The sequence below is a fragment of the Chitinophaga sp. Hz27 genome, assembly GCF_042263525.1.
Taxonomy (GTDB): Bacteria; Bacteroidota; Bacteroidia; order Chitinophagales; family Chitinophagaceae; genus Chitinophaga.
This window is the reverse complement of the sequence record NZ_JBHKFJ010000002.1, coordinates 634,386-692,056: the sequence shown is the minus strand read 5'-3', so window position 1 is coordinate 692,056 and position 57,671 is coordinate 634,386. Positions and strand designations below refer to the sequence as shown.

Here is a 57,671-nt window from a genome sequence, read left to right as displayed (position 1 = left end):
TACTATCCATTATACCGATTTTTCCTTGTATTTCGTAGGTGAAGTACGCGTTATCTTCATAGCCAAGGCCGCTGAAGTCGGAATATACAATTTCCGTCACCAGTGTTCCATCATGGCGAACAAGCCCTTTTTTCTGCTGTTTTTCTACTTTCAGGAAGGGAGAAATATAACTTTTGCCTACTTCGTCGTAGGCAGGTGCTTGTAGTATACGGCCGGTTTTGATATCCGCCCAGCCCCAGAGTGGACCTTTCCGGAATTTGAAAACCGAGGCATTTACGTAATCAATTTCATCATAGATTGGCTCGCAAAGCACATTTCCCATCGTATCGATGGCACCGTATTTACCATTCAGGCGGGTGATAACAAAGCAAAAATCATTGCGATGATCATATTCATCTTCTTCATCTGCGAGCTTTACTTCGTCATATTTGAAGGGTGCAATAATTTTACCGTTGTAGTTCACGGCGCCATAAGCATTATGTTTTACCCCTATAAGCGTCTTAAAATATCCCTGATTTTCCAGCTTATCTATTACGACTAAACCGCCACGGTGCAGGTATTGCACCTGGTTATCCATCTTTATTTCTGCCAATAGATCATTAAATGGAGAAAGATATTCGACTTCTGTAAATTGCTGGGCATTGGTAGCTAATGGGAACAGCAATGGGATAATAAATCTTAGGTATTTCATGTGATTAGACTGAAAAAAACATGGCTGTAAAATACAAATATGCAAGATTAAAATGATTAATCAAGCATTTAGTAAGGAATCCGGAGATATCATAAAGCTGCAATACAATTGTACCATTACTCTTCTCCTTAAATGTCTATGCAAATGTACCATTGCTAAAACGTTACCATATCCCTGATTTCAGGGATATACAGCTGCTTTTCCAACAAAGCCTTCAATCGGCTGAAAAGCCAATCACGATTTTCTTTATGCACATTTGCCTGTTTCTACCTCAGCAACCTGCGATCAAACTTATCAAGAAAAAAATGCCGTTTCCATTGATAGAAAACGGCATTGCTATGCAATTATCATATGCGGAATTGTATTATTATTGCAGACGTTTAAGTCGGTATAACAACTGCTTGATACCTTCCTGGTATTCATCAATGATAGACTGTGTAAATTGTTCGGAGAACAAATCACGTTTAGCTTCTACAACAGTATAAAATCCTTCAATATAGGCAATGGCTTCTTTAGGTTTCCGGGTTTCCGGGATCGTCATATCCATATCACCTTTAGTGGCCATGGTGGTTTCTACAAGTCGGTCTAATATTTTTCGGAGGTCATGCTCTGCCTGATCTAAAGCGATATGTGCCGCATAACTACCTTTTCCCTGTGCATCCCAATGCAGTAGCTTCAGGCTGCTGTTAAATGAGAACATGATCCCTAAAAACTCTCCGGTGGAAATCTCTGTAGACTTCTTTACTTCCTTAACAGTGTGTGTACTCATAAAATAGGTTTTAACTGTGAACGTAAAGTATAATGCAATTGTTCGTTTTCCTGTTGTAACAACAGTCTGTGGCGAACTCCGTCATTACTGTGTTTCTAAATCGTTGCGCTGGCTGTACAAAATGCGTCATCAGATACACATTCTATCCAGCTGACATTGCTTCGATACTGCTGATAACCTTTATTAACAGCAGGTTCTGACTATTAAATTCACAATTTCAGGGCCATCTTATAAAAACAATAATTATCCATTATGTATACAAAAATTTACTGGCTACATCAGCTGGAAAACAAGGCCCGGTTGGGCATCAGCGCCAGGCCTCGCGGCGGCGAATGGCTGGCAGCGGAAATCACACAGTTCAAACGCCTGCACATAGGGTTTATCATCGTATTATGGAAAAAAGAGAAAATTATGGATCTGGGCCTCCACCAATAGGAAAATCTTCGTCTCGGCAACGGTATCGCATATACGCTTATCCCTATACCCGACAGCATGATACAGCAAAACAAATAAAATGGTTGGCAGATAGAGAAAGGCAGTAACAACTACAGCTGACTGGCAGGCCTTTCAGCACAGTAAGCATCCCCAAAGGCGCACAGCGCCTCAATTGCAGGTATCAGCTTCTTGCCTAGCGCTGTAAGTTTATATTCTACTCTCGGTGGCGTTTCTGCATAGATTTTTCTTTCTATAATACCATCCCGCTCAAGCTCACGTAGCTGTAATGTCAGCGTGGCCTGGGTGATGTCTTGCATTTTTTTCTTCAGCTCTCCGAAACGCAAGGGACATTCTTTACGAATACTGTTCAGCAGTTGCAATTTCCATTTGCCACCTATTATTTTCAGGGCATTTGTCATAGGACAGTTATTTCCTTCAAACACCTCATTTTCAACTCTCTGTAAATCAATAATAGTATCTTTTTTCATACCAGGTATCTTTCCTTGAACTACTTGATAAAGCGATTACGCAGCTCCAACTTTGCGTCCTATAAAGGTACAGAAATGTTGAAAGCATCGTATATGACTCAAAGAAATTCAGCCTGGCTCTCGCTGATAATCGTTTCCACCGCCGTTTTTTTGTCGGTGATTGATATCTTCATCGTTAATGTAGCATTGCCTTCTATCAAAACAGGATTACATGCTTCTGACGCGGATTTACAACTGATCATTGCCTTATACTTGCTGGGGCATGCCATATTTTTGATAACAGCCGGCCGCCTGGGTGACTTCTACGGACGCAAACGCATGTTCATCCTGGGTATGTTGATATTCGTGATAACTTCCTGCTGCTGCGGGTTTGCTAGTACTCCCCTGCAGATGAACATCTCGCGTTTTCTACAAGGCACTGGTGCAGCGCTGATGCTGCCGCAAAGTATCACTTACATACAGCTACTTTTTCCGGACCATCAGCAAAGGATTAAAGCGCTGGGCATCTATGGCAGCATTGCCGGCACCGCCTCGGTGATAGGACAATTGCTCGGAGGCATACTACCAGATGTACATACGATAGTAGAAGGCTGGCGGCTGATCTTCCTCATTAACCTGCCTATAGGCATTATCGCGGTTATTGCCGCCTGGAGGATGTTGCCCGAAACCAGTAGTGTGCAAAATAAAAAATTCGACTGGACCGGTGTTTTCATACTCACCATTACATTATGTTTCCTGATTTTCCCGTTAGTTTATGGTCGGGAATTGGGATGGCCCACCTGGACAATACTTTTGCTCGCAGCGGGTATAGCATTGCTTTATGGATTCGTTAAACAGCAACAAAGGAAAGCAACAAGCGCGCTGATAGATATGCAGCTATTCCGTTTCAAGGACTTCAATATTGGTTTACTGGCTGTATTATTTTACTTCATGGTGCAGGATTCATATTTTCTTATCAATGCCATATTGCTGCAAACAGGCCTTGGATATACCTCTTCAGCCGCAGGCATTTTGTTTGCATTCCAGGGAATTGGTTATGTAGTCGCATCCGTGTTATCTATCCGGCTGGTGCCAGTATATGGAAAACGTGTGTTGCAGACAGGCATTGGCATTATGGTGGTTAGTCTGGCTGCACATATCCTTTTTTTCTCGCTGAACATCAACTCCATGCCCTTACTCACTATCATCCTGTTTGCATATGGCACTGGCTGTGGGTCTGTGTTGCCATCTTTGCTTACCATGGCGCTAAAGAGCATTCCTACAGGCTTTGCCGGCACTGCATCAGGTGTATTTACTACGTTACAGCAAACAGCGATAGCTTTAGGCGTCTGTATCTCTGGTGGAATATTTTTCTATATCATCCAGCAAACGGGTTATATATCTGCCTATCAGGTGGCCACCAGTGTGAATATCGGGCTATTGTTGCTAACAGGGTATTGTTTATACAGATTACCAGAAGCGTAATTTTTTATCTGAGAGATAGAAATTTTGATAGCCCTTACGAGTGCTGTACTTTTGCAGCACGATGTACACCAAAGAGGAAGTATCAAAACAGAAGCAGGCTTTCTGGACAGCCTTCGGTAAATATATGAAGCCGATTTTATCAGCAGATGGTAATATCGTCAGCTGGTCTAATTATAAAACAGGCATACCTGGTATGTATTTCAAAATAGATGTAGATAATAAAAACGCATCTGTGGCGATTGTCATTACCCAGCAGGACATGGACTTACACCGCAAGTTTTATGAACTGCTAACCATGCAGCGTAGCATTTTACAGGAGTCGCTGGGAGAAGATGACTGGCAGTGGCAATCAGAAATCACCGATGATTATGGCAAAACCATTAGCACTATTAGTAAAAGCATGCCGAATGTTTCTGTAATGAAAGATGCAGACTGGCCAGCAATCATCTCTTTTTTTAAACCGAGGATGATAGGGTTGGATGAGTTCTGGAGTATGGCTAAGTATGGATTTGAAGCGATTTTATAACCAGGTTTTTAAACGGAATTTACCCGCCGCCTAAGGCCGTGGGTAAATTCCAGAACATACGTTGATCAGCGGCGAGACTTTCCTGTACGAAGTTTAATATTCACATAAATTACGTGTTGATTGATTAATGGCAAAGCCCTGTTTATATAGAGATAACCAGTTTCCAAAGCCATCATTTCATCGAGCTTAATACTAACGCCAGCGCCTAAACGATTTTGTTCAAACAGGGCGCCAGCATTAAGATTAGCCATTACCTCATCATATAGCAGCACCCGCGTTTGTGGCGATAGCTGATATTCTAATCCAAATTTTTGTCTTGCCCTTATAACGTCCTGCTGGGCGCTGAAGTTGCGGTATTCTAATCCCGTCCTGGATTGCATTGCCAACTTAGGTGTCAGCGGGACTTTCTGGTCAACTGCAATTGTGGTTCTCCACTCCTGCTGGGGAGATTTAAGTATATCCTTTTCTGTTAGTATTACAGGATATATTTTGTAGTATGCGATAGGACTAACGGCAATCAATGTATGTGCATGCAGCTGGTAGTTTAGCCATGGGCGGAAGGAATAAAGCAGCGGCCTGTTTACCGGACCGCTGTTCTCCATTCCTTGTGTCCTGTATTGCCATTCCGCTACGCCATTGAGCTTTGGTGCCAGTGGTGTTTCCACTGACAGCCGCAGCCAGCTGTTGCTTTGCGACTGTCCCATCGCTATTATAAACAGTAGCAGCAGCAACGCTGTAAGTCCTAAATGCTTCATTGCCTTCTCTACTTCACTAGTTCCAGAAAAATAATATAGCAGCCCATCACCAGTACGAACCAGCCGAAACCCTTTTGCAGCGGGGCGCTGCTAATCTTTCGGCCCAGGCGCCCACCAAGGAGTATACCGAGTATAGCCATGGCCGTTATTCCAAGCAACAAGGTCCAATCTAACGTATGCCCAGGGGCATCCGCGAGAAAGCCGATCAATGAGTTGAGGGTAATGATCAGCAAAGAGGTGCCTACGGCCTTTTTCATGGGAAGATGCTGCACAAATACAAGTGCGGGTATCAGTAGAAATCCGCCACCAGCGCCAAGTAAGCCAGTGATAAATCCTATCAGGGCGGCGTTCATCACCAGCTGAATGTTTATTCCTTTATGCTGATGGGTCGATGCCGGTGTTTCAATAGCTCCCTGTTTCTTTCTTATCATAGATATGGCCGCCAGCAGCATCAATACCGCCAGCAATAACATGGTGGCTATTGATTTGGTGACTGCAAAACCTCCTAGAGTAAAGAGTTCCATCGGTATCAGCGGCAATAGCAACCGACGGGTGATGACCACTATCAGTACAGAAACCGCCGCATACATCAACGACATTTTTACATCCAGCTGGCCGCGCTTATATGCCCCAATAACGCCTGTCAGGCTGGTGGTACCTACCACCATAAGACTATAAAGCGTGGCCTGTTCCGTTTCGAGGCCAAATAAATACACCAACACCGGCACTGTCAGGATAGAGCCTCCCCCGCCTATCAAACCGAGAGAAAGCCCTATCAGTATTGCTGCCATATATCCTATTATCTCCATTTATCCTTTGTTTATGCAAAGGTCTACCCTTTGAAAGGGCTGGTCGGCTACATTTGTCACATAAGGAAAAATTTATCTGTAAAAAAAGACCTGATCAGACTCATAGGCAGAAAAAACACCTAAAATTTGCCTAATAGTAGAAATAATATCTTAATGATATTTGCATTATAGATTCATTTTCTATAATTTTGGCGGGATAAAAGAACAAAAGACCACCATTTAGATCCTAATCAGCATGAAATCTGATCTTAGACGTAAAATATCAGAAAGAAACACTGGCATAGTACTTTACAGCCTTACTCCTCCGAAAATCACTACTGCTGAGGAAAGAGTATTGACGATAGCGCATAATCAGATGGAAAACCTGAAGCGACTGGACATTGATGGTCTGATCCTGTATGATATCCAGGATGAATCTACGCGCACAGAAAAGGAAAGGACATTTTCCTTTATTCCTACCATTGCGCCGGAGCAGTATGGTTATAATTTCCTTGCTGACCTGCCAGTACCTAAGATTATCTATAAAAGTATTGCCAACCAAACCAGGGAAAGCTTTGGCAATTGGTTGGAGCAGAATGACCATCTGGAGCTGGCGGTATTTGTAGGGGCATCCTCACATCAACAAATTGAGGCTACCAACTTTAGTCTTACAGATGCCTACGAGCTTCATAAGGCTGCTTCTTCCAATATCTTATTAGGCGGTATTACAATACCAGAGCGTCATAGCAAGAAAGGCGATGAACACCTGCGTATACAGCATAAAATCAATAATGGCTGCGGCTTTTTCGTATCACAATGTGTATATAATCTGAACGATACCAAGAATCTGCTATCAGACTACTATTACAATGCTACCGAAAACGGTACGGAGATGGCGCCGCTCATCTTCACGCTGGCGCCTTGTGGTTCCCTTAAAACATTACAGTTCATGGAATGGCTGGGAATTGAAGTACCTAAATGGTTGTACAACGACCTGAAAAACGCCAGAGATATCCTCACTACTTCCGTCTATACTGCTACCAATATAGCTGCGGAAATACTGAACTATGCACATGCTAAAAATATCCCGGTAGGATTTAACATAGAAAGCATCTCTAACAAAAAAGAAGAGATCAACGCAGCGCATGAACTGTTGAATTATGTGCTGGATATGACCAAATCCCTGCGCAACAAAACGCCGCTGGGCGCTAGTCAGGCTACTCCCGTACAGGTTTATTAATCATTTATAATATTTAACAGGCCGGCTGACAATCATGTTGGGCATTGCTTATTGCTGCTCCACTGACTGGTCATCCGGCCTGTAATAATTATATTTAACCTGAAATTTGCCAGCTGACAGCCTGTTAATGCCGATCCCAAAATAATTTTGAACGACCGATCTTAAAGTACTACTTTCCCGCCATGAATGAGGGCATCTTTTTACATAGCACCAGCTTGCTGGATGACACTTTTTTTGAGAATACAGTGATTTACCTCACTGAGCATAATGAAAAAGGAGCCATGGGGTTTGTTGTCAACCAACCCTTTCCAAGAAAAATTAATGAACTGAAAGAATTCAGCCAGAGCATTGCATTTCCTCTGTACATCGGTGGACCTGTAGACCAGGAGCATATCTATTTTATTCATTCGCGCCCTGACCTGATCAGTGGCAGCGATCATATCAAGGATAATATCTACCTTGGCGGCGACTTCAAATCTGCGATCCAGCATATAAATGGCCGGGAGCTTACCGAAAAAGACATCAAAATATTTATCGGTTACTGTGGCTGGGATGATCAAGACCTCGAAGAAGAAATCAACGAAGGTAGCTGGGAAATTGAAACTGCCGGCACCCCGTTTCAACAGCTTACCTGATTACCTCCAATACCCAGGGAATAACATCATCGGCAGCAGCAATACTCCAGGAATGAGGATGCCTGCTGCCATCCAGGCGATAGCCCTTCTGGAAAGCATTTACAAAAACAGCCTGAGTATTGCCTATGCTATGCAGGTAATTGATCATGGCTGATTGCGGCAAAGCATTCATTCCATACAGATCACAATTCCTGTTATCCAGCCACCAGTTTACATCCACATCGTTGTAAATACGCACCGGCATTTTGGCCAGGTATTTTGCATTGCCACCATCTTTCTCTTTATAAGAATAAGTAGAAAAATATAGATATGGCGACGGCTTTTCAGTAGGTGAGCCGCCGAAATATTTTCTGAATTCATTGAGGCCGTAGGTAGGTTCTACTTTATTTGAACTTTTTTCCAGCGCCACTTCAAAGTTATGATACATAATTTCCAGATCTGTGGGGCCATCCACGCTGTAAACACCAGCCGGATGCACCGTAGTTCTTGTACTGTCCTGTACAGACAATTCACCATATCTCAAGGCAAAGAGTCCGCCCATAGAGAACCCGCCAATGATAAATTTATTCTCTGGAATATGATACTGTGCAACAGCATGGTGGAATGTGGTGTTGAGAAAACCCAGCACTTCTTCGTTTAGGGATAAACGTTGGTTTATCGTGGGCGCGATAACAGCGATGCCATTTTCATAGGCTTGTTGCACGAGTGCTTTATTGCTGCTAAGCGTATATTCGGCCCTATCCCAGGTACCAGGCAATAGCACGATGGCTGCGCGCGGCTTTTCAGGCACAAGGGCATAATAAAACAATTCAGTTTTACCACGGTCATTTACATACAGATTACTGGTATCTGTTGTTGAAATAAGATGTTTATGCAGATGTTCCCTGTATTTGAGGTCCAGGTTAAGAATTTCTCCATCCTGGAAATTACCAACGAGGCGCCTGGTAGAATCAGCAAAGATGATTTTGCCTTCGCCATTCATTATGCCATCGCTAAACTCGCCTAACATGCGCATACCATTGCCGAATACAAACTCACCATGGCCATTGGGGTAGCCGTTGCGCATCTCTCCGGTATATTTCAATACAGGCTTACTGTCTATAAGGTAATCGGCGCTGCCCTGGCCAGTTGCATAACCATTTTTAGCGGCGCCGTTCCAATTTACTGTCAGGTCATTTTTCGGGAAGAAGAAGGTAGCCCATACCATGCATTTGCCTTTGCTGTCTTTGATCAGATCATCAGCAGATTGTGCAAATAACGTGGACGCATATACGACGAAAAACAGCGTCAGTAATTTTTTCATATTGGGTGGTTGAAACATGGATTTTTGTCGACGTATATTCGTTGAAGATGTCCATCTTTCTAAATTAGTACTTTTGATATTCGGGTTTTTACAGGAGAGATAATTTAACAAATTTTTTTGCCGGAAGATGATTAATAGAACCTAAAGTCTGAATAAAATTCAGCAACGGATACCTGTATGAAGTGGAAAAGTTTTGTAACTTACTACTTCTCAATTAAAATATCCATTCCATGTCCGGAAAGAAAATCATTTGTCTTGTAACTGGTGCCAGCAGCGGCATTGGCAATGCCATTGCCAGCTACCTCCAGCAGCAGCCAGGTACCGTAGTAATCGCAACTGCCCGTCGTAAGGAACGACTGGAAGAATTGCAGGCGCCCAATACGACCATCATACCAGGAGATATTACAGCGCCAGCGTTTCAAGACAATTTGATTTCGTATATCTGGGAACGTTATGGTTATTGCGATTATCTTTTTAATTGTGCAGGAAATATAGAAACAGGAACGATTGAAGAGATCGATATAGATAAGGTAACTGCTATGCTGCGCCTGAATATAGAGGCAACATTCCGGCTTACCTATGCCATGCTGAAAAAATTCAAGCAACAGGAATATGGACATATCGTCAATTTATCCAGTGTACTGGGCACTAAAGTGCGGGCTACCGCCGGTGCCTATGCCGCCACCAAATATGCTATAGAAGCACTTTCCGAAGCCCTGCGCATGGAACTCACCAACTCTAAAATCAAAATCACCTGCATAGAACCTGGTCTGGTGATGACAGAACTTCATCATAACTGGGAAGTACATCCGAAAGAGAGTATGAACATCCCCCATCCTCTTACCACCGCAGATATCGTGGAAGTGATAAAGTTTATCATGGCGCAACCCGAACATGTGAACATACCCAAGCTGATGATATTACCGAAAGGACATAATATCTAATACCACATCTGCATTAACAAATAAATCAATACTACCTATAAACCCTTACCATGAGTACACCACAATTTGCTGCAGCATTGAATAAGCTGAAAGATGCCGGCATTTCCATGAAACCAGTTCATACCGAAGCTGCCTTGTTTGAACAATGGGATTTTATGATGGGACAGAATGACGACCCTACCGCCATTCTCTATATTGCATTAGGACAAAGAGCCGACAATCCACCCTATGGCTTCTATTCAGACCATTGCTGGCAATGCGATTTTGAATCAATGGAAGGTCCTGGCTCCTATTTCAGGATATTTGATAATATCATGCGAATCGCAAATGGAGATATAACATTCCAGGATATTGATGATTACTGTAATGAAGAGGAAGATGGTGAAGCCTGGGTATCTTTTACTTTTGAAGGGGAAAAATACCGTTGGGACCTGGAAGTAGATAATGACTGGATAGATCCGCTCATTTTTATAAAAATCCAGGACATCTTCGCAAAGCATCAAAAAAAAGGCCGACTAGTAGCTTTTCCTGAAGGACAAAGCATGGTGTTTAGCTATCTCACACCAGAAGAATATCTTCTCATGAAAGCTAAACTTGAGCTACGTTTGCATATCGTATAATCACTTGAATGAGGCGCGGAATTCCAAAGGAGATAATCCTGTCCTGGCTTTGAACAGCCTGCTGAAAGATTGCGGATGTTCAAAGCCAAGCTCATACGCTATTTCACTAACAGACAAAGAAGTGGTGGAGATTTTCTCCTTAGCCTTTTCAATCATCTTATCCTGGATATGCTGCTGGGTATTTCTGCCAGTCATTAACTTGAGTACCGCGCTTAGATAATTTGGTGAAAGATTCAGCTGGGCAGAAATTTCCTTTACGCCAGGAAGTCCGTACTGCGTAAGTTGTTCACCGCTAAAATACTTATCCAGTATATCTTCCAGGCTATCGAGTATACGATGATTGGCAATCTTACGGGTAAGAAATTGCCTGTTATAAAATCGGTCTGCATAATTCAATAGCACTTCCAGCTGCGCGATGATAATATCCTGGCTGAATTTATCAATGTTGGTTCGGTATTCCTGTTGTATGTTTTCCATGATGCCGATGATGATGTTTTCTTCCTTGTCGGAAAGGAATAGTGCCTCATGCACAGCATAATCAAAATATTCATACTTGCGGATATGTTTTGCCAAAGGCGTATTCCAGAGAAAATCTGGATGAATGCACAGCATCCATCCAGATACTCGCGGCGCCTCTGCGGCATGCTCCGCTTCTTCTACGCCAAATACTTGTCCTGGTGACATAAAAAACATCACGCCTTCATTAAAATCATATTGTTGTTGTCCATATCTGAATTTGACATTAAAATTTCTTTTCAGAGCAATGGTATAAAAGTCGAATACAACGTTCACTGGCCCATCTGCTGCATCTGTATTTGATCCATTTAACTGGATCACGCTGATGAGCGGATGTTCTGGTTTAGGGAACCCGTGGAGTTCGTGAAACTCACTGATGGTTTTGATATGTAGTGGCAGCGACTTTTTCATACTCAAAGCTATTAACTATTTACGAAGGCTTTTGCAAAGTCTTTGGCGAAATCTTTCATTTTAATGGCTCCCAGCTGTGCGGGGCGGTGTTGTTCGTAATCTTCATATATTACCGCTCTGTTGGATTGGCTGTACATTTCTGTCATCCCTTTGGCTAGTTCGGGCTGTAGTCCTGCGGCGAGGAGTCCGTTGAGCATGGCTTCATCCGTTATCCTGATCCATTTCAAGTCGGGGATGCCCACGGCTTTACCAAGTAAGGAGGCGGTTTCATTGCAGGAGAGTTCATCGCTTACAACATAACGTACGTAGTGGTTTGTAGCCGACGGGGTTGCTATCACTTCCGCAATGGCAGCCGCGATGTCTGCTGGTGCTACCCATGCTGCGATATCATCCTCTCCATAGTTGGCGGCAATGAGGCCTTGATTTTTGATCATGTGGATATATCCGTAGAGGTTATAATAGAAGCCGGTAGGGCGCATAAAGGAAACGTTTATATCCTGGGGCAGTTCACGGAGAATGGATTCTGCAATATGATGGTAGCGAAGTAAGCCGATACGCGTATCCCTATGGGCGCCAATACTGCTGAGATGTATCACACGCTTAACGCCCGCATTTAGTATCGCTTGTTTATAATTGTTTACGACTTCACGCACACGGCCTTCCAGGTCCAGCGTTTGATCAGTATAGTTTTCCGGTGGCAGCATAGTATAAACGAGATCAGCGCCGGTAAAGGAGGCGGTAAGGAAGACAGCATCATCGACAGAGCCAATGGTAGCACCAGCACCTAGAGCCTGAATGGCAGTTTCTCTGTCTGCGTTACTACTGATAACAGTTACGGCGTGGCCTTTGTCTACAAGGATAGATGTCAATGGTTTACCTATATGTCCAATAGATCCTGTTAATACGATCTTCATACAATTCGCAATTTATCTTGTTAAAAATATTAGGGGATCAATCTACCTGATTATCTCCCTGTAATGACATAACAAAATTGCGGCATTAAGGATTCGGAGGAGGCACAGAATCTACGGAAGATGTAACAAAATCTATGATTTAGTGAATTGCTATACGTCGGCACATAATATGTTTTACTATATTTAATTAGCGGTGGCAAGTCACCCTTTATCCTATTTTAACCTTGTACTATGATCCTTTTAAAAAGAAACAACTCCATCTGGAGTCGTCTTGTAGCCCTACTACGCTCCCTGCCAGGCATTCGTAAGAGAAAGCCGATGGCTAACGAACATAACGTACCATTCTTTCTGCGCACTCCTGCAATTATAGCATTCTGGGAAAGAATAAAATCTGGAACAAGCCTCCCATTACTGATTCATCCGAAATTTGAAATATTGGTACCAAGACCAGGATTTTATACCTGGAAAGATATATGGCTTCTGTCTGAGCAGGAAGGATACGCCCTGGAAGAAAAAGGAAAAGTATTCAGAACGTTTGATGGCGGAAAATCATGGGAGCAGGATATCTCCGGAATAGTATTTAAAAAAGATAAATCTTCCTCCAATGCCAGTACATTACAAAGTGCCCCAAAAGAAACTGCATCATTCGAGACTACCACAAATGCACCAATGATTACCCTGGCAAACGAGCGTGGAGAAAATTGGAAGTTAATGAAAGGGCTTAGCAACTATGGCTTGTTTGGCATTGTATCAATAGGAAACTCGCTGGTAATAACAGATGATTATGGAAATGTATTTCTCAGCAAGGATCAAGGACGATCTTTTGTACAGACCAAGGAAGGAATAGGCATGAAAACTGAGCGCAACAGTTATCCGAAGTTAAAACGCGTGAACGACATGCTGTATTATTTCAGCGAAGTGGAAGGTATTGCTGTTAGCAATGATGGAGGTAAAAAATGGGAAGAGCCTTACCTGCTGCCAGAAGCGATATGGTCCGAAATCAGTGATCTTGAAATAACAGCAGATGGGAGTGCATTCTTTATAATGGGTCAGAGCATTTACCAGGCTTTGGGTGATTTCTCGCACTTCCATTCTATATACGATTATGACTGGCAAATATGGAAAATCGGTGCTGCAAATGGAAACCTTGTAGTAACAGCGGAAGGAGGCACCTTACTAATTTCTCCAGATAATGGTAAAACATGGCAGGAAACCAGGATTGAATACAAGCATATGCTTACTGAGCTTAAACATCATAATGGGGTTACTGTTATTAATACCGACGGTGATTGTTTATATTATTCAACAGATTTGATCACTTTTAATAAAATAATATTTAATGGTGCGATGCAATCCACTGAAAGTACTGTATACAAAAATTATATTCTGTTTGATATCAGTCCCTATAACCCTGCATTAACTGGTGAATTAGGTGTTTATAATATGGATACCAGAGAACTCTTTAGTGGCGCATTTGACATGGGCGATCGTAAACTTAGCATATCCTACCTACATGAAAACTATGCCACCAGCGCATATGGCGCTATACTAAAATTCAATCCTGAGCTTATAACTATTCCTCATGTCGTTCCAGTGTGGGATGACATTCTAGATTAAGGCTTAAAAAAAGGTGATTAACAAAACCTCCTTTAACATTCCATGAACTATAAATGTTATAAGGAATACTAACAACTTTTCACCTTAAATTTTATTGTATGCCTTACTCACCATTACTGATCAAACCTTTCAAAGAAGAACTCACTGACTTTGGGGTCAAAGAACTGCTCACCCCAGAAGACGTAGACAAGGCCATGGACCAAAATGGCACCACAATGGTAATTATTAACAGCGTTTGTGGTTGCGCAGCTGGTATGGCGCGCCCTGCTATCAGAAAAATCATGGAAGATGATAGTATCAAAAAGCCGGACAGAGTTCTTACTGTATTTGCAGGACAAGACCTTGAGGCAACTGCCCGGTTCAGGAATTATATTGCCGACATTCCCCCTTCTTCTCCTAGTATCGCATTATTTAAAGATAAAGAATTAGTATACTTCATTCCTAAGCACCGTATCGAATCACGTGATGCGAATTCCATCGCCAATGATCTGACAGGCGTTTTTGAAGAATACCTCGCAGACTAACACTATAAACCACCCGGAATTGACAATATCCCGGGTGGTTGTACACTCCCTGAAAGAATCTGCCGCCAACCAGATATCAGTCTTCATAAAACTCCTCTTCTGTTAACCTACCCTGCAAAAGTGTTAATGAATGTTAATACTTCTTGGGACGCTCTGGTGAAAGGTTTACATTTGAGTATGGACAAAATTATCAGACGCATATGGTGGATAGTGATCCCCACTGCGCTGGGAGTACTTGCTTTTCAATTATACTGGCTGCAAACCATGTATGTAAGCCAAGAAAAGACCTTCCGGCAAGTGACCACCGATGCCCTGCAAAAAGCCTACGACCTTACCATGGTGTCCTCGGTAAAACAGCTCAGTCCAAATAACCGGACAGACACCAGCAGTAAAATGCGCTTTACCAGCAGTATACGTATCTCTGAAGGTGATAAAAAAGCCTTCGACTCATTGATGCATGCCAGTCGCAATCAACCCGGTATTAAAATCTTTTCCAAATATTCCGGGGCTACGGTCAGAGACGACAGCGACGCCTACATAGAAAAGGAAATACAAACCGATTCCGGCGGCCCTGACCTTACCAGACTACTTGCAGATGTATTCACGCTGTCCAACCTCGTGGAAACCGACACCATAAAACTAGCTGCTAACTATAAAAAAGAACTACTAACACGACAGATCACTATCCCTTTCCATGTAAAGCTGCTGCCACAGGAAAAACAAGCTGCCAGCATTCCTGGCGTTATCACGCTGCCATTGGTCAAACAAGGCAAACCCCTCATGATAGTAGCCACTTTCGATGATATCAACCATCTCCTGCTGTTGAAGATACTCTGGCCTATCGTCCTTTCCTTCTTGCTGGTAGTACTGATCATCGGCTGCATCTGGACACTCTGGCGTATTATCATGCGCCAGAAAAAACTGGAAGAGATGAAAAATGATTTTATCAGCAATATCACCCATGAGCTGAAAACACCGGTAGCTATATTACGGGCCACCAACGAAGCTCTCCTCTCATTTGGTGGTATGAATGATGCGGAAAAAACAGAAAGGTACCTACGACTCGGACAAGATGAAATCCATAAGCTGCAAGGCCTCGTGGATAATATTATGTCACTTACCAAGCTAGAACACGGCAGCGATGACATTACCACCACCATGGAGGTCATCTCCCTGAAAGCATTGCTGGAAGAGACGATGCAACGTTTTACTGACCTGCCTGGCGTGACTATTCATTTGGATATGCAAACACGTACTGATGCCTGCTATACCTCGCCGGCAGCCTTAAAAACAATTTTCGCCAACCTGCTCGATAATGCAATAAAATATACCATCTCCCTAGAAAAAAATATATTAATAACAGTGCGGGAAGATGATCAACATTATATCTTCAGCATAACAGACAATGGTATTGGAATAGAAAAAAAATACCTGCCTTATATCTTCGATAAATTCTACCGCGTACCACATGGTAATATACACGAGGTGAAGGGCCATGGACTTGGACTTAGCCAGGTGAAGCAATTAGTAGAAAAACTAAACGGCTCCATCAGCGCAGAAAGTACACCTTCAAGAGGCACCGCATTCACTATTCAATTAAACAAATTATGACACAACCCATACGATTATTGTTGATTGAAGACGAGGAAATCCTCGCCGGCGTTGTCGCTGAAACACTGGAGATGAAAGGCTTTCAGGTCCTCAAGGCATATAACGGCGTACAGGGGTTACAGTTATATCGAGAACAACATCCCGATGTATGTGTGGTAGATGTAATGATGCCCAAAAAAGATGGCATCACCCTGGTTCAGGAAATTCGTGCAATAGATAGCAACATCCCGCTTCTTTTCCTTACCGCCAAAGGCGAAACACAAGACGTGATCAAAGGCTTCCATGCCGGTGCAGATGACTACATCAAAAAGCCTTTCAGCATGGAAGAGCTGATACTACGCATACACGCTCTTCTCAAAAGGACGATGGCGATTCAGGCGCCCGCTGCAGACAGCACCCATATACGCATCAGCGAATTTATCTTCGATTTTGAACGACAACTGCTGCATCACGGCGATACCACCCAACGCCTCTCCCTCCGGGAAGCGGAAATACTCAAAAAGCTTACGGACAACCCCAACAACATCACCGCCCGTAAAACCTTACTGTTGGACCTTTGGGGCGATGACAGCTTCTTCAACTCCCGTAACCTCGATGTATACATTACGCGCCTACGAAAATACCTGCAACCTGATCCTGCTATTCAAATCATCAACATCCGCGGCCGGGGATATAAACTAATCGTATAGCCCTAAAATTTTAACACTCATTAAGGTTATATAAATACTCATTAACCCGCTTCTGAAATGCAGCGCCCTAGCTTTGTTGCAGACAAATGCAAACAGCTATGACCGCATTGCGACCCGCAATATTTCTTCTTTGCTGCTTCCTGCCCATCACCGGAAAAGCACAATCCATCTTCAAGATATCCCTGTACGATGCCAGCAGTAAACGTCCGCTTCAAGGCGCTGCCATTAACCTTCGCGCTGTCACTGATACCAGTATTTTTTTCTCTACTATCAGCGATAAACAAGGAAAAGCTACCATCACCGCTATTCCTAAAGGAAGTTATCTATTACAGCTGCACAGTCTCGGCTATCAGGACATACAACAGATGATACAGATCCCTGGCCACCTGCCTGATTCGATCTTCCTCACGCCAGGCATGACGTTGAAAGAAGTGACTATTAAAGATAACCTTCCGCCCGTACGCATGAAAGGGGACACCATAGAATATAACGCCGAAAAATTCAAGACAAAAGATAACGCTGTTGTGGAAGACCTACTACGCAAGCTTCCAGGGGTAAACGTAGAGCGCGACGGTACCATCAAGGCGCAGGGCAAAGAAGTACAACGCATACTCGTAGATGGCAAAGAATTCTTTGGCAGCGATCCTTCCATAGCCACACGCAACCTTCCTGCTGATATGATCGATAAAGTACAGGTGCTGGATAAACAAAGCGACATGGCGGAGTTCACCGGCGTAGCTGATGGCGAACAGATCAAAACCATTAACCTCGTCACTAAAAAGAACCGTAAGCGCGGTTTCTTCGGAAATGCCAGCGCCGGCGCCGGCACCAACGGCCGCTACGAAGGCGGGTTCAATGTCAACAGCTTTACCAACGACATGCAGTTATCGGCTTTAGGCAAAGGTAATAATGTCAATAAATCTGGTTTCAGTAGCGTAGAACTATTGAAGCTAGTCATGCAGGATAAAGAGATGCTCAAAAACCTGCCCCCTGCTGCTTTATCAGAGCTCTCCCGCATGAAAGGCGTACGCATCGAAGGCAACGCCGGCGCCATCGCAGAACTGGCACGCCCTGCAGGACTTACAGATACCAAATATGGAGGACTGAATTTTAATAATGACTGGGATAACTTTAAGTTTCGTAGCAGCTATTTTTTTAATGATAACCATACACGTAATAGTTACGACTATGCTCGTCAGTACCGCCTTCCTGATACATCCTATAATTATTTACAGGCTGGAAACACAGCAGCAGCTAATACGAATCATCGTATAGACCTCAGCGGCGACGTCAAATTCAATCCCCGCACCAGTCTTAAGATCACGCCGCAAATAAACCTTAACAACAACAGCAATCAGCAAGACCGCAACTTTCAGTCTTATACCGCTAAAAGCCAAACGTTGCTGAATAACGGCGCACAAACCACCAATAGCAATACCCACCAGCAGCTGATAACCTCAGGAATATTGTTGCGTCATCGTCTTTCAAAGCCAGGCCGCACCTTCTTACTAGATGCGAAGCCAGGCTATTTTAGCAATACCGGCGAAAGCTATAATAAATCAACCAGCAATTTCTTTAACCTTCCTGGAGGTACACAACAGCAGGTGATTGACCAGAAGCGTGAAGATAAAGCAGCTGTTTATAGCTTGAATACAAATATCGTATATACGGAACCGTTAGCACGTGGATTGAGTCTGCAAGCGGGACAACAATTCTATTACAGTCAGGGACACTACAACCGGCTGGTATTTGATCGTGCGTCAGACGATCACTACAACCAACCCGATGCCTTACTCAGCGATAAATACAATGCCAATACCAATCAATATACCAGCAAACTATCGCTGGCAGGAAATCATAAGCGATTGCTATATACCGTTGGTGCAGGATGGCAACAGAATAATATCAAGGGCAACTCCGATTTCAAAGGCTATCACGTGGCTGCCAGCTACAAAGCCCTGCTACCCGAAGCTTATGCAGAATGGAAGCCCAGTAAATATGCTAAAGTAAGTTTCCGTTATAAGATGGAGACTACTGCCCCTACAGTGGCGGATTTACAGCCACTTGAAGACAACAGTGACCCGCTCTACATCAGGCAAGGAAATCCATTTCTCGACCAGAAAAAAATGCAACGCATAAATTTTTCTTACAACAATTTTAAGCTTAATGGTCGTGGATTTTATGCTAATGCAGATATTATTTATTACAACAAAGACATTACCGACAGCAGCAGTATCAATAGCAACGATGGGAAACAGCGCATCACCCCTGTCAATGTAAATGGCAATTTCAATTTCTCTATATCTGCGGGTAGGACGATCAATTTTGGCAACAATGGATCTTCTTTTTCTGCTGGCCTCAGTACCGCCTATTCGCGCAATACTACTTTTACTAACAGCTTCGCCAATGTCAACCGCACCATTTCTATCACCCCTGATATGCGAGTGAATTATTACCTGGGCGATCATGTGAACATAGGAGCCAAAGGCAGTGCTGCCTGGAATAAGCGGACTTTTTCCGGCACACCGATGTTGCCAGAAAATAACTGGTTGCTACTGTATGGTGTCGAGGGAATTGCCACTTTGCCAGCAGATATCACATTGGAGGCCAACACAGATGGCTTCAGCACCCTGGGTATGGCGCCAGGTTTCAACAATACTATATTACTATTGAACGCGGCACTGACCAAAACAATCAACAAATCCTTTTCTATACGCGCAGAAGCCTGCGACCTGCTCAATCGCAATAGTAATATCAATCGTATTAACGGCAACGGCTATATCGAAGACAGAAGAAACAATGCGCTGGGCAGGTATTTTCTGTTAAGCGCGGTGTATAAGTTCAGACATTTTCCTACATCCAAAAAATAAATAATGCATATGAAAAAGTTGATCCTACTGCTGGCAATTGCCGGCATCACCACTACTAGCTGCCTGGCGCAGTCGCCGGACAAATCTCAAGGCTATATCAGCTACGATGTTACCGTCAACATACATGCTTCTATGAAGCCCGACCAGCTTAAGTTTAAAGACCTTGTGCCCGAGAAGGTAACTAACAAGGAAACCTTGTATTTCAATGGCGCTAAAGCAAAACTCGCCAGGAAAGACCAAGACGAAACTACTACGGATGAAGGCGCAAAAATAAAAATCGTGACCAATGAAGGCCAGGTTGCAGTGTATACAGATGCTGCCACCGGGCAGTCGTGGTCACTATATGAAGAAGATGGTAAACAGTCGCTGGCCGAGTTATACAAAGAGGAAAACCCTACGACAAAAGCCGGTGGTAAAACTAAACAGATCCTGGGTTTTTCCTGCTATGAGGTTAATACCAAAAGTAAAGAAGGTGATAATATGACCTTATGGGTAACGGATGCCTTCCCGATAAATGCCGGCCCACTGGGATTATGGCCTGAGAAGGGTGTAGTACTGGGTGTAGATAGTAAAAAGGTAAGTATCCAGGCTACTGCTATTAACTATGCACCGGTAAGCGTAGCAGATGTAAGCATTCCTCCAGGCATGCCTGTGAAGTTTGCGAAGAAATAACAAGAACGACTATACTATAAACAAAAAATCCTGCGATTGATGACAATCGCAGGATTCTCTATAAAATATAAACATCTGCTGAAACTAAATACTGGCTTTATCTTCCCCAGTGTACATTGATATTATGCTTGCTGGCAAATGCTTTCCCTTTCACGAACAAGCCATCCATCAACTGGTTTATCCTGGGCATATCTTGCTGAGTTATTTTAGATAATATTGCGTCTTTGTCGGTGGTGGTTGCATGCTGGTCACACAACTTTGCATAACGAAGATATTCTTGCTGGTATACTGGCAGCGCTGTTTCGAATAAGGCAATAGCGTTTTCTTTCAGTGCACGTTCATCATCATCTTTAGGAGCCAGGCCTTTTACTTTTTTAATCACTGACTCGGTGTATTTGATCTTCATTTCTACCACTTCCTGGGCTTCATTGCCTTTTTTCTGCACGGAAGGCACAGGCTTAGCATAGTTCTCTAAAATCTTGCCAAACGCACGGGGATCAAAGTCATTGAGCAGGTTACTGTTCAGCACCGTTTCTCCAAAAAATTTCTCCGGTGTAACAGTTTGACAAGCTGCAAAGGAGCATAAACACAGGGCAAGCAGTAGTCGTTGGATTTGTTTTGTCATAGAATATCAAATATGGGATGCTGGTTAAATTAAACTATAGCAAATATAATCATCCGGTAGAAAAGAGGAATCGCTGAAAGCAGGGATAATTGTTATTCTTTGGTTATTGTCTTTTGTTTGTTACTGATTTAATACTAAACAAAAAGCCTCGCTATTACACGAGGCTTTTATATTTTTTAGTGAGATGATGAATTTATTATGCCACCACACTTGCTGGCGCTACCTGGTAATCAAAGAATGTCACCGAAGCAGCGGCTCTGCCAGAGGAAAGCGTTCTTAACGTAGTGACGTAGCCAAACAATTCGGCCAGTGGCACTTCCGCCTTGATCACCTGGGTATTCCCTTTCATTTCCATGTGTCGGATGACGCCACGTCTTCTGTTGAGGTCACCGGTGATAGCACCTGTGAATTCCTCAGGCAGCGTTACTTCCACGCTCATGATAGGTTCCAGCAATTTAGGATTTGCCAGTACTGCAACCTGTTTAAAACCAATTTGAGCCGCATGTTCAAAGTCTAAGGCATGTGAGTCCTTATCATGAATATCACCATCGAACAAACGCACCCGCATGGATTGCAGCGGATAACCGGCCAGCACACCTGTTTGCATAGCGGTTTCAAAGCCTTTCTGTACAGAAGGTATGAACTCTTTAGGAATAGCGCCACCTTTGATGTCATTGATAAACTCAAGTCCTGGCTGTCCATCTTCACGAGGGCCCATTTCGAATTCAATAGCTGCAAAGTTGCCGGAGCCGCCATTCTGTTTCTTATAGACTTCCTTATGAGTCACCGCTTTGGTAAACAATTCCTTGTAGGCGATCTGCGGCTGGCCCTTGCTGACTTCCAGTTGGTACTGGGTCGCCATTTTTTCCATGACAACTTCCAGGTGCAGCTCACCCATTCCTTTCAGGATGGTTTGACCAGAAACTTCATCTACACTTACCTGTAAGGTAGGGTCTTCATCTACCAGTTTTGCCAGCACCTCACCCAACCTGTTGGCATCCTTAGACAGCTTGGCTTCTATGGCATAGCCTATCATTGGTTCAGGGAAGGTGATTTGTTCCAGCACTAAAGGTCTTGGGCCTTCAGAGAGGGTATCGCCGGTACGGACATCTTTCATGCCCACGACTGCGCCGATATCACCTGCTTCAATCATCTCTACAGATTCAAATTTATCAGACATGATACGGAGTAAACGGCTAACCCTGATGCGTTTGCCGGTACGGCTATTCCAAACGGTGTCGCCTGTACGAAGTGCGCCCGTGTATACTCTCACAAGCGTCAGTTTGCCAGCGTAATCATCTGCCATAATCTTAAATGCCAGGGCGGTCAACGGCGCATCCGTATCTATCGCCATTTCCTGTTCAGGTGCTGCAACATGCACTGTAGCAATATCTTCAGGAGCGGGCAGGTAAGCTACAACACCATCCAGTAAAGGTTGTACACCTTTATTTCTGTAGGCCGCGGCGGCAAATACCGGCATAAACGTACGCGCAATGGTCGCCTTTCTGATAGCACTGTACAAATCATCTGCAGTAACGCTGCCAGGGTCGTTGGTATATTTCTCAAATATCACCTCATCTACCAGCGATAATTCTTCCAGCAATGATTGACGGGCCTGTAAGGCACTATCCAATAACCCGGCAGGAATATTCGTAACAGCATATTGTTTACCATCCTCACTATCCCATACCAGTGCCTGCATTTTTATCAGGTCTATAACGCCACTAAAATGATCTTCTGCGCCAATAGGGAGTTGCACTGGCACAGCGTTCGCGTTTAATACGTCGCGGATTTCCTGTAACACGCGCATAAAGTCGGCGCCTTGTCTGTCCATTTTATTGATCAGTACAATTCTAGGCACATTGTATTTATCTGCCTGACGCCACACGGTTTCAGACTGTGGCTGCACACCTGATTTGGCACAGAAAACAACGATGCCGCCATCAAGTATACGTAACGATCTTTCCACTTCAGCAGTAAAATCGACGTGGCCCGGGGTATCAATAATATTGACCTGATGATCATTCCAATAGGTAGTTATCGCTGCAGAGGAGATGGTAATACCACGCTTCTCTTCCTGCGGATCGCTATCCATTACGGTGTTGCCTTCATCCACACTTCCAAGTTTATGTGTAAGACCTGTGTAATACAGCATTCTTTCTGTGACAGTGGTTTTACCAGCATCAACATGGGCCATGATTCCTATATTCCTATTTCGAGTTAAACGTTTCATAAAATATAAATTGATAAAAAAAGCGCCTCGCGTTTGGTAACGGAGGCGCTTTGTATACTGCAAATGCTTTCCTGTTACCGGACTTGTCTGGTAATTACGATAATCAATGTTTTAATGATCAGGTGCATCATGCTGTTAATAATAAAAATGAATCTAAAAAATGTGGATCTCTCTGGGGGAGAACAGCAGTATACTCCATGCCTGGCATGGTCATCGATTTCAATGAAAATGGAAAAGGAATGTGGAGTAACTATCAATCATATCTGGGTGCAGAGCTGCCTCCCCGTCTTAAATTAAGACGATACAGGTACTTGCAATTACTGCCCTGATGACAGTATTTGCGTTCAACGCTGTACGATATGTAATGTTTGTTAACATGATAGTTTATTTTGACGGCACAAATTTATAAATAAAATATATCATAAACAAATTTCTATAGCGATCTCATCTAACACACTCATACTCATCGCTCCTATAGCCCGATTTTTGTAATTTTATGAGAGAAGAATAGCAGGTTTATTTAAATACACAATGCTATGGCTGCTACCAATAACAAGGATGACGAAAGGATAAAATCCTCCTACTGGATTTGGACCGTTATATTCATAGCGTTTGCAGTTGTGCTTGTTATTCATTTCCTGCCAGAGATCCGCAAAGATTTAATGCTCCTCACTACGGTAAAATTATACTGGCTGATCATCGCTATCATAGCACAATTACTCACCTACTTATTTGCGGCAATTGTTTACCAGATTCTCCTTCGATCCTATGCTTTAAAAAGAGAACCTCCATTAAGCGAATTAATAAAGGCAACCCTTATTTCTTTGTTTTTTAACCAGACGGTTCCCAGCGGCGGCATTAGTGGTAATACTTTTATTTTCAGGTTTCTGAATAGATTTGAGATGCCTGTTACAGATATTATTTCTTTGATCGTAATTGAACTGAGTTGTTACTATGCCGCATTGGAACTACTTATCGTTGGCTCATTACTGGGTTGTTTAGCACTCACCAGTCCTACGCCGCATGCGATCAAAGTAGCACTGATAGCTGGCATCTTCATCTTTGTATTACTAGGTACTTTGATGCTGCTTGCTGGCAGAAAGAAATTCCTTTTAAAAGTCTATGACAAGCTAAAAAAAATCAAATTCTTTCGTAAGCGCTTGTCTGACGACCTATTGCAAACAGCCGGAGTAGAAACAAAACTGCTGCAGCACAAAACCATACCGATTCTAAAAAGTATTATCTTTCAATTGCTGGTATTGCTGGCAGATAGTTTTACAGTTTATGCTTTGTTTCTTGGTCTTGGAACAAGGATATCTGCATTTACCGTACTGCTGGCATTTCTGTGTACGAGGATCATTGCTATATTACCTATTTCCCCCGGTGCGCTTATAGTGTATGAAAGCAGTATGGTATTTTTCTTTTCCAGTTTAGGCGTTCCCGTGGGAACCTCTATTGTGGTCACATTACTATACCGGTTATTATCCTTCTGGTTACCTATACCAGCAGGCTTAGTACTTTACAGGGAGGAGCGCAGGAAAGATCTACAATAATAAAACAACCTGTCATGACAACAGAAGCACTCTATCAATATCTCGCATCGCAGCCACTGGGCGTGGTTTCAACTATTTGTACAATTGGCGCGCCACAGGCAGCAGTGGTAGGCATTGCCGTTTCACCTCAGTTAGCCATCATCTTCGATACGGTTTCCACTTCCCGTAAATACGCTAACATTATAGGCAATCCTAAAGTAGCAATGGTGATTGGCTGGGAAGATGAAACGACGGTGCAGCTGGAAGGCACTGCCAGCCTACTGCCGCATGGAGAGTCACATCCATTGAAAGAAATCTATTTCACCAGATTCCCTGATGGGCGTGTGCGTGCCGCAACCTGGCCAGATCTGGTGCATTTTGTAGTGACACCTCAATGGATCAGGTACAGCAATTTCAATGACGCAAAAGAGCCTGTAAAGGAATGGGAGTTTAAACAGTAAAACTAAAAGGATTCGTGATACAAGTCTTTCACTGATATAGTTACAGGAAGATGTGCCATCGATGGCTTTTTCGGTGGCGCAAGATAGCTCAATGAGATACTATTATCTTTTTCTTTGTACAAAAATTCCAGGGAGAGCGCATGAAACCCAGGCGCCAACGGCACTACGAATGATTTACTGTTAATACCATCGGCGGGATTAATTGTAATCAGCAAACGTTTATCTATTTTCAATTTACAGCTGGTTCCTGCTTCCAGAAAAAAGGTATAATAACCACTTTTCTCTGCTTTAAACCACCCGGTATCTTCACATAAAATATTTCCCTTTACTTTTATAGACGGCAGATAATCCTTATCCAACAAGCCACTTGCTATTAGCCGATGATCGCTAATACTATCGGCATTAAAACATACATACCGCAAACCACCTGCAATAAGATTGGTTTTATTATCAGCAGAGAACTGCTTTCCTACCTTAAATTCAGCGGACATTGTTTTATCAGGTCCATAATTCGAAAACTGTTTAAGCTTGAGAATTGCCGGCGCCTTAACCTGCAGCCCGTAATCAAACCTGGGAGATAATATCGTAGGCTCGCTACCGTTAGTAGTATATCTGATCCCCGGATTAATGTCCAGGTAGGTTGAGTATAAAAAGATAGGAATAGATTCATTTTGTTGTACTATTCCTCCCATAGGAAAGAAATCCAGCATAAATGAACTATAACCGAAATAAGTAAACTTCAATCCATTGTAAATATTCTTTAGTCTGACAGAGCCATGGTGTTCATCCTCATTAAACACCACCTGGCTGCGGATCTGCGGATTATCTTTTTTAATCAGACTATCTATTTCCTTTATACCAAAAGCAGCACCTATAGCGCCATTCCTCCCTCCAATAAAGACCGTAGTACGGTGAGGCACAACTGGTAATTGTTTCTTTGCGCGTATTAATAGCGCTCCTTCATTCCACCATAATGCAGGATCTGAAGCAATATAGTTACTGAACAATGTTGGTTGGTCAAGCAAAGTATATATTACGAATAATCCGCCATAGGAATGGCCAAATAATATATTCTTATCACTGGTTGAATAGCGACTATTAATATAAGGCATCAACTCCTTTCCAAGAAAGGATAAAAACTTATCCGCCTGGTTTGAGGGTAGTAAATCTCTCTCACGGCTATCTTTACCAATGTCATACCAGTAGTTATTTCTTACTCCCACCACAATAACCGGCGGCATTAACTCATTCTCTTCTTCAAAAGAAATGATGGGGGGAATAAATCTACCTAACATTTCAGCATCCAGCACATAGAGTACATCATATTTTTTCGTAGTGTCGTAATCGTGAGGCAGCCAAATCTGTAAATATCTCTCTTCATGGAGGGTAGGAGAAAATATTGAATCAGCGCGCTCCTGCGCGAATAGATTGTTATTTATGAAGATAAATAACCATAAACCAAAGAGATACAGTGGTTTCATAAAAAGGATGATTAAGGCATAGTTTGGGGAACATCTTATATCATCTAATATTAATAAAAACAGGCGTAATTGTCAAGGGTAATATTTGGAATTCAATATACGATTACATCTTCGCTCCCAGATACCGGCCGTTTAGCAGGATTATCCAGAAACTCCCGCAGGATAGGCATAAAAGCTGGCCCGCCTACACCGTGCGCACGTTTGGTGAACAGTAATCGGTAACTGTTAGGCATATAGTGATGTATCATATCGATGTATAGAGGCCGGCAGGCATTGTCCATGGCGCCATCTGCCAGCAGTGCATATTTGGTGGTATAGAAAGCTTGTTTGGTGGCGGGTTTCACCGACTTATACTTCCAGCAATCACATACAGCATTATACACATCATTGATGTGATAACCTTTCATATAGGGATAAGCGTTATAAATACTTTTAACGACCTCCTCATTATGGAATCCATACTGGTCGGCACAGTAAGCGGATATGCGCATCCCGTTAGGTCCTTTCCCATATTTGAACAATTTGTCCAGCAAGGGTTTTATATAAGGTTCATGATGATTGTTGATGATCTCTGTAATAACGTAAGGCACTGCAGCAAGCGGGCCTGAAAATGCATCCTGGATGGCATCATACAAATCATTGCGGTCATAGGCGATATTAATGCTGTCTTTCGTACCTTCTTCCTTATACCTGATATAGAATTTTTTCCCTGAGATATCATTGAAGTATTGCTGGAACCTGTTTTTCAGGTTAGCATAGCGGAGATGGTCAGTGGAATCTTTTTCGCAACTTCGGAAAAGGACCTCCAGTGCTTCATTGAAGTTGGCTGGTTCATCTTCATCAATAGGCACAAACATAGGCAGTGGAGAGTTCAGCACTAAAGTGCGGATATGCGAAGAATCATGCTTTAATACAGCCATCATTAATCCTCCACTGTAAGATATTCCAAAGAGGTTTACCGAATCTATTTTTAAGGCCGCAATTAAGTCGTGAATATCGGCAACAGATTCATCTGTATTATAAGCCTCCAGGTCTATACCTTTGGCTTCCAGACCTTTTCTATAGCGTTTTACACCTTCGAGCATCATGCTGTCCTTATTCAGGTTGTTACGATAGGCCATCTTCATGGCATCTCCCAGCTCCGGCCCTTCTGTATTTGGTATGGCAAAATGAGTTCCTCTTTGTTCAAAGGCGATACAATCCCTGTCGTTGATGAGGTCACTTTTGGAAATACCTATTGCCCATCTTAAGGAGCTGGTGCCAGGGCCTCCGCTGGTGAAAAGCACCGGATCTTTTTTCTTATTGGGATTATTGCTTAGCACCAAAACAAATGGCAATTTGATAGTCTTGCCATTCTTTTTTGTTCTGTTTTCCGGCACCACGAGGTAACCGCAGCGGGTCTTGAAACTGCTGTCGATAGGCACCGGACAAGCCCCCGGAACGATACTCGCTTTTTGTTGTGCGAAAGCAAAAGAAAAGCAACTGAGAGTAGCCAGTAGTATGAATAAAACTGATTTCATATTTTGTGGAATGGTTAGATAGTGGAAAGAATCATGTTCCTGCCTTGAAGGGCAATTACTGACAATTACCATGCTTATTAAAAATAAGCATTTGAACGGAATATAGATTCCATAACTATAAAGACACCCTTTTCACAAAAAGTTGCATCTATACTGACAGCCCTCCTACCAAGGAATTAATATTCAATTTTACTGCAAACCGTCTGCAGTTCCTACTTTCTGACATTAGCCGCTATACAACTCACAACAAACCTTGCAGTTTCACATACTGCAACAACATAATCGTTTTACCATCCTTTATCTCACCACTTGCGATCATTGCCATTGCTTTGTCTATAGGAAGTTCCAATACTTCTATTTCTTCCTGTTCATGCTCCAGGCCTCCGCCATCGCTGATTTTCATGGCAGGATTATATTCCGCCACAAAAAAGTGTAGTATTTCTGTTACTGATCCTGGCGACATATAGGCCTCAAATATTTTTCTGACATCATGGATACGGAAACCTGTTTCTTCTTCGGCCTCGCGGCGGATACACTCTTCCGGTTCGTTTGCATCCAGTAGCCCGGCGCAAGCTTCTATCAACATGCCGCTGCTGTTGCCGTTGATAAAGGAAGGCAAGCGGAACTGGCTGGTCAGTATTATCTTACCACTGGCAGGGTTGTACAGCAATATTACCGCACCATTACCACGATCATAGGCTTCACGGGTATGCGTCTGCCATTCGCCATTCCTTGTTTTATAGTCATAGGTAACTTTATAGAGAGTGTACCAGTTATCTGATAAGATATCTTTCGAAATTATTTTCACTTCAGCTTCCATAATAATGATTAAATTTGATCACTTTTGATTATTTTTGATTATTTTTATCAAATATAAATTAAAATGGGATATCCGGAGAGAAAAAGAAAAATTCTTAAAATACTTGAGAAGCAGGAAAGCATGGAAGTGCAGGAAATCGCTGATGAGTTGGGGATTTCGGCAGTAACTATCCGCAGGGACCTCCAGCAGCTGGCAGATGAGGCGTTGATCATCAGAACCCATGGCGGTGCGATGAAAGCGCCTGACAAGCACCCTTTCACCGCATTTGCTGATAAAGAAAGCGTGGGCACTAACAGGAAGAAATATATTGGTAAACTGGCGGCAGGCCTGGTAAAACCCGGCGATACCATTTTTATGGATTGTGGCAGCACGGTTTTTATGATGTGTGCTTACCTGAAAGACATCTCCCCTTTACGAATTATTACTAACTCCTTGCCAGTGGCAGCAGCTTTCATGGATATTCCGGGCATACAGGTGAACCTGGCCGGCGGTGAAATGGATGGCAGTCGCAAAGCAATACATGGCGACAGGGCCATTGCGCATCTCAAAAGCTACCATGCCGATAAGGCGTTTATAGGAACTGATGGATTATCTGTGAAAAATGGACTTACCGCGTTCAGCGAAAAAGAAGCCGGCATTAGCACTGCTATGGCAGGCAATGCGGATAAATTATTTGTACTCTGTGATTCTGGAAAAATTGGGAAAGATAGCTACCTGAAATACGCACCGCTATCAATGTTATCCGCGCTGATCACAGATAAAGAACTGAGTACAGCCCAGGCAATACAGTTGAAAGGAAAAGTCGCAAAAATTATCCAATGATGATAAACAACATCATCATCTGACTAAATCAAAATATTCAGCACATTTTTAATCACTTCATTTTCTTCGTTCTTTCTCCAAATTAAATACAGTGGCACTTCGAAGGGCAACGGAATAAAGCGTACACCTGGAAAATTCGCCAGGGAATAGGAATAAGGTATAACGGAGATGCCTAAACCCTTTTTCACCAAACTCATAATCACAGAGCCAAAATCCGATTCGAAACGAATGGCAGGGTCAATATTATATGCCGCAAAAACCTCGTCCATCTTCATACCGAAGGTCTCTCCTTCTGTAAAAGTAGACAGTATAAAACGTTCGTTTTGCAAAGATGCTGTGCTGATATCAGCAGCAGTAACGATCGGGTGAGCAGAAGGAACCATCAGCGCGAGGTTATCGTGGCGTATAAGCGTAGACGTTAGTAGCTCGTCTTCATGCTTATGGCGACTATAACAAATATCTATTTTGAAAGCCTTCAGCATTTCTGTCTCCTGAGAGTGCCGGATCTGCACCAGTTCTACCTTTATTTCAGGAAATTCTGCTGCCACACGCGCCAGCATATCCGGCAATATATCATAACTGATAGAACCCGGATGGTTGATGACAATATGCCCGCCGGCTCCTTCATGAATTTTGCGTGCATACAATGCCGCGGCATTCAGCTCGTCTATCAAGGGTTTCCACTGCTGCTGCAAAAACTTGCCGGCAGGTGTCAGCTCTACTTTCCTGTTAGACCTTTTGAAGAGTGTTAACTGAAGCTCGTCTTCCAGGGCTTTGATCTGACGGCTAAGCACCGACTGGGTAATGTTTACTTTGTAAGAAGTACGCCAGTAATGCAATTCATCAGACAATTGCAAAAAATATTCTATCTGTTGTATGGTCATGCCAATTGATGCATTATTTGCATCATTCCATCCAAAATTAGCATTTTTAGACATCATAAGCCATATTAGCTTTGCGATATCAAAAACGACGAGAAATGAGCTATCAGATCAGACCCTGCGAAGAACGAGACCTGGACAAATTGATTGAACTATGTGCTGCACATGCCGCCTATGAACAGGTGGAATACACTGCTACCGGAAAGAAAGAACGGCTACACGAAGCTATATTTGGCGTTGATAAAGAACTCAATTGCCTGGTAGTGGAAGCCGAAGATGCCATCATTGGTTATGCTACCTATACCTTCGATTTTTCTACCTGGGACGCAAAAGAATTCATTTATCTGGATTGCTTATATATAGAAGAGGCCTATAGGAGTTTGGGTATCGGACAGGTACTAATGGACAAGATCCAGGCCGTAGGCCAGCGAAATTATTGTGTAAACATGCAATGGCAGACGCCAGATTTTAATGAAAGAGCAATTAAATTTTATAAAAGAATTGGAGGCATTGGCAAAAACAAAGTGCGCTTTACCTTACCTCTCTAACCCCAACGGATAATGGAAACTATAGCAATTATACCACTAACGGCAACGGATATACCGGCATTGCAAACGATTGGCAGGAATACTTTTTTCGAAACCTTTGCCAAAGACAATTCTGCGCAAAATATGTCGCAGTACCTGGATGAAAAGTTTTCACTGTAGCAACTCACTGCTGAATATAATACACCTGGTACCTCCTTCTATCTTGCCCAGCTGAACAATCAGATCATCGGCTACCTGAAACTGAATACCGGCGCGGCGCAAACGGAATCACAGTCCAACGACGCTTTGGAGATAGAACGCATATATGTACTTGGCGCCTTTCACGGTAAGAAAGTAGGTCAGTTATTGTATGAAAAAGCGATCGACATAGCATTGCAACATAAGGCGCCTTATGTATGGTTAGGCGTATGGGAAGAGAACCACCGGGCAATTGGGTTTTATAAGAAAAATGGATTTGTTCCTTTTGATACGCATATCTTTCATCTTGGCGATGAAGCACAAACAGATATTATGATGAAGAAAACACTAGGATAATGGGTAAAAAGACAACTTTCATCTTGCTGCTGATACTGGGTACTGCTTTTTGGGGTATCTCCTTTCCTGTCACCAAAATGGCGATGGGTAATATCTCTTCTTCTACTTTTTTGTTCTATCGTTTCTTGTTTGCAACGCTCGCCCTTTGTGTTGCATTATCGAAGCAACTAAAGCTGATAACGCCGAAGGTATTTACTGCGGGCGCTATGCTGGCCGTTCCGCTGGCATTCGGCATCATCTTTCAGACCATGGGGATCAAACGAACACCTGCTTCTCAATGTGCATTAGTGGCCGGCACCTCGGTGATTATTATACCAGTGATAAAACTATTGTTTTACCGGACATACGTGGATTTGAAAGTCTGGGCTGCCGCGCTGATAGCGCTGAGCGGTCTGATGGTCATTTCCCTGAAAGCGAATTTTGCCATTGGACTCGGGGATTTATTTACGATCATTGGCGCCGCTGGTTTTGCCGTTTATTTGATTAAGGTAGAAAAATACGCGGGCACGAAAAATATTCTACCTACCATCATACCTATGTTTGCCACCTGCACCGCTATTGCGTGTGTATGGGCAATTTTCGATTCATCTGCCAACTGGATGCCGTCCGTGAATACTTTCTGGCTGGGCATAGGATATTGTGCTTTGTTCTCTACCGCTTACATGTATACGGTTTCGAACGTTGCACAAAAATATATAAAGGCGGAAAAGGTTGCCATCATTTATCTATTTGAACCGGTATTTGCTGCAATCGCCGCCATCACCATACTGAATGAAAGTCTTACCTGGCGCTTATTATTGGGAGGTTGCCTCATTTTCCTGGGGACTATAATCTCTGAGGTAAACTTCAGGCGAATAGGTAAAGGCAAGCAGAAAAAAGAAATAATAGCCGCTCAAATGGCGGAAGCGATGTAGGATACATTACTTTATAAAAAAAGCTATAACTCAAGTAGATAGTCATAGCTTTTTTTATGTAATACTATCATCGGAGATCTCAATGAATATCTAAAGAAAACCGGCGTATGAAGTCCAGGTGTTTTTTGTATTTAGCGACCGAACTATTCAATAATATCTTTGAAGAATCCATGGCCTCCAGGACAACTTTCAGCTCTATCTTCAGTACTGTGATTGTGTTTCCCTCACCATTGGACTTGAAAAAATCACGCATAGATATATCATTTCCTGCGGAAGATCGAATATGACGATCAAAAGCAGCTGTAAGGCTTCTAAACTTTCCCAATGGCAATGCCAGCAGAAACAAAATCATTGGCAATTCTTCTTCGATTGCATCAGCATTGTTACCCAACTCACCATGTGCTTTGATGATTCTGAATATATTTACGTACCGTTTGATCGTTCTTGGGATATTGCCCACTACTTTTGACATATCCATCATCACTTTTACTTCAGTCTCTGAAAAAACAAGTAATCTTGTATCATCAACATACTTAGTAGAGAATTGTGCTTCAGAATGGTCATGTACTACTGCTTGCTGCCCATTCGTCTGAAATTCTCGCTGAATAGTTTCAATGTTTTCGACAAAGCTGATACTTGCTTCTTCTACATTCTGGTTTACCGGTTGTAATGGCATGTTCTCAGAAGACTTATTAATTGCCAATTCCTGGATCATTCCTTTTACTTCCTTATCAGCAGCTTCTTTCAGACGGAAGGGGATCTGAAATATTTTTTCCAGATAAATGGCAGGATCTAGTAAGTCTGCATGCTCTTCTCCGTCTTGTTTATCGAACTGATTTCCGTATTTTTTCCTCAGTGCATTTTTGACCCATCTTGTATCTATACCTACCACTACTACAAACAAAGGAAATGCCATCAACAAGTTGACAGCTTCCAGTACCTGTACTACATGCTCCTCACTACACCTATCCAGGTCATCTATGTACAACACTATTCTATTCAGTGCGCGGCCATATGTTTGTCTGAATATCTTCGCAGTATACGCAGCTGTCAGATTTTTTACTTCTTTGGTATGATCTGTAAACAGACCATTCAGAATTTCAAAGTCCTGCCTGATGATTGAAATGATACCCAAGTGCTTTTTATAGTCTTCACTTTTCGCGCGATGATCGATAAAAGTATACAGTGTTTCGGTGCTCAACGCATGTTTGATTTTAAAATCAAGTTCCAGCACCTTGGTTTGGGCCTCTTTTAATTCATTATTATACTGGTTAATTTTTGCTCGTGCTTCTTCTATTTCAGCTTGCAGTTTTTTATCATATAGCTCATATTGCTCTTTTGCCTGCATCATCGAATGTTCATGATCCTCTTTTACCTTCCACAAGGCGGCAATTGCAGGCTTAAATTGATTTATTACTGTTACCATTTGGTTAACAAGCAACACCAATGCAGCAATACCAGAAATAACTCTTTGTGAAAGTGAAAAATCAAATTTCCAAACTTCCTGTTCAACTAAAGTCACGAATGCCGGTCCTAATACCACCACAATGATAATAGCAGAGAGCCAGCCCAAATTGCGCCAAATGGCTTTTTTATTAAAGAATTTTCTTAAAAATGCTCGTTTTGTTTTGAGCTGCCGGTAAACCTCTTCCGGGTTAGACCAGTATTCTTCAGGAATAATTGTTTTAAGTTCTTCTTCTGTGTCAACGAAAGTTTTGTTCTTCCACAGTGCATCTTCGATCTTCGTTTTCGCATCAAACTGAGTGTCAGCAGTTTTAATAAAATGCAACAGCGTGTGTTTCCGTATTACTGCAATTTTTCTTGCTAGTCTCTTGCCCGCATCATGCTGTTTGGATTCAAGATCCTGCACTCTTTCATTAGTAATTTTTTTCTTGTCTTTCAGTGCATCCACCGCTTCTTTAGTGCAACCTAACTCTCCTGAAAGTTTAATTTCGAAATCTTTCTTGAAATGCGTTGGTAAGTCCGCTTTTGAAATATGTTCTTTTAATCCTTCAAATATTTTGGTTACAATCCCTGCCCAGAGATTTGTATCTGAATAGGACCAGGCATTAAATCGTATGGGAGCAATACCTTCACAATACATGTTACCTCCATTTTCAGAAAGAAACTTTATTCTGTCTGACAGCTGGCGCATAAAGAAGCTTTTTCCTGCGCCCCACCTACCTAGTAAAGCAACTGCAAACGGCGGCTCAAAGCTCCTGGCAGCAATTACTTTGGCAAAGGCATTTACATCCTGGTCAATGTTGAGATAATCAGTTCCAGCATCAGAATCGCTGATGAGGCCAGCAATACTATCTTCTATCTTTCGGAAAGCCGTATTACTACTATTTGAAAACAATCGTGAGATATCCGCATCGCTTAATTGGGAAAATATAGTTGGCAAATCATCTGAATCTACTTCCGTTATTATATCTCCATAAATTGGAAATTCGGATATCATCACGTTCACATCTGGCAGTATCCAGTCTATTACCAATGTTCTACCATTTCGATCATTTCGAGTAACGCAACCGATAGCGTGCATAATTAAACCAGTCCCCGCTCTGGTACTGATATTTGTCTTTAGTATTAGTATATCTCCTTCACTTACCTCTTTTATGATATTACTATCAGCATATGCCGCCGCATCAAATTCACTTTCCCAGATAGACCGGTTAATGAACCGCTTAGTTTGGCTCCCGCCCTCAATCCAGGATGCACCAACCAAATAGAAGCGACCTGAAAAGTTAGGATACACATGATTTAAGTTACCCGTACCCAGTTTGACGGTGGGCAATAATGATAACGACGCTGGAGCATCTGGTAAGGATAGTAGGATTCTTGCATCAATATCATATTCATCATATACTCGGTTTAAAATCCTTACAGTAATCTCATAACTTTCTTCGATAGTCAACCCTCCTACTCCTGTGCCTAAAAGAGGTAGCCAAAGGGTTCTATCTCTGTACCAGCCTTTGAACTCTACTAATGCATCATATAGATTTCGTTCCAGATTTATTTTAGTTGATCTACCGCCAACTGTCACCACGAAGATGATAGGCTTTTTGTTATGATCATTAACAGCTCCAAAACCGTGAAACAATTGCCGGTCACCCGGCAGCTTATTCATAGAATAGCCATAGGCTTTCATTACGAATTCATTGAGTTCCCCAGGCTCCCCGTCCTTGCTAATAGGGACAATAGCCACATCAGCTTGTGTAGGAGGAATGAGTATATCTATCTTATGTGGTACAATTAACTTTTCCAGTAATGCCATGCATATAAGGTTTTATAGGGTTGGTCAGATTGCCGCAGTATCTGTTATAAGATCTGCAAATGACCAAAGTATCAGTTTTACCGGCAATGAAGTATTCACAGGATACAGAAAGGGAAATATCAATTTGCACGCTCGCTGAATGCTTTATTACGACTACTTTACCAGCTGGGCTAAGATAAAGCTAATTTCCATATCCACGTAGCCTCAATCAAAGGGCGCCCTTCAGGGGGTAATTTTAACCCAGCCTCATATGATCAAATCGTTAATTAGCTGTTAAGCCGCCCAGGATCTGTTTGAAAAAATCAAAAAGATTTAATAATTTTATTTGTTCCCCAGGTTTCTTAAGAAACCCCTTGAGAATAATTGATATCGTGTGAAGGTGAATGCCGAGGTCCAGGATATTGGAACCAGTTTCATATATTTTCTTTTGAAAGCCAGTCCTCTTAAAACTCAACAAAGTGCAAACCATCACGGAGACCGCACAGCGCGTGCAATTGTTTAACTACGAACATTGGAACTCCCAGCTTCCCGAGCTTAGCAGCGAATACCAGGGAGCCAGTCCTTATCCTCACATCGTATTAGAGAACTTCCTCCACCCTGATGTATTACAGGAGTGTGTTAAAGAGTTTGATAAACTAAATGAAGGTGATGGATGGATCAACTATGTTCATTATAATGAAAACAAGGCAGGGTTGAATAACAATGACTTGTTACCTGCAACAATTAAAAAGACTATCCACGAGCTTAATTCGCCCGAATTCCTGGAGTTCCTCAGCGCACTTACAGGTATTGAAGGATTGATGAAAGATGACCTCCTGGAAGGTGGCGGCATACACCAGTCGAAGAGAGGTGGCTACCTTAATATCCATGCCGATTTCACAGTACACCCCCACCATCGCAACTGGCAACGCCGCGTCAATGTACTCGTGTACCTAAATAATGATTGGGAGGAAGAATGGGGCGGAAAGCTCGAACTATGGGATACCAAAATGCAGGCCTGCGAAAGGAAAGTACTCCCTATCTTCAATCGCTGCGTTATCTTTAATACAGATGCGGACTCCTACCATGGACATCCGGAACCTACCACCTGTCCTGAAGATAAACACAGAAGATCCATCGCTTTATATTATTACACCCAAGAAGCACAACCTTTCCGCCGCGCCACACATTATATGGTACGCCCAGGTGAAGGCAGTAAAAAATTCATGGTAAAGCTGGACAATGCCATGGTGGCTATTTATACAGAGATCAAAGGCATGCTGGGGTCAAATGATAAAATCGTTAGTAAAGTACTTCGGTTCTTCTCCCGTAAAAAATAATCCCATCGTCTTCTTAAAATAAAATAACAAGGGCGTCTCTTAATAGAAACGCCCTTGTTATTTTATACTTAATTAGTTTAGTTACTGCGCACCTACTTCTCTTTTCAAAAACACAAAGCCATTTTTACGATATAATTCCTTCAGTAAATTATACTGCTTGTAGTTATCCACCCTATCCACTTTGGTGACGAAATATACAGGTTTATCAATCTTACCTGTCAGCAACCATGCTTCATCATAAGAATTTGGATTCGCTGGCTTTTCTTTATGTGTATAAAAGAAATGTCCGTAGCTCCAGTAGCCCAAAGTGGTTACATAACAATCCTCGCCCTGGCGCTGCTCAAAAAACTCAATAGCCGCCGCCTGTGAATACTTTTCCACTTTAGGAACGATGATGGCAGCAGCAAGGAAAATCACTATACCAGTGCCAACAAAATACGTAGTAGCCGCCTTGAAAAACACATGCTTATTCAGCTGTCGCCGGCCTACAATAACTGTCACCAGCAACAAGATCCCTACTATCCCTTCCCATCCGTTCCATTTTACATCTGCAGCCATATTGGCCTGCGCAAACGTATCATGTACATAAGGGATCAACTGCTTGATGTTCAACGCGATTAAGGCAACCGCCAATATTACAACAGCTATAATACTTCCAAGTATGCTCGCTAATACGCCTGCATACTTTTTATACGCCATTTCTTTGAGGTCCCACTTATAAAAAGTATAAGCAGCGAGAAATGAAATAGGGAACCACGCCAATGAAGAATAGTGAATAATACGCGATTGTACAATGGTAAACAAAATTGTTACCACCCAGAACAATAATATCATCCACATTTTAAAGTCTTTATCGGCCTTGCTGCTGTAGCTGCCTTTGAAGAAGGCAGGAATCGCAAACAGCGATGCTGGGAAACATCCTATCAGCAGCACCACAAAATGGTACCCGAAAAAGCCTTCCTGTCCGGCGTCATGCGTTGTAAACAGCCGATACTGGTATTTTAGGAATTCAGTGATAAACCATGGTCCGTTTTTCGCGGTTTCATAGCCATACCAGGTGCAGGTAACCAAAGCGGTGACCACCAAAAACAACAGGGCATGCCACCAGTTGAAAAATATTTTAAACCTATTATAAACGAAATAGCATCCCAATACCAGCATAAACACCATGAGAGCTACCTGCCCCTTAGTGAGAATGGCGAGGCCCATAAAAATACCCGCCCATACGGCATAGAACACTGGTTTGCGGTCTACACCCTCTTTTTCAAACCCATTGCGCTTCCAATGATATAAAATGAAATAGTAGAGCGATAAAAAGGTGAAGAGATTGAACCAGGGATCAATGATACCTGACTTAAAATACATATTGGGAAAAAGTGATCCACCGAAGGCTAAGGCCCATAGGATACCGAATTTCTTGTCATAGAGTTTTGAGCCGCAAAGGAAAAGCACCACCAGGGTAACAATGCCACATATCGCATTAGGGAAACGTGCTGCAAATTCGTTGATACCAAAAATTTGCATGGAAATGCTTTGCATCCAGAAAAACATAGGTGGTTTTTCCCAGAATGGCTTGAAATTGACATAAATCCTGGTATAGTCGTCTAATTTCAACATTTCCCTGGAACACTCCGCAAAGTTAATTTCGTCCCAGTCAAATAAATGTACCCGTCCTAAAAAAGGAATAAAAAAAAGCGCCGCAATCACCGTCAACAATAGGATACTCGAGAGTTTGGTCGTACGCATAATGCCTATATGTAAGTGGAAGTATTAAACAAATATAGATCCATAATAGATCAATTGCAAATTATAAAACGCCATCGCCCTACTTATTCAATCTCTTATCTTCCTAAATCCTGCAAATTCATCATGCGGTTGATCAAAAAATCTTCTTACAAGCAGGAATCCCCACCATAACAGTGATCTACCACGCCTCAAAGCCGCCATGTTAATTAATGGTTAACCAAATGAAAGCGAGGCACTACTCCACCGATTCACATAAAAGCGTTACCGGAAATTTCTTCTTCCCAAATATGCGTATCCGATTTTCCAAATCAAGAAAGCATTTTTCGATGTCGGCTAACGTAGACGTATATCCGTAGCTACCATCTTTTTTAAAAGGCTCCCTGATTTTTAGCTTCCCTACCACTTCAAAATTCGACTTCAGCTGCAACATGCTCGTATGTGTCACCAGGTCATAACTCAAGCCCAACAGAAACCTTTCCTGCTGGTAATATTCCCAGACCTTTTCAATGCCAGGTTGCTGCTCCATCGCTGTTTTCGTATCGTACATACACATGATTGCCGTACCCAGGATGCTATGTTCCCGGAGCATGTCTATCGTTGGTTTCAGTGCACCCCTATAGGTTGTGCCCACTAGATCATATGTAGTCTGTGATTTTTGCTGGGTTATTTTAGCACAGATGACCGCATAATAGTTGTTGTCAGATAACTTAAAGGCTAACACATCATCTGGCTGGAAATAAAAGTGCTTAACTTTCCTGTATTTCTTACGGGGTCTAATTTTAAAATTGGGACTCGATATTTTTTTCAAGAGTTTGTCCAATTCTTTTTGTCGCTTCTTACCCTCCTGCGGCCCTCCCTCGGTCATCCAATCTTTAACGCCGGCGCCTATACGAATAACAGCGTTTACTTCCGCCAATAATTCATCCGTCAGTCCACCGATTTCCCAAAATGCAAGCGCATAAACCGTTACAAAGATTTCGTGATAGAAGTCATTATGCATCCCATAGTCCTCTTTCACAAAGGGGATTTCTTGTTGAATAATATCAATGCTGGCACCACCATCATACAATTCCATTATACGTTCATAGGTATCTCTTGCCAGGTCTCCATCAATAATTTTTACACCATCTGTTGCCATGCTGATTTATCTTCTTACTATAATCTACAATACTATTAATATATCTATTTAAAACTGAAATAAAAGCTTCGTCTGCTTATTGAAAAGCCTTTAGCAGGCTTTCTTTGTAGGCAGCGGAAACTTCCACCGTGGTACCATCTTTCAGATTCAACGAACCACCAGCGCCTTTGTGGTATGACTGTACATAATGTGTGTTTACAATATGAGACTTATGTACACGCACAAAAGGATGAGGTAATATTTCTGAAAAATGTTTTAAAAAACGACATACCATTTTTTTGGAACCATCCATTAAATAGACATCCGTGAAGTTCCCATTTCCTTTCAGGCGCACAATTTCATGCATCTTCACTACGTCGAACCCTTCGAGTGTAGGAAGAATTACCTGTTGCATCACAGGATTGCTTTCCCTCGAATTCTCCATGATAATTCGATTCCTGTTGAACCAGTGTTTCTGCTGCAACTGTTGTTGTACCTTATTCACTGCCAATATCAGTTCTTCTATACTCACCGGCTTCAACAGATAGTAGGCCGCACTTTGATTAAGCGCTTTTAAAGAATAAGCAGAAAAAGCAGTTACGAAAATTGTCTCAAATTCAAGGTCCTGGCAGCCTTCCAGCACATCAAATGCATTTCCATATGGCATTTCCACATCCAGAAATACTAATTGCGGATGTAATTCGTGCAATAGGTCAATCGCCTCACGGCTGTTATGTGCCGTACCTATTACTTCCACCTGCGGACAATATTTACGGAGGTAATTCTGCAAAGCCGCCATTGCAGCCGTTTCATCTTCAACTATGACTGAAGTTATTCTTCCTGTTAATATCATTCTTGTTCATTAATGGGAATTGAAGTATTACTCTGGCGCCACTAATGCCATCGTTTGTTATATCTTCCAGCGTCATTACAATCTGGAGACGATAGATGTCATTTAACAAATTTATACGTTCTCTTGTATTGGTAATCCCCCTGGACTCGTGTGCTTTCTGATGCGTTGTTTTCAGCTGCTGGCTCGCTTTTAGACCAATTCCATTATCTTCGATCATTACCTGTATACGCGAATTTTTTCGTTCAATGCTTACTTGTAGTAAACCTTTTTCTGTCTTATACCGTAAGCCATGCCATACAGCGTTTTCCAGATGCGGCTGCAGCAACATATTCGGCACAATCACCATATCCGCATCCAAGGCATCATCTATCGTTAGACTGTAATCAAATTTATCACTAAAGCGCAGTTGCTCCAGGTCTAAATATCTTTTCAGTTGCTCTGCCTCTGCGGTTAATGATACAAAGTCTTTATTGGAGTTTTCCATCACGTTTCTCATCAGGCCAGAATAGGAAGTCAGGTATCTGTTGGCCTCTACTTCATTATTTTCTGCGATGTACTGATTAACGCTATTAAGGCTGTTGAAGATAAAGTGTGGGTTCATTTCCCGCCGCAACGACTGCAATGCAATTTTTTTATTTTTTATTTTGATGGCCCTTAAAGATCGGATGATAAACAACAGTAGCAACACCATCACTAACACAGAGGCTATAAGAATATAGTTGAGTTTATTTTTATTGCTGATCAGCGCCTGTTGCAATACCTTCTCTTTTTCAAGGTCTTTAATCTTTTCTTCTGTATCTTCAAACAAGGCGGCATCTACCAGCGAACTATCAGCTTTTATCAACGTATCCAGCTGGCGTAGAAAACCATCATACTTCTTCATGGCAATGGCTTCCTTTCTTTGCTGCCGGTAATAGCTGGTCAATGCAAGCAGGCAATCCCTGGTTTTAGCGGTATTACCACTTTTGAAAGCCAGTGAATAGGCTTCCTCCAGCAAAGCACCGCTTCGATCAGGCTTTTGAATAGCGTTATAAAGCTTCGCCAGTTCTTGTATTTGATTTACCTGAAGTTCCGTATTTCCTTGTACTTTTGCTTTTGCTAGAATCGATTCACTTTCTTGAATGGCATCAAGCACTTTATTATCCGCCACATAAGCAGTAGTGATCTTTTTACTAATGGCTGCAATCGAATTGGTGTTTTCAGTTTTGGCTATGGCCTTTTTGTAACTGGCGATAGCACCCGTAGTATTATTTTGTAGCAACAAACTGTTTCCCAACTGTTTATAGGCAAAAGAGGCTTCTTCGAATTTCCCTTCTTTATCAAATATGGCAGCATTGGACTGCGCATAATTCGATGCCAGCTCCGGGCTTTGATTATTTAACAGACGGTTGGCATCATTGAAATTCACTTTTTCCAGACTCTTGTCTATCGATAAGTTACCTGCCGATTGATAGTTTTTGATGGCAGGAAGAATTTTGTTCTGCATCTCTTGTACTTTCGCCAGTGTACGACTGGTAAGCGCTGCATTCGGATGATTTAATCTTGTATAGATTTCCAAGGCTTTCTTCAGATTATTTTCAGCCTTGGGGTAATCATTTTTATCCATCAGCTCTCTCGCTAATACCTCATAATGAAAGGCCGTTTGTATTTCGTCTTCATCAGTAGAAAGTGATTTTTTGAGGTTAAAAGCAGCCTTAGAAACAGTACTGGATTTACCTTTCTTGCCGCCTTGCTCCTGGGCCACAACCATTCTGCTACAATGCAGCAATACCAACATGATAACTATAAACCTACAGTAACGTACCATTATAATCGATTCTATTGCAAAATAAGACTTTAAGAACCGATTAGCTAATAGTTCACCCATTCAATCAGGCAGTTCACCAAGTGACACTTTGTGGCCAGCGAAGAGCGGTTATCTTCATTCCGCAATCATAAATCACAACACCATGAAAGTAACATTATTCGCCAGTGCCATGTTGTTATCAGGTTCCCTCCTGTGGAAAAAAGATCAACTCATTCTTTTTTTCCAACAAGAAAATGCAATAGTTGCCCAACATCCGGTTATTAGCTCTCCTTCCGCCGCAGACAATACCCGTATCCAGGTAGCTTTGTTACTGGACACCTCCAATAGTATGGATGGTTTGATAGACCAGGCCAAATCAAGGTTATGGAATATCATTAACACCCTAACCACCCTGAAGTACAAAGGAAAAACAACTACTATCGAAATTGCATTATATGAATACGGCAACGACTATATTCCCGCGGAATCCGGATATATACGAAAAGTAACTTCTTTTACTACTGACCTTGATCTTATCTCTGAAAAATTATTTGCGCTCACCACCAATGGTGGCTCAGAATTCTGTGGCGCCGCCATTTCCGCCGCTGTAGACGCGCTGGAATGGGGCCGCAACGAATCAGATCTTAAACTGATCTATATCGCCGGCAACGAACCTTTTACCCAAGGTGAAATAAGTTATGCCACTTCAGCACGCAAAGCGGTTAAAAATAATATCTATGTCAACACCATCTTTTGTGGAAATAAGCAAGAAGGAATCAGTACTAAATGGAAAGATGGCGCTGATCTTGGACAGGGAAAATATTTCAATATCAATGCCGATAAAAAAGTAGTTTTCATAGAAACACCTTATGATCGCCAGATTCAAAAATGTAATGAGAAAATTAATCAGACATACATTGCATATGGCGCCCAAGGTGCTTCCAAGAAGATGAACCAGGTACAGCAAGACCTCAACGCCAACGCGATTTCGGCTGCTAATAGTGCAGAACGTTTTGTCAGCAAATCAAAGTCAGTTTATAAAAACGGTAGCTGGGATATAGTCGACTATGCAAAAGATGATACTACGGTATTAAAAAAAATAAGCAAAAAAGATCTTCCAGCAGAACTGCAAAACAAAACGACCGCAGAAATGCAGACATGGATAAAAGCTAAAAGCCAGGAAAGAGATACATTACAAAAAGAGATGGCATCTTTGGGGAAACAACGACAAAAATTTATTGATGAGGCGATGAAGAAAACAAACCACTCTGACGACCTCGGCGCCGCTATCAGTCAATCGATTATTGAACAAGCAATGGGGAAAGGATATACGGCTGAAAAGTAACAATCATGTTTTTATCATATCGCCTTCGGAAGAGCAGTTGCCTACCGAAGGCTTTTTTATAAACGATTTACATTTGCGCTTCTTCATCTATCTCTCCCGCTGCAAAAGGATCCGGATGCGTAAACATAGCTTTAATCTGATAGCACCGTCCTTTCAGATAACTACCATAATGTTGGCGCAGCGTATCAAAGATATCATTCGGTACTTTTTCATCATCTTGCATATATGCCGTATATACCTCGTCTGCTAATCCAATTTCCTTAGCAATAACAGCATCTGTCAGCATGATCTTATCCATCAACTGAGCTTCTTTTAAGTACATGATAGTGGCAGAAAAGCTCTCTTTAGTAAGCTTACTGGCATCGATGGTTGTCTGATCAGTGTATTTTCTGATGATTGTTTTCGTTTTACGCATAACCACAGGTATTGAAAGTGCATCCTTATTTAGCTCAAGAACAATGATATACTGCGTTGCACCTCGCATACTTGCTGGCAAAGCAATGTTGATATGATCATCCTTTGTATTTATGACCACTGGCTCCCCAGAGATAGTGTGGGCATTTTTGATGACTACACCAGGAAGTGCGGGCAATGTGAGCAAAGCCGTATCTGTATTCAGTACATGTACATAAATATTATTACCACTGCGGGTTGTAACATAATTTTCTGTAGGCAGGTAAGGGCCACCCGCAGTATTATAAATGGCTGTTCCATTTACTTTCAGCCAGTCGCCTAATTCCTTCAGACGCTTTACCTGCCTGGCTTCTATTCGACCGTCGGGCATGGGACCTACATTTAATAATAGATTGCCATTACTACCTGCTGTTTGTGAAATAATGCTCAGACATTTTTTCAATGGCACTAATTTATCATTGGGTTTCCAGGACCATTGCTGACAAATCGTGAAACAACTTTCCCAGGGCATTTGCATATTTAGCCGACCTACCACCCGTTCTGGCGTGTCATAATCGCCAATCATATCTGCCGCGTTAATTTCCTTGTTATCCATTGCTGCAAAGGCTTTTCCCAACCTGTTATTAGTGATAACAGAAGGTTTCAGCGCTTTCACATAGGCATATATTTCTTTGCCCATAGCATCGGTCCATGGCGATTCCCATTGGCCATCGAACCACAACATATAAGGATCGTACTGGGTGATCAGTTCCTTCAGCTGTTGTTTCATAAATACGATGTATTTATTCATATCGGCCTTAGGATCTGGTGTCTGGCTATCTGGGCCATGCATCGGATAGTCCGGATGATGCCAGTCGAGTACAGAATAATAAATGCAAAATTTAATATTTTGTTTTTTACACGCAGTGCTCAAAGCCGCCAGGATATCTTTTTTATAAGGTGTGTTAGCAATATTGTAGTCGGTATATTTTGTTGGCCAAAGGCAAAAACCATCGTGATGGCGGGCGGTAATAGTAAGGTATTTCATGCCTGCGTCTTTCGCAGCTTTCACCCAGGCATCTGCATTGAACAGCACAGGGTCAAACTCTTTATAAAGGCTATCATATTCTTCCTGAGGCACTTCTTTACCGCGACTCCAGCCAATTTCGGTGCCTCTCAGGCTTACCGGCCCCCAGTGGATAAACATCCCGAACCTATCGCCCATAAAAGTTTGTAGCGAACTGCTTTTAGGCGTCTGTGCCTGCGATGACATCAGCATTAAAAAGCAGAAAAGAATAGATAAGCCAATTACTTTCATTGTTCTAATTATGTTTAAAAAGAATAATCGTATATCCCACTACGTTGTCATCTGCATACACTTCTCTAATAAAAATACAGTTTTTTAACGTTAAATACGAAAGACCGGATTTATCCAATGGTGTTGCTTACATGCAGCAACCACTTGGATAACGCCGGCCTCGGATGGTTAATTGACCAAAATTACAGGTGCAAATCAAAAGTAGCTGTCATATTTAAGGTATCCTTGTTGTTATAAATATCAAAATTTCTATTAACCGTATTTTGCCAGCTTCCTTTGGCAATACCATTTTCCATGCTAAACTCCTCTATTTTTACTGTTCCTGCAGCTTAGATAAGTATTTTTAGACAGCCAATGTCACAGCACTTAACTATTAGAAAATCCTAACTTGCGGTTACTTATAAGCTAGTTAATAATTTATGAAACAAAGCATTGGTCATATTGCACTTATCGTAAAAGACTATGATGAGGCCATCAGATTTTACACAGAGAAGCTGAGTTTTCAGTTAATTGAAGACACCAGGTTATCAGAGGAAAAAAGATGGGTCCTTGTATCGCCGCCAGGGGCGCAGGAATGCTGTCTTTTATTGGCAAAGGCTACTAATGAGGAACAAGCTGCCGCCATAGGTAATCAGGCCGGTGGAAGAGTTTTATTATTTTTGTATACAGATGATTTTTGGAGAGATTATAACAATATATCGCTAAACAATATTCATTTTGTGCGACCGCCAAAAGAAGAAACATATGGTTGGGTAGCAGTATTTGAAGACTTGTATGGAAACCGCTGGGACTTATTACAAAAAAGATAATTCAGATGTAACAAAGAATGTTGACTTAATCATATTTCAAACGCCTTTTTACCAATATACTCCGCAATACTTTCCCCATAATTATCATGATAGCATAAGCAATTATCTCAACAAAGATCTGTCAATTCTCATCATTTTTTGTTAAATTCATTGACCAGTTATATGTAGCAAAGCACCCCAACAGAAAGGAATTATTTGTACCCCACATTCATCATAAAGCTAAAATCATGAAAAACTTAATTTCTATTGTAGCAATTGCATTATTATGCCTTGGAGCCTGTAAAAAAGATAATAAACAGCCCGCAACAACTACTCCTACCCTTTATCCTGTAGCATTCAACATCTCGAACTTCACCTCCACAATAGGCGACATTAACGGCAGAACAGGAAATAGCGGTGCTAACACCAGACCAGGAGATACGCTATCTCCATACATTAACTACATAATATACAAAGTGTTTGATGCTGCTAATTCCAACCTAATTAAAACCAGGATACAGACAAGCGCGGATACTGCATTTGGAAAAATACTGGATACTTTACCTGGTGGAAGATATGTATTTTCAGTTACCGCATCCAAAGATAAATTCCCCACAAGCCAACCATCAAATGATTACATAGCAGCTGCCGATGTTCCAGGCACAGATGTATTCTATAAAAATGTGACACTGAATATTGATAGCACCGTAAATCAGACGCTTACACTGGCCCGAATTGTATCCAAATTGCGTATCATTTTTAAAGATCATATTCCTTTTAACATAAAGGTACTTACCATTTTACCAGATCCAAATACCGGCTACAGCCTGCCTGCAGGTCTACAATATTCTACTGGCAAAATTGCTGCACAATTTCCTCCCACTTCAGGCACCTACTGGTATTATACTTTTCCTATAAATATTCCTGATTCATTAAGAGGTTCAGCCAATATCAAATCAGAAGTTTATTTACTCAATCCAGGTAGTATGACTATCAGACTTAGTGTAGTAGCCACTGATACCAGTAATAAAGCAGTATTCTCCAGAAAAATATATAATATTCCTTTGGAAGTCAATAAGCTCACTGTTCTATCTGGCTACCTTTTCGATACCTTACCAGGTGGTAATGGTACCAGCGTTAATGTTCTGCATGACTGGAGCACGGATAGCATAGTTGCTGGGTTTTGACCAGCATACGATAATTGATATATAACTTAAGGGCCTCTCCTTTTTTGGGAGGCCTTCCTGTTGTCAAAACACTACAGAAACTATGGTTACAGCATCCATAGCAGAAATAATCCAACGTCACTCGCCCGAGAGTCACCGCTCTACCTAAATCCTGTACCTTCGCTTAAATCGCTTCGTTATGAGTTTCTTTAATAAAAAGACCACCTGGACAAACGCGGAATTCATCCCCTTCAAATTATGCATCGCTAGTATATACGTTATAGTAGGCGCCTATTTTCATGAGTTCTTCAGCCGCTATTATTTCCTTTGGTTTTTCATCTTTGGCATCAGTGTCGTCTGGACAGTAGGCCTATGGCTTCAAAAGATGAAAAAAGGTAAATAAATTGTCTCGACAAGAATACAGATATTTGAACTGTTTTATTAGTGATAAAATTATAATTTACCTCCCGCAATATACCTATACACATGAAAAAATTACTGATTGCGGCTACTGTGGCAATTGTCTTATCTGCATCCGTGTATGCCTACAGTGCCTATCCTCACACAACTACCGCAGCCACTTGCACCGGCTCTAAAACTTGCAACGCCTGTAAAAACTGTAAATACTGTAAACACTGCGCCAAAGAAGGTGGCAGCTGCGGAATTTGTAAATAATATCAGAAAAATAAGCTTTTGTAAAAATGAAAATATACTTGTTATCCCTCCTGTTCTTTCCAGTGGTATCTTTTGCACAAACTAACTCATGGCAGAATACTGGAAATATTGGTATTGGTACAACTTCGCCTCGTGCCTGGCTTGACGTAGGAGCTACTACCGAAAATACATCCACAAGCGTCTTAGGACGTTTATGGGAAGGAAATAGCGGCTCAAACTCTCCCGGAACTGGGACCTACCTTGGCGTTCAAACCTATAACACTAGTGTGGTCGGAGGTAAATCCTTTTCGCTGGAGCATAAATTTTACGGGATGCTGAACAGTGCAATCAATTTCCATCGTGGTGGTAGTACAGAAGGAGGATTTATTACTTTCGCCTGTAACAATGGTGCCGAAATGATGAGAATTTCTACTAATGGCAATGTTGGCATCGGGACATCCAATACGAGTAATTACAAACTAACGGTAAATGGCAACATCGGAGCGAGAAAAGTTAAAGTAACACAGGAAACCTGGGCTGATTTCGTATTCCAGCCAACTTACCAACTGCCAACGCTGCATGAAGTTGAACAATTTATTATCAATAATCAACATTTACCTTCCATTCCATCAACAGCAGAGGTAGAAAAAAATGGTATTGACCTGGGAGAGATGAATAAACGATTGCTGCAGAAGATTGAGGAAATTACACTCTATCTTATTGACCAGGACAAACAAATTAAAACGCAAAAAGAAGAAACCAACAAATTAAAAGAGGAAATAAAAAGCTTGCAAGAACAAAATAAAAAGCTTGCTGGCCTACTTCAAAAATAATAGTCGCTAATTTAGCACAACAGGGAGATGGATATTCACACCCTGTTATTTCATTTACTTCAATCTACCTTTCATGTAAAAATAGCACTCCCCCATTGCATGCGGCCTTTCTACGCCTTAAATTGCAGTAATTTAGTGACTATGAACATGAAAAAAATCCGCATGCTGGCGGCAGCCCTCTGTTGCACCGCCGCTTTGGGTAACCACGCATATGCCCAGCAAAAACCTAATATCATCGTCATTTATGCCGATGATCTTGGTTATGGAGATATCAGCTGTTATGGCATGAAAAAAATCCATACACCTAACATCGATAAACTCGCACAGCAAGGTGTCAAATTCACCAACGGCTATGCCACCAGTGCCACGTGTACGCCTTCCCGTTATGGTATACTTACCGGCCGCTACCCATGGCGACAAAAAAACACTGGCATCGCTCCCGGCGACGCGCCACTCATTATCCCCACCGATCATAAAACCCTGCCAGCCATGCTGCAAGATGCTGGCTATAAAACCGCCGTTATCGGTAAATGGCACCTCGGCATCGGTACTACCGGAACTACCACCGATTGGAACACCGAACTCAAACCAGGGCCACTCGAAATTGGTTTTAACTACGCCTTTATTATGCCGGCTACCCTGGATAGAGTACCCTGCGTATTCGTAGAGAATCATCATGTTGTCAATCTTGATCCTAAAGATCCTATCACCGTAAACTACTCACACAAAGTAGGCAACGACCCTACCGGAAAAGAAAATCCCGAGAAACTCCGCATGCGCACCGACCCCAGGCAAGGCCATGATCAAACGATCATTGATAGCATCAGTCGCATAGGCTGGATGACTGGCGGCAACAGCGCACGATGGAAAGATGAAAACATTGCTGGCATCATCACACAGAAAGCCATCAACTTCATCGGGGAAAATAAATCACAACCTTTCTTCATCTACTTCGCCAGTGGCGATATCCATGTACCGCGATATCCTAATAGTCAATTCAGGGGCAAGAGCGGTATGGGCCTCCGCGGCGATGCCATCCTGCAGCTCGACTGGACCGTAGGCCAACTTACACATGCACTGGACTCTCTTGGCCTTACCCAAAATACCATGATCGTTTTCAGTAGTGATAACGGCCCTGTATTAAATGATGGTTACCTCGACCAGGCCGCAGAACTGGTAGGAAATCATAAGCCAGCCGGCCCACTCAGAGGAGGAAAATACAGCTCCTTCGAAGCAGGCGCCCGAGTGCCGCTGATCGTGAAGTGGCCAGCTACTATTAAGAAACCACAAGTCTCTGATGTACTGATCGGACAAATAGATTTCTTCGCTTCCTTCGCCAAACTTACCCATCAAAACATTCACGATGGCGACGCACCGGATAGCTTTGATATGCTGGCACAACTGATCGGTAAATCTCAGCAAAGCCGCCCTTACCTCATTACGCAAGGTGGGCCACTCTCTATTATTATGGGCGATTATAAATATATCACCCCGTCCAATGGCCGCAAACTGGCAGAGGATGTAAATATTGAACTAGGAAATGACCCGCAGCCACAACTCTATAATATCAAAAAAGATATCTTCGAAACTAAAAATCTTGCTACCAGCGATACCAGCAGAACCAATATCATGGCGGCTAAACTTGCGGCAGTAAAATCTGCCAATAGCAGCAAATAAAATAAATACCCTACATCCGTCAGTATTATATAAGATGCTGACGGATGCTCCTTTCTCCTCCCTACGATTCAACTACCCGAACAACCTTTTCGATTCCTCCGTTGTTTTCACTAGATTGTAATGGTGAACTATGATACGCTGCGATATTGCCACAGCCTGAAATAGATCATACCTATTTCGTTATAAGATTAATCGATTGTGACTATATCTATAAAGTCCTAATTTCGGTTTCCCAAGTACAGTTAGCAAACAGGCTAGCAGAACCGGCCGAAGTCAGGAAAATTATTTCACTTATAGAATAACCTTTTAACAATGGAATCTAACGACATCAGCAAATGCCCCTTTCACGGAGCAAAAAAACAGAATGTTGCCGGCGGCGGAACTACTAACCGCGACTGGTGGCCAGATCAGTTAAAGCTGAACGTGCTTCGTCAGCATTCAACTTCCTCTGATCCTATGGACAAGGATTTCAACTATGCCGAAGCATTTAAAAAGCTGGACCTGGAGGCCGTAAAAAAAGACCTTCATGCTTTGATGACCGACTCTCAGGAATGGTGGCCTGCCGATTTTGGACATTATGGTCCATTGTTTATCCGTATGGCATGGCATAGCGCAGGTACCTACCGCGTAGGCGATGGCCGCGGTGGCGCTGGTTCCGGACAACAACGTTTTGCGCCGCTCAACAGCTGGCCGGATAATGTTAGCCTGGACAAAGCCCGCAGACTCCTCTGGCCTATCAAACAAAAATATGGCCGTAACCTCTCCTGGGCAGATCTTCTCATTCTTACAGGAAATATCGCCCTGGAATCTATGGGCTTCAAAACCTTTGGTTATGCAGGCGGACGTGAAGATGTATGGGAACCAGATACCGATGTATACTGGGGCGCTGAAACCACCTGGCTGGGAGGTGATGTACGCTATGCTGGCGGTGATGAAGGTGTCGTAAAAAATGGTGGTGTTGTAATCGCTGATGACAAACCTGATGGTCAGATACATGGCCGCAACCTCGAGAACCCACTCGCTGCTGTACAGATGGGCCTCATCTATGTAAATCCGGAAGGCCCTGATGGCACGCCTGATCCTATTGCCGCTGCTAAAGATATCCGCGATACTTTCGGTCGCATGGCTATGAACGATGAAGAAACCGTTGCCCTCATCGCTGGTGGTCATAGCTTCGGTAAAACCCATGGCGCCGCCCCTGCAAGTCATGTAGGTAAAGAACCTGAAGCTGCCGGCCTCGAAGAACAAGGCCTGGGATGGCGCAACAGCTATGGATCCGGACATGGCGCTGATGCTATTACCAGCGGTCTGGAAGTTACCTGGACAAAAACACCTACTCAATGGAGCAATAACTTCTTCGAAAACCTCTTCGCCTTTGAATGGGAATTAACCAAGAGCCCTGCCGGTGCTTACCAATGGGTGGCTAAAGATGCAGCAGATATCATTCCTCATGCATTCGATACTGCGAAAAAGCAAAAGCCTACCATGCTCACCACCGACCTCTCCTTGCGTTTGGATCCTGCATATGAAAAAATCTCCCGCCACTTCCTCGCAAACCCAGATGCTTTCGCAGATGCTTTTGCACGTGCATGGTTCAAACTGACGCACCGTGATATGGGTCCACGTGCCCGTTACCTCGGCACTGACGTACCTGCTGAAGAACTGGTATGGCAAGATCCTATCCCTGCAGTAAACCACCCCCTGGTAGATGACAAGGACGTTGCAGCATTGAAAGCTAAAGTGCTGGCATCTGGTCTAACCGTTCCTCAACTGGTATCCACTGCATGGGCTTCTGCTTCTACTTTCCGCGGTAGCGACAAACGCGGTGGCGCCAACGGCGCACGTATCCGCCTGGCTCCACAAAAAGACTGGCAAGTAAATAATCCTGTTCAGCTGTCCGGTGTATTGGATAAACTGGAAGCTATTCAACAGGAATTCAATAACGCACAATCTGGCGGTAAAAAAATCTCTATTGCTGACTTGATCGTGCTGGCAGGTAGTGCTGCGGTAGAAAAAGCAGCAAAAGACGCCGGAACAACTATCACCGTTCCGTTTACGCCTGGCCGTATGGATGCTTCTCAGGAACAAACAGATGTAGAATCTGTTGGCCACCTGGAACGCGCTGCTGATGGTTTCCGTAACTATCGCAAACGCTACACGTCATTTGTATCCACAGAAGCGCTCCTGGTAGATAAAGCGCAGCTGCTCACCCTCTCTGTTCCTGAACTGACAGTATTGGTTGGCGGTATGCGTGTACTCAATACCAATGCAGATGGTTCTTCTCACGGTGTATTCACCAAACAACCAGGAGTACTTTCCAACGATTTCTTTGTAAATCTGCTGGATATGAATACCGCCTGGAAAGCCGCCGGCGACGATAAAGAACTGTACCAGGGTTATGACCGCAAAACCGGCAAACCTAACTGGACAGGCACCCGCGCCGACCTCGTGTTTGGCTCCAACTCCGAATTACGTGCAGTAGCAGAAGTATATGGCAGTAGCGACGCTAAAGAAAAATTTGTGAAAGACTTCGTAGGTGCGTGGACGAAAGTGATGAACCTCGATAGATTTGACCTGAAAAAATAAATCTCCGCCTGCGGGTGGATGAAAAAACAAAACAGATAAGGGATGCCAATAGCATCCCTTATCTGTTTTAGCAAATACACAATCTCTTATTTTGCATCGTGCTTTGTCCAGCGCAACGCTTTCACCTCATAGCCCAGCCCTTTGGCTTTCGCCAGAAACCTGTTTTTAATATCTTCCGGGATAGCAGTAGTACGGGAGAAGATCCATAAGTAATGCAGGTTATCGCCAGCCACCAGCGCATAATCATAATCATCGCTGATATCGATTACGTTGTGGCCTGCATATATGAACGGAAAGAACGACACCATGAAACGGCCTTCTGCCTTATCTTTCACGAACTTCGCCTTACCGCTGAATATTTTCCATTTTTTCAGTGACTCATCGAATCCTTTACTGTCCACATTAATTTTTCCTCCTGGCGTCAGCGAATAGGTGGCGCTAACATTTTTCATGTTGCTTTCAAAGCGATAGTCCAGATGAGCGACCTCATACCAGGTGCCCAGGTATTTTTTCAGTTTGAAAGGCCTTACTGCGGTGGCGCCTTTAGGGATGGAAACACTACGTCCTTTAACATAAAGGAGTACTCCTGCCGCCAAAGCGGCGCCAGTGAGTAATTTCCGACGCATGATCATGGCTGTTCCATTTAACTTTATGATGATACCGGCACCGCGACTCTCGGCGAGAGCCGGCAAATATATTCAGCTGCTTACAATATGATGAAAGGGGAACACCTATTTTTCGTACCGTAAAAACAACAATTTCCAAATTACTTCACAAAGGTAAAACTCTGTTGTTGAATATCTTCAAACCATTTTCCATCTTCTGTGCTTGTAAATACTAATGCCTGCGTATAGGCTGCCGCTTCTTTGTCTGTCAGCTGCCTGCTCCAAGGAACACGCTTTGCTGGCTGATTACCCTTGCCCGTATTCTTATACTCGCCATAAAAAACAGTTTGCTCATTCTGCGGATTGCTCCAATTATCCCAACCTGCCGACTTAATACATGAAGGCAGCTCACAACGCAAAAACACTGTTTTAGCACCTGCACGCCAGGGCCGCCCAAGAGACACCGCCGTCAGATTACTGTCTGCTGTTACCTTACAATCTGCAAACACATAGCCATAGGCCTTTCCACGTGTAGTGCTGGCAGCCGTGATAAACGAATTTGCCTTACAGTGAATTTCGCAATGACTGAAGAACACGGTTGCTGGTCCAAAGATAAAATCTGTAGTTCCCTCTATATAGCAGTTGACAAATAATTGCCTGGACTGCTCTCCACCAGTGAAGATCGTATCCTGATGCCCTAAAAACCGACAGTTTCGGAAAATCGCCCTGTCTGCATCTACATACAATGCTACCGCTTGTCCTACCGGGCCGGCGGCATTTACAAACGTAATGTTCTCCGCCAAAAATCTATTGCCCGAAATCCTGGCAGTGAAGCTGGTAAAAGTAGTCAGTTTCCCACGGCCGCTATAGTCATTGAAAGTAATGATAGTGCTATCAACGCTCTCTCCTACAAATCGTACGTCCGTATTCGTTGCAGGCAGCTCTATCTTCTCATTATACACACCCTTTTTTATATACAGCACAATAGGCATCAGTGGATATACACGCATGGCGTCTATCGCATCCTGTATATATTTAAAGTCACCGGAGCCATCTTTAGCTACTGTAAAAACATATTTATACTGTTGCGGATTGGCTGTCTGGCCACTGGCAATATTCGCGTAGATGTTAATAACACAGAATAAAAAGGTAATCTGAAGTAATAAACGATTCATAACGTGGTAGATCTTTTAATAACTTCCTAAAATAGTGATTAAGATGATAAAAAGGAAGCCCCTATAATTATGTATATAAGCAGATGCAGACCTTGTATTAAAAATAAAAAGCCTGCATCTCCAGCATTACTCCATGCCTTCCCATAAGGCATGTTCATACACCTGCCAGCTGCTGTCACTGATCAGGCGCTTATACACCACTTGTGTATCTCCTTGCAGATGATAATATTCCAGGGTATCAATACCGGAACTATCGTCCATACTGGCTGGTGGCAACATTCTCACGCCCTCCCTGAATACAAGCGAATCATTTTTCCAATAATATTCTTCCTTAAAAAAAGTAGCCCACCAACTGCCCGCCCAACAAGAACGAACGACGTTCAGGCCAGGCACAAAGGTGAAGTTCGGAAGCATACAATCTCCCCTTACCTTTAAGGCGCCATCAGCGGTGCTTATAACGGGAACGCCTACCCAATTTCCATTCGCAGATTCACCATGAATGAGGATATCTTTATAACCATCTCCATTCAAATCCATCGTATCAATGAACATCATGTAATACCGAATGGGCAAGGTATCTATCAGCCACCAGCGGTGATACTGCTTACGAAGAAGCATACACGTAGTATCTGTTTGGTAAATGCCGACAAGGTCTTTCTCCCGGCGGTATACACGCAGATAATCTCCCGACGTGTATTCTATGGTCGTATCTGTGTTAATGGCAATCCAGCAATTATTCAAACTGTCCGGTAATGATCTCAGGGTTGAATTTTCAGGCATGGGAAGGCCATGGCATGCCAACAGGCATGACGCTATAGCCAGCAAAAAGCATTTCATAAGAATAGGAGTTATTTAATAGCAGTGGGTATTAATAATTCAAAAAAACAGTAACAGCATATGCGGTAGCATACCAACAAAAAGGGAGGCAATAATTTATGTAGAGGGAATAGGTGGAGAGGAAGATGTTTGGTTGTTGAAATGATACCAGCAGCTGGTCATCACCAACAAAATACACAAAAGCATCACACGTGCAGATGCGCGACCATAGCCATTTTCGGCCAGGTACAAAGAAGAAGAAATCATAAGGGGGAAATGTAATTCAATGTATGTATTTCTTCTACATAAAAAAATTCTTACTGCAAAAACAGTAAGAATTTTTTCATCTTTCAATAATATCAATGTTTTACTATTAAGCCTTGTTCTGGTACATACTTATCATATTCCATTTGTGCTGCAATTTTCTTTGCTACCTCCTCTCCACGCAAGCGTGCTACCAGGTGCAAAGCCCCGTCTATTCCGGCAGAAATTCCAGCAGTGGTAATCACTCTGCCATTATCTACATACCTTACATCTTTCAATACCTTGGTACCTGGTAACATCTTTTGCAGGTTGTTAATAGCGTTATGAAAGGTAGTCACCGTAAGGCCTTCCAGCAAACCAGCTTTACCTAAGACAAATGCGCCGGTACAAACAGAAAAGTAGCCTTGCGTTTGTGCATCCCTCGCTTTAATCCAGTTGATCACTTCAGGGTCGTTACCAGCAACATCATCATCGCCTCCAAAGATGGCAAAAAAATCTGCTGGCGGCGCATCCGCAATACTATAATCAGGGATTACCTTCATGATATGCTGAACCGTAACAGGATCCTTGGTTTTACCTACCGTGAAAATATCGAAACCTGCATAAGAAAAGACTTCCATCGGCCCAGCAAAATCAAGGACTTCTGTACCTTCATAGAGATAAAAACAGATGCTGTATCGTTTAGGTTTAGCTTCATCTGCTTTCTTTTCAATCAGCTTCATATGGCAATGTGGGCAAGCACCTGGTTTGGTGAAGGTCAGGGTATCACAGCTACCACATGGCGGACATACATACAACGGCCCTTGTTGCTGTGCGACGGCCCATAAAGGAAAACATAATAATAAAAGGAGTAAACGTTTCATAAAGGAAATATTGTGTACCAAAGGTAAGCTGGCACCAGGGTGTAAATAAGGACAAACACCCGCCAAATCAGGCCAACTTTCCGGATCGTCCTGCCATCCTTGCCAGGAGCCTAAGTTCGCCCTGGCTGCTGATGCCTGTGGCCTGCGCCACCCACGATAACTTATGATCTTCTTTTAGCAGCTGTAAGGCTTTTTCATGGCGAAGTTCCTTGATATACTGTCCAATCGTAATACCAG

54 protein-coding genes and 1 pseudogene (2 of these 55 cut by a window edge) are annotated in these 57,671 nt (G+C 42.6%); 29 read left to right on the top strand and 26 right to left on the bottom strand.

The genetic code is table 11. The features are described 5' to 3' along the window. Positions 1–691, bottom strand: partial view of a WG repeat-containing protein gene (locus ACE38W_RS06740; RefSeq protein WP_375829640.1) — the 5' end (the start) only. Its footprint begins 1,613 nt before the window's first position; 691 of the gene's 2,304 nt are visible here — the first part of the coding sequence; its start codon is at positions 689–691; the stop codon falls past the left edge of the window. A 367-nt stretch (positions 692–1,058) separates the two neighbouring features. Beyond that, complete coding sequence (locus tag ACE38W_RS06735; protein ID WP_375829639.1) at positions 1,059–1,460, bottom strand: DUF5856 family protein; 402 nt, start codon at positions 1,458–1,460, stop codon at positions 1,059–1,061. Between the two features lie 252 nt (positions 1,461–1,712). On the opposite strand from ACE38W_RS06735, the gene ACE38W_RS06730 reads away from it, so the two are divergent. After that, on the top strand, positions 1,713–1,895 hold the full coding sequence (locus tag ACE38W_RS06730; protein ID WP_375829638.1) for a hypothetical protein: 183 nt from the start codon (positions 1,713–1,715) through the stop codon (positions 1,893–1,895). 110 nt (positions 1,896–2,005) lie between these two features. Here ACE38W_RS06730 and ACE38W_RS06725 read toward each other — a convergent pair whose 3' ends face one another. Further along, on the bottom strand, positions 2,006–2,383 hold the full coding sequence (locus ACE38W_RS06725) for a winged helix-turn-helix transcriptional regulator (RefSeq protein ID WP_375829637.1): 378 nt from the start codon (positions 2,381–2,383) through the stop codon (positions 2,006–2,008). A 93-nt stretch (positions 2,384–2,476) separates the two neighbouring features. On the opposite strand from ACE38W_RS06725, the gene ACE38W_RS06720 reads away from it, so the two are divergent. Both ACE38W_RS06720 and ACE38W_RS06715 read left to right on the top strand, forming a co-directional pair. Then, positions 2,477–3,847, top strand: coding sequence for an MFS transporter (locus ACE38W_RS06720; protein ID WP_375829636.1), 1,371 nt, complete (start codon positions 2,477–2,479; stop codon positions 3,845–3,847). Positions 3,848–3,908: 61 nt separating this feature from the next. Continuing rightward, on the top strand, positions 3,909–4,373 hold the full coding sequence (locus ACE38W_RS06715; RefSeq protein WP_375829635.1) for a DUF4268 domain-containing protein: 465 nt from the start codon (positions 3,909–3,911) through the stop codon (positions 4,371–4,373). Between the two features lie 65 nt (positions 4,374–4,438). On the opposite strand, the gene ACE38W_RS06710 is transcribed toward ACE38W_RS06715, so the two are convergent. Beyond that, positions 4,439–5,128, bottom strand: a complete 690-nt coding sequence (locus ACE38W_RS06710; protein WP_375829634.1) for a DUF2490 domain-containing protein — start codon at positions 5,126–5,128, stop codon at positions 4,439–4,441. Between the two features lie 8 nt (positions 5,129–5,136). Next, positions 5,137–5,937, bottom strand: coding sequence for a sulfite exporter TauE/SafE family protein (locus ACE38W_RS06705; RefSeq protein WP_375829633.1), 801 nt, complete (start codon positions 5,935–5,937; stop codon positions 5,137–5,139). Between the two features lie 235 nt (positions 5,938–6,172). On the opposite strand from ACE38W_RS06705, the gene ACE38W_RS06700 reads away from it, so the two are divergent. After that, on the top strand, positions 6,173–7,156 hold the full coding sequence (locus tag ACE38W_RS06700) for a methylenetetrahydrofolate reductase (RefSeq protein ID WP_375829632.1): 984 nt from the start codon (positions 6,173–6,175) through the stop codon (positions 7,154–7,156). Positions 7,157–7,338: 182 nt separating this feature from the next. Continuing rightward, positions 7,339–7,791: a YqgE/AlgH family protein gene (locus tag ACE38W_RS06695; RefSeq protein ID WP_375829631.1), complete on the top strand. Its 453-nt coding sequence runs from the start codon at positions 7,339–7,341 to the stop codon at positions 7,789–7,791. On the opposite strand, the gene ACE38W_RS06690 is transcribed toward ACE38W_RS06695, so the two are convergent. Next, positions 7,784–9,094: a hypothetical protein gene (locus ACE38W_RS06690; protein ID WP_375829630.1), complete on the bottom strand. Its 1,311-nt coding sequence runs from the start codon at positions 9,092–9,094 to the stop codon at positions 7,784–7,786. The genes ACE38W_RS06695 and ACE38W_RS06690 overlap by 8 nt on opposite strands. A gap of 230 nt (positions 9,095–9,324) precedes the next feature. On the opposite strand from ACE38W_RS06690, the gene ACE38W_RS06685 reads away from it, so the two are divergent. Together ACE38W_RS06685 and ACE38W_RS06680 are read left to right on the top strand one after the other, a co-directional pair. Beyond that, a complete protein-coding gene (locus ACE38W_RS06685) occupies positions 9,325–10,038 on the top strand; it encodes an SDR family oxidoreductase (RefSeq protein ID WP_375829629.1) in 714 nt (237 codons plus the stop codon). Positions 10,039–10,088: 50 nt separating this feature from the next. Continuing rightward, complete coding sequence (locus tag ACE38W_RS06680) at positions 10,089–10,658, top strand: hypothetical protein (RefSeq protein ID WP_375829628.1); 570 nt, start codon at positions 10,089–10,091, stop codon at positions 10,656–10,658. On the opposite strand, the gene ACE38W_RS06675 is transcribed toward ACE38W_RS06680, so the two are convergent. Both ACE38W_RS06675 and ACE38W_RS06670 read right to left on the bottom strand, forming a co-directional pair. After that, positions 10,659–11,585, bottom strand: a complete 927-nt coding sequence (locus tag ACE38W_RS06675) for a helix-turn-helix domain-containing protein (RefSeq protein ID WP_375829627.1) — start codon at positions 11,583–11,585, stop codon at positions 10,659–10,661. It abuts the gene before it with no gap. A gap of 11 nt (positions 11,586–11,596) precedes the next feature. Then, on the bottom strand, positions 11,597–12,499 hold the full coding sequence (locus ACE38W_RS06670) for an NmrA family NAD(P)-binding protein (protein ID WP_375829626.1): 903 nt from the start codon (positions 12,497–12,499) through the stop codon (positions 11,597–11,599). A gap of 231 nt (positions 12,500–12,730) precedes the next feature. Between ACE38W_RS06670 and ACE38W_RS06665 the strand changes: the two genes are divergently transcribed. The 6 genes from ACE38W_RS06665 (at position 12,731) to ACE38W_RS06640 (ending at position 20,482) form a co-directional block, all read left to right on the top strand. Continuing rightward, on the top strand, positions 12,731–14,116 hold the full coding sequence (locus tag ACE38W_RS06665) for a hypothetical protein (RefSeq protein WP_375829625.1): 1,386 nt from the start codon (positions 12,731–12,733) through the stop codon (positions 14,114–14,116). Positions 14,117–14,214: 98 nt separating this feature from the next. Next, the gene (locus ACE38W_RS06660) at positions 14,215–14,640 is read left to right on the top strand and encodes a BrxA/BrxB family bacilliredoxin (protein WP_375829624.1); all 426 of its coding nucleotides are present in this window, start codon (positions 14,215–14,217) and stop codon (positions 14,638–14,640) included. Between the two features lie 177 nt (positions 14,641–14,817). Then, entirely contained in the window at positions 14,818–16,251 is a 1,434-nt protein-coding gene (locus ACE38W_RS06655) for a sensor histidine kinase (protein WP_375829623.1), read from the top strand. Then, the gene (locus ACE38W_RS06650; RefSeq protein ID WP_375829622.1) at positions 16,248–16,940 is read left to right on the top strand and encodes a response regulator transcription factor; all 693 of its coding nucleotides are present in this window, start codon (positions 16,248–16,250) and stop codon (positions 16,938–16,940) included. Before ACE38W_RS06655 ends, ACE38W_RS06650 begins: the two co-directional genes overlap by 4 nt. Positions 16,941–17,038: 98 nt before the next feature. Further along, on the top strand, positions 17,039–19,810 hold the full coding sequence (locus ACE38W_RS06645) for an outer membrane beta-barrel protein (protein ID WP_375829621.1): 2,772 nt from the start codon (positions 17,039–17,041) through the stop codon (positions 19,808–19,810). A 9-nt stretch (positions 19,811–19,819) separates the two neighbouring features. After that, positions 19,820–20,482, top strand: coding sequence for a DUF4412 domain-containing protein (locus ACE38W_RS06640; RefSeq protein WP_375829620.1), 663 nt, complete (start codon positions 19,820–19,822; stop codon positions 20,480–20,482). Between the two features lie 97 nt (positions 20,483–20,579). Here ACE38W_RS06640 and ACE38W_RS06635 read toward each other — a convergent pair whose 3' ends face one another. After that, positions 20,580–21,107 (bottom strand): hypothetical protein, encoded by a 528-nt coding sequence (locus tag ACE38W_RS06635; RefSeq protein WP_375829619.1) that lies wholly within the window; start codon positions 21,105–21,107, stop codon positions 20,580–20,582. Positions 21,108–21,303: 196 nt separating this feature from the next. After that, positions 21,304–23,340, bottom strand: coding sequence for an elongation factor G (gene fusA / locus ACE38W_RS06630; protein ID WP_375829618.1), 2,037 nt, complete (start codon positions 23,338–23,340; stop codon positions 21,304–21,306). Positions 23,341–23,390: 50 nt separating this feature from the next. On the opposite strand from fusA, the gene ACE38W_RS06625 reads away from it, so the two are divergent. The 3 genes from ACE38W_RS06625 to ACE38W_RS06615 all read left to right on the top strand — a co-directional run bounded on the left by ACE38W_RS06625 (position 23,391) and on the right by ACE38W_RS06615 (position 25,333). Continuing rightward, the gene (locus tag ACE38W_RS06625) at positions 23,391–23,669 is read left to right on the top strand and encodes a hypothetical protein (RefSeq protein WP_375829617.1); all 279 of its coding nucleotides are present in this window, start codon (positions 23,391–23,393) and stop codon (positions 23,667–23,669) included. 207 nt (positions 23,670–23,876) lie between these two features. Next, complete coding sequence (locus ACE38W_RS06620) at positions 23,877–24,893, top strand: YbhN family protein (protein ID WP_375829616.1); 1,017 nt, start codon at positions 23,877–23,879, stop codon at positions 24,891–24,893. A 14-nt stretch (positions 24,894–24,907) separates the two neighbouring features. Further along, positions 24,908–25,333 carry a pyridoxamine 5'-phosphate oxidase family protein gene (locus ACE38W_RS06615; RefSeq protein WP_375829615.1) on the top strand — a complete coding sequence of 142 codons (426 nt, stop codon included), beginning with the start codon at positions 24,908–24,910 and terminating at the stop codon, positions 25,331–25,333. Positions 25,334–25,335: 2 nt separating this feature from the next. On the opposite strand, the gene ACE38W_RS06610 is transcribed toward ACE38W_RS06615, so the two are convergent. The 3 genes from ACE38W_RS06610 to nudK all read right to left on the bottom strand — a co-directional run bounded on the left by ACE38W_RS06610 (position 25,336) and on the right by nudK (position 29,154). Continuing rightward, positions 25,336–26,814, bottom strand: coding sequence for an alpha/beta hydrolase-fold protein (locus ACE38W_RS06610; protein ID WP_375829614.1), 1,479 nt, complete (start codon positions 26,812–26,814; stop codon positions 25,336–25,338). 92 nt (positions 26,815–26,906) lie between these two features. Next, positions 26,907–28,334, bottom strand: a complete 1,428-nt coding sequence (locus ACE38W_RS06605; RefSeq protein WP_375829613.1) for an alpha/beta fold hydrolase — start codon at positions 28,332–28,334, stop codon at positions 26,907–26,909. 241 nt (positions 28,335–28,575) lie between these two features. Further along, a complete protein-coding gene (gene nudK / locus ACE38W_RS06600) occupies positions 28,576–29,154 on the bottom strand; it encodes a GDP-mannose pyrophosphatase NudK (protein WP_375829612.1) in 579 nt (192 codons plus the stop codon). 63 nt (positions 29,155–29,217) lie between these two features. Here nudK and ACE38W_RS06595 point away from each other — a divergent pair, with 63 nt between their 5' ends. Further along, positions 29,218–29,976, top strand: a complete 759-nt coding sequence (locus tag ACE38W_RS06595; RefSeq protein WP_375829611.1) for a DeoR/GlpR family DNA-binding transcription regulator — start codon at positions 29,218–29,220, stop codon at positions 29,974–29,976. Positions 29,977–29,999: 23 nt separating this feature from the next. On the opposite strand, the gene ACE38W_RS06590 is transcribed toward ACE38W_RS06595, so the two are convergent. Beyond that, positions 30,000–30,917 carry a LysR substrate-binding domain-containing protein gene (locus ACE38W_RS06590; protein ID WP_375829610.1) on the bottom strand — a complete coding sequence of 306 codons (918 nt, stop codon included), beginning with the start codon at positions 30,915–30,917 and terminating at the stop codon, positions 30,000–30,002. A gap of 38 nt (positions 30,918–30,955) precedes the next feature. Here ACE38W_RS06590 and ACE38W_RS06585 point away from each other — a divergent pair, with 38 nt between their 5' ends. From ACE38W_RS06585 to ACE38W_RS06570, 4 genes and pseudogenes are all read left to right on the top strand, one after another. Further along, positions 30,956–31,405, top strand: a complete 450-nt coding sequence (locus ACE38W_RS06585) for a GNAT family N-acetyltransferase (protein WP_375829609.1) — start codon at positions 30,956–30,958, stop codon at positions 31,403–31,405. A 12-nt stretch (positions 31,406–31,417) separates the two neighbouring features. Continuing rightward, positions 31,418–31,564 carry a hypothetical protein gene (locus ACE38W_RS06580; protein WP_375829608.1) on the top strand — a complete coding sequence of 49 codons (147 nt, stop codon included), beginning with the start codon at positions 31,418–31,420 and terminating at the stop codon, positions 31,562–31,564. A gap of 21 nt (positions 31,565–31,585) precedes the next feature. Continuing rightward, positions 31,586–31,939 (top strand): annotated as a pseudogene (locus ACE38W_RS06575) (GNAT family N-acetyltransferase); the annotation flags it as partial. Next, the gene (locus ACE38W_RS06570; protein ID WP_375829607.1) at positions 31,939–32,853 is read left to right on the top strand and encodes a DMT family transporter; all 915 of its coding nucleotides are present in this window, start codon (positions 31,939–31,941) and stop codon (positions 32,851–32,853) included. The pseudogene ACE38W_RS06575 and the gene ACE38W_RS06570, both read left to right, overlap by 1 nt. A gap of 79 nt (positions 32,854–32,932) precedes the next feature. Here the strand turns inward: ACE38W_RS06570 and ACE38W_RS06565 are convergent, their stop codons facing one another. After that, positions 32,933–36,130 carry a P-loop NTPase fold protein gene (locus ACE38W_RS06565; RefSeq protein WP_375829606.1) on the bottom strand — a complete coding sequence of 1,066 codons (3,198 nt, stop codon included), beginning with the start codon at positions 36,128–36,130 and terminating at the stop codon, positions 32,933–32,935. A 458-nt stretch (positions 36,131–36,588) separates the two neighbouring features. Here ACE38W_RS06565 and ACE38W_RS06560 point away from each other — a divergent pair, with 458 nt between their 5' ends. After that, positions 36,589–37,449: a 2OG-Fe(II) oxygenase gene (locus ACE38W_RS06560; RefSeq protein WP_375829605.1), complete on the top strand. Its 861-nt coding sequence runs from the start codon at positions 36,589–36,591 to the stop codon at positions 37,447–37,449. 81 nt (positions 37,450–37,530) lie between these two features. Here the strand turns inward: ACE38W_RS06560 and ACE38W_RS06555 are convergent, their stop codons facing one another. From ACE38W_RS06555 to ACE38W_RS06540, 4 genes are all read right to left on the bottom strand, one after another. Further along, positions 37,531–39,195: an ArnT family glycosyltransferase gene (locus ACE38W_RS06555; RefSeq protein WP_375829604.1), complete on the bottom strand. Its 1,665-nt coding sequence runs from the start codon at positions 39,193–39,195 to the stop codon at positions 37,531–37,533. A gap of 235 nt (positions 39,196–39,430) precedes the next feature. Beyond that, positions 39,431–40,333 carry a hypothetical protein gene (locus ACE38W_RS06550; RefSeq protein ID WP_375829603.1) on the bottom strand — a complete coding sequence of 301 codons (903 nt, stop codon included), beginning with the start codon at positions 40,331–40,333 and terminating at the stop codon, positions 39,431–39,433. A 76-nt stretch (positions 40,334–40,409) separates the two neighbouring features. Next, complete coding sequence (locus ACE38W_RS06545) at positions 40,410–41,165, bottom strand: LytR/AlgR family response regulator transcription factor (protein ID WP_375829602.1); 756 nt, start codon at positions 41,163–41,165, stop codon at positions 40,410–40,412. Further along, entirely contained in the window at positions 41,128–42,972 is a 1,845-nt protein-coding gene (locus tag ACE38W_RS06540; RefSeq protein WP_375829601.1) for a histidine kinase, read from the bottom strand. The genes ACE38W_RS06545 and ACE38W_RS06540 overlap by 38 nt, the downstream gene beginning before the upstream one ends. A 142-nt stretch (positions 42,973–43,114) precedes the next feature. On the opposite strand from ACE38W_RS06540, the gene ACE38W_RS06535 reads away from it, so the two are divergent. Next, positions 43,115–44,296, top strand: a complete 1,182-nt coding sequence (locus tag ACE38W_RS06535; RefSeq protein ID WP_375829600.1) for a VWA domain-containing protein — start codon at positions 43,115–43,117, stop codon at positions 44,294–44,296. Between the two features lie 67 nt (positions 44,297–44,363). Here ACE38W_RS06535 and ACE38W_RS06530 read toward each other — a convergent pair whose 3' ends face one another. Then, a complete protein-coding gene (locus ACE38W_RS06530) occupies positions 44,364–46,007 on the bottom strand; it encodes an alpha-L-fucosidase (RefSeq protein ID WP_375829599.1) in 1,644 nt (547 codons plus the stop codon). Positions 46,008–46,426: 419 nt separating this feature from the next. On the opposite strand from ACE38W_RS06530, the gene ACE38W_RS06525 reads away from it, so the two are divergent. From ACE38W_RS06525 to katG, 6 genes are all read left to right on the top strand, one after another. Then, the gene (locus ACE38W_RS06525; protein ID WP_375829598.1) at positions 46,427–46,816 is read left to right on the top strand and encodes a VOC family protein; all 390 of its coding nucleotides are present in this window, start codon (positions 46,427–46,429) and stop codon (positions 46,814–46,816) included. 227 nt (positions 46,817–47,043) lie between these two features. After that, positions 47,044–47,982 carry a hypothetical protein gene (locus ACE38W_RS06520; RefSeq protein ID WP_375829597.1) on the top strand — a complete coding sequence of 313 codons (939 nt, stop codon included), beginning with the start codon at positions 47,044–47,046 and terminating at the stop codon, positions 47,980–47,982. A gap of 178 nt (positions 47,983–48,160) precedes the next feature. Then, positions 48,161–48,364, top strand: a complete 204-nt coding sequence (locus ACE38W_RS06515) for a hypothetical protein (RefSeq protein ID WP_375829596.1) — start codon at positions 48,161–48,163, stop codon at positions 48,362–48,364. Between the two features lie 298 nt (positions 48,365–48,662). Beyond that, positions 48,663–49,448 carry a hypothetical protein gene (locus ACE38W_RS06510; protein ID WP_375829595.1) on the top strand — a complete coding sequence of 262 codons (786 nt, stop codon included), beginning with the start codon at positions 48,663–48,665 and terminating at the stop codon, positions 49,446–49,448. Positions 49,449–49,589: 141 nt separating this feature from the next. After that, a complete protein-coding gene (locus ACE38W_RS06505; RefSeq protein ID WP_375829594.1) occupies positions 49,590–51,125 on the top strand; it encodes an arylsulfatase in 1,536 nt (511 codons plus the stop codon). Between the two features lie 312 nt (positions 51,126–51,437). Continuing rightward, positions 51,438–53,711: a catalase/peroxidase HPI gene (katG, locus tag ACE38W_RS06500; RefSeq protein WP_375829593.1), complete on the top strand. Its 2,274-nt coding sequence runs from the start codon at positions 51,438–51,440 to the stop codon at positions 53,709–53,711. Between the two features lie 86 nt (positions 53,712–53,797). Here katG and ACE38W_RS06495 read toward each other — a convergent pair whose 3' ends face one another. The 6 genes from ACE38W_RS06495 to ACE38W_RS06470 all read right to left on the bottom strand — a co-directional run. Next, positions 53,798–54,337, bottom strand: coding sequence for a lipocalin family protein (locus ACE38W_RS06495; RefSeq protein WP_375829592.1), 540 nt, complete (start codon positions 54,335–54,337; stop codon positions 53,798–53,800). Between the two features lie 140 nt (positions 54,338–54,477). Beyond that, positions 54,478–55,491: a pectinesterase family protein gene (locus tag ACE38W_RS06490; protein WP_375829591.1), complete on the bottom strand. Its 1,014-nt coding sequence runs from the start codon at positions 55,489–55,491 to the stop codon at positions 54,478–54,480. A 126-nt stretch (positions 55,492–55,617) separates the two neighbouring features. Next, positions 55,618–56,328 carry a hypothetical protein gene (locus tag ACE38W_RS06485; RefSeq protein WP_375829590.1) on the bottom strand — a complete coding sequence of 237 codons (711 nt, stop codon included), beginning with the start codon at positions 56,326–56,328 and terminating at the stop codon, positions 55,618–55,620. Between the two features lie 96 nt (positions 56,329–56,424). Next, a complete protein-coding gene (locus ACE38W_RS06480) occupies positions 56,425–56,574 on the bottom strand; it encodes a hypothetical protein (protein ID WP_375829589.1) in 150 nt (49 codons plus the stop codon). Between the two features lie 92 nt (positions 56,575–56,666). After that, positions 56,667–57,434, bottom strand: a complete 768-nt coding sequence (locus ACE38W_RS06475) for a DJ-1/PfpI family protein (protein WP_375829588.1) — start codon at positions 57,432–57,434, stop codon at positions 56,667–56,669. Positions 57,435–57,501: 67 nt separating this feature from the next. Then, positions 57,502–57,671 carry the 3' end of a GlxA family transcriptional regulator gene (locus ACE38W_RS06470; protein WP_375829587.1) on the bottom strand. 763 nt of this gene lie beyond the right edge of the window, so only the last 170 of its 933 coding nucleotides appear in the window; the start codon falls outside the window, past its right edge; the stop codon is at positions 57,502–57,504.

What these genes read in the sequence shown, in the direction of transcription:
- ACE38W_RS06540 (WP_375829601.1), bottom strand. Translation starts at nt 42,972, where the DNA reads ATGGTACGTTACTGTAGGTTTATAGTTATCATGTTGGTATTGCTGCAT.
- ACE38W_RS06685 (WP_375829629.1), top strand. Translation starts at nt 9,325, where the DNA reads ATGTCCGGAAAGAAAATCATTTGTCTTGTAACTGGTGCCAGCAGCGGC.
- ACE38W_RS06680 (WP_375829628.1), top strand. Translation starts at nt 10,089, where the DNA reads ATGAGTACACCACAATTTGCTGCAGCATTGAATAAGCTGAAAGATGCC.
- ACE38W_RS06615 (WP_375829615.1), top strand. Translation starts at nt 24,908, where the DNA reads ATGACAACAGAAGCACTCTATCAATATCTCGCATCGCAGCCACTGGGC.
- ACE38W_RS06485 (WP_375829590.1), bottom strand. Translation starts at nt 56,328, where the DNA reads ATGAAATGCTTTTTGCTGGCTATAGCGTCATGCCTGTTGGCATGCCAT.
- ACE38W_RS06545 (WP_375829602.1), bottom strand. Translation starts at nt 41,165, where the DNA reads ATGATATTAACAGGAAGAATAACTTCAGTCATAGTTGAAGATGAAACG.
- ACE38W_RS06475 (WP_375829588.1), bottom strand. Translation starts at nt 57,434, where the DNA reads ATGAAACGTTTACTCCTTTTATTATTATGTTTTCCTTTATGGGCCGTC.
- ACE38W_RS06735 (WP_375829639.1), bottom strand. Translation starts at nt 1,460, where the DNA reads ATGAGTACACACACTGTTAAGGAAGTAAAGAAGTCTACAGAGATTTCC.
- ACE38W_RS06645 (WP_375829621.1), top strand. Translation starts at nt 17,039, where the DNA reads ATGACCGCATTGCGACCCGCAATATTTCTTCTTTGCTGCTTCCTGCCC.
- ACE38W_RS06590 (WP_375829610.1), bottom strand. Translation starts at nt 30,917, where the DNA reads ATGATGTCTAAAAATGCTAATTTTGGATGGAATGATGCAAATAATGCA.
- ACE38W_RS06605 (WP_375829613.1), bottom strand. Translation starts at nt 28,334, where the DNA reads ATGAAATCAGTTTTATTCATACTACTGGCTACTCTCAGTTGCTTTTCT.
- ACE38W_RS06555 (WP_375829604.1), bottom strand. Translation starts at nt 39,195, where the DNA reads ATGCGTACGACCAAACTCTCGAGTATCCTATTGTTGACGGTGATTGCG.
- fusA (WP_375829618.1), bottom strand. Translation starts at nt 23,340, where the DNA reads ATGAAACGTTTAACTCGAAATAGGAATATAGGAATCATGGCCCATGTT.
- ACE38W_RS06495 (WP_375829592.1), bottom strand. Translation starts at nt 54,337, where the DNA reads ATGCGTCGGAAATTACTCACTGGCGCCGCTTTGGCGGCAGGAGTACTC.
- ACE38W_RS06725 (WP_375829637.1), bottom strand. Translation starts at nt 2,383, where the DNA reads ATGAAAAAAGATACTATTATTGATTTACAGAGAGTTGAAAATGAGGTG.
- ACE38W_RS06715 (WP_375829635.1), top strand. Translation starts at nt 3,909, where the DNA reads ATGTACACCAAAGAGGAAGTATCAAAACAGAAGCAGGCTTTCTGGACA.
- ACE38W_RS06695 (WP_375829631.1), top strand. Translation starts at nt 7,339, where the DNA reads ATGAATGAGGGCATCTTTTTACATAGCACCAGCTTGCTGGATGACACT.
- ACE38W_RS06660 (WP_375829624.1), top strand. Translation starts at nt 14,215, where the DNA reads ATGCCTTACTCACCATTACTGATCAAACCTTTCAAAGAAGAACTCACT.
- ACE38W_RS06595 (WP_375829611.1), top strand. Translation starts at nt 29,218, where the DNA reads ATGGGATATCCGGAGAGAAAAAGAAAAATTCTTAAAATACTTGAGAAG.
- ACE38W_RS06515 (WP_375829596.1), top strand. Translation starts at nt 48,161, where the DNA reads ATGAGTTTCTTTAATAAAAAGACCACCTGGACAAACGCGGAATTCATC.
- ACE38W_RS06570 (WP_375829607.1), top strand. Translation starts at nt 31,939, where the DNA reads ATGGGTAAAAAGACAACTTTCATCTTGCTGCTGATACTGGGTACTGCT.
- ACE38W_RS06670 (WP_375829626.1), bottom strand. Translation starts at nt 12,499, where the DNA reads ATGAAGATCGTATTAACAGGATCTATTGGACATATAGGTAAACCATTG.
- ACE38W_RS06675 (WP_375829627.1), bottom strand. Translation starts at nt 11,585, where the DNA reads ATGAAAAAGTCGCTGCCACTACATATCAAAACCATCAGTGAGTTTCAC.
- ACE38W_RS06525 (WP_375829598.1), top strand. Translation starts at nt 46,427, where the DNA reads ATGAAACAAAGCATTGGTCATATTGCACTTATCGTAAAAGACTATGAT.
- katG (WP_375829593.1), top strand. Translation starts at nt 51,438, where the DNA reads ATGGAATCTAACGACATCAGCAAATGCCCCTTTCACGGAGCAAAAAAA.
- ACE38W_RS06620 (WP_375829616.1), top strand. Translation starts at nt 23,877, where the DNA reads ATGGCTGCTACCAATAACAAGGATGACGAAAGGATAAAATCCTCCTAC.
- ACE38W_RS06550 (WP_375829603.1), bottom strand. Translation starts at nt 40,333, where the DNA reads ATGGCAACAGATGGTGTAAAAATTATTGATGGAGACCTGGCAAGAGAT.
- ACE38W_RS06535 (WP_375829600.1), top strand. Translation starts at nt 43,115, where the DNA reads ATGAAAGTAACATTATTCGCCAGTGCCATGTTGTTATCAGGTTCCCTC.
- ACE38W_RS06530 (WP_375829599.1), bottom strand. Translation starts at nt 46,007, where the DNA reads ATGAAAGTAATTGGCTTATCTATTCTTTTCTGCTTTTTAATGCTGATG.
- ACE38W_RS06705 (WP_375829633.1), bottom strand. Translation starts at nt 5,937, where the DNA reads ATGGAGATAATAGGATATATGGCAGCAATACTGATAGGGCTTTCTCTC.
- ACE38W_RS06710 (WP_375829634.1), bottom strand. Translation starts at nt 5,128, where the DNA reads ATGAAGCATTTAGGACTTACAGCGTTGCTGCTGCTACTGTTTATAATA.
- ACE38W_RS06655 (WP_375829623.1), top strand. Translation starts at nt 14,818, where the DNA reads ATGGACAAAATTATCAGACGCATATGGTGGATAGTGATCCCCACTGCG.
- ACE38W_RS06700 (WP_375829632.1), top strand. Translation starts at nt 6,173, where the DNA reads ATGAAATCTGATCTTAGACGTAAAATATCAGAAAGAAACACTGGCATA.
- ACE38W_RS06585 (WP_375829609.1), top strand. Translation starts at nt 30,956, where the DNA reads ATGAGCTATCAGATCAGACCCTGCGAAGAACGAGACCTGGACAAATTG.
- nudK (WP_375829612.1), bottom strand. Translation starts at nt 29,154, where the DNA reads ATGGAAGCTGAAGTGAAAATAATTTCGAAAGATATCTTATCAGATAAC.
- ACE38W_RS06650 (WP_375829622.1), top strand. Translation starts at nt 16,248, where the DNA reads ATGACACAACCCATACGATTATTGTTGATTGAAGACGAGGAAATCCTC.
- ACE38W_RS06565 (WP_375829606.1), bottom strand. Translation starts at nt 36,130, where the DNA reads ATGGCATTACTGGAAAAGTTAATTGTACCACATAAGATAGATATACTC.
- ACE38W_RS06480 (WP_375829589.1), bottom strand. Translation starts at nt 56,574, where the DNA reads ATGATTTCTTCTTCTTTGTACCTGGCCGAAAATGGCTATGGTCGCGCA.
- ACE38W_RS06635 (WP_375829619.1), bottom strand. Translation starts at nt 21,107, where the DNA reads ATGACAAAACAAATCCAACGACTACTGCTTGCCCTGTGTTTATGCTCC.
- ACE38W_RS06520 (WP_375829597.1), top strand. Translation starts at nt 47,044, where the DNA reads ATGAAAAACTTAATTTCTATTGTAGCAATTGCATTATTATGCCTTGGA.
- ACE38W_RS06720 (WP_375829636.1), top strand. Translation starts at nt 2,477, where the DNA reads ATGACTCAAAGAAATTCAGCCTGGCTCTCGCTGATAATCGTTTCCACC.
- ACE38W_RS06665 (WP_375829625.1), top strand. Translation starts at nt 12,731, where the DNA reads ATGATCCTTTTAAAAAGAAACAACTCCATCTGGAGTCGTCTTGTAGCC.
- ACE38W_RS06610 (WP_375829614.1), bottom strand. Translation starts at nt 26,814, where the DNA reads ATGAAACCACTGTATCTCTTTGGTTTATGGTTATTTATCTTCATAAAT.
- ACE38W_RS06490 (WP_375829591.1), bottom strand. Translation starts at nt 55,491, where the DNA reads ATGAATCGTTTATTACTTCAGATTACCTTTTTATTCTGTGTTATTAAC.
- ACE38W_RS06730 (WP_375829638.1), top strand. Translation starts at nt 1,713, where the DNA reads ATGTATACAAAAATTTACTGGCTACATCAGCTGGAAAACAAGGCCCGG.
- ACE38W_RS06580 (WP_375829608.1), top strand. Translation starts at nt 31,418, where the DNA reads ATGGAAACTATAGCAATTATACCACTAACGGCAACGGATATACCGGCA.
- ACE38W_RS06640 (WP_375829620.1), top strand. Translation starts at nt 19,820, where the DNA reads ATGAAAAAGTTGATCCTACTGCTGGCAATTGCCGGCATCACCACTACT.
- ACE38W_RS06690 (WP_375829630.1), bottom strand. Translation starts at nt 9,094, where the DNA reads ATGAAAAAATTACTGACGCTGTTTTTCGTCGTATATGCGTCCACGTTA.
- ACE38W_RS06510 (WP_375829595.1), top strand. Translation starts at nt 48,663, where the DNA reads ATGAAAATATACTTGTTATCCCTCCTGTTCTTTCCAGTGGTATCTTTT.
- ACE38W_RS06505 (WP_375829594.1), top strand. Translation starts at nt 49,590, where the DNA reads ATGAACATGAAAAAAATCCGCATGCTGGCGGCAGCCCTCTGTTGCACC.